The sequence below is a fragment of the Xanthomonas sp. fls2-241-TYG-148 genome, from assembly GCF_030208815.1.
Lineage (GTDB): Bacteria > Pseudomonadota > Gammaproteobacteria > Xanthomonadales > Xanthomonadaceae > Xanthomonas > Xanthomonas campestris.
Map to the genome: position 1 here is coordinate 1 of NZ_JARVTE010000008.1, position 57,671 is coordinate 57,671.

Here is a 57,671-nt window from a genome sequence, read left to right on the forward strand (position 1 = left end):
CATCCATTTGGCCTTCTTGGCACTATTACTCAGAAGATCGTGAACAGGTTCTTAGGAACGGAAGAAAACCATCGGCCCGAAAGAAGCATCGCGCGCAGGCCGCACGCACTGCACTCAGCCGCGCCAGCCGGCCTGCAGATTGGCCTGCAGCGCCGGGCCCATCAACTTGGGTTCGGGCAGGCTGGCATCGCGGGTTTGCCGTTGCGCCGCATATGCGTCCACGTCCACACCATCGCGCACATGGATATTGCTGCGGCGCTGCTCGCCGATGGTGGTCGCGTGTGCAATCGCCCGCCCGCCCGGGCCGTAGTCATGGCACACGAACAAGCGCGTGGCATCCGGCAAGGCGTACAAGCGCTGGATCGATGCATAGAGCTGGCGCGCGTCACCGCCGGGGAAGTCGCACCGCGCGGTGCCCGCGTCCGGCATGAACAGCGAGTCGCCCGGGAACAGTGCATCGCCCATCAGGTAGGCGATGCTGTCGCTGGTGTGCCCGGGCACTGCAATCACGCGGCAGGCAATCGCGCCCAACGCAAAGCGCTCGTCATCGGCAAACAGATGGTCGAACTGCGCGCCATCGGCACGAAACCCGGGCGGCAACGCGTAGTGCGGCGCCAGCGTCTGCTGGACCTGCGTAATGCCTTCGCCGATCCCGACCCGCGCGTCCGGCCAATGCTGCTTCAACCATTGCGCGGCGCTGAGGTGATCGGCGTGTGCGTGCGTTTCCAACAACCACTGCACCTGCCAGCCATGCTGCTGTACGGCATCGACAATGGCTTGCGCCGCCTGTGTGGTGATCGCGCCGGTGTCGGCAGCGTAGTCCAGCGCCGGGTCGATCACCGCGGCCACCCCGGTGCGCGTATCGGCAACCACGTAGGTAAAGGTGTTGCTGTCGGCATGGAAGAACGCAAGGACCTGCGGCTGCATCGGTATCTCCGTCTCAGGGGCTGCGCAACGCCGCATTGAGCAGCGCGGCCAGCCGGTCGCCCGCTGCACGCAGCTGGGTTTCGGCAATCGGGCGATAGGTGGTGATATAGGTCGGTGGCAGCACGTGCGCGTCGGGATACACGCCGGGCGTAATCGCGATGCGGCACGACGCCTGCGCCCAGGCCGCGCCTGGTGGCGGTAGTGCCGGCGAGGTGGGCGTGGTTGCCGGCAAGGCCAGCAGCACTTTCAGATAGGCATCGTCGCCGAGGTGGCGGTCATTGAGCATGCCGCTGTCCCACAGTGCGTGCAGGTTGCTGCCCTTGCCGGCAACCTGTAGCTGGAAATCGTTGCCGCCCTTGTCGTGCGCATAGCCGGCGTGCATTGGCTGATGGATGTCGCCGACAAAATGCACCACGAACTTCAGCGCCTGCCGGCGTGCGGCCAACGGTTGGTTGCGATCGGCCAGCACGGCGGTCTGCTGCTCCAGCGCAGCGATCACGCAGTTGCCATCCGGGCAATCGCGCGGCGGTACATAGCCGCAGTCGTGTTCGCCGAGATTGACGTAATGCCAGGGGCCCGAGCGCTTGCCCAGGTCCGGATCATTGGCGCGCAGCTCGTCTGCCCAGGTCGCCACACCGGCCAGGCTGGGGTCGGCTTCGCCTGCCAGCAACTGACTGACCTGCGCGCGCGCCTGCGGCGTCAATTCGGTTTCGGCAATACGCGCCACCAGCCGGTGGCCCTGCGGGCCCCAGGCCAGTGCGGTGGTGGGCTGCAGCGCGGCTGCACACACGGAGAGCGTCAACAACAACGGGGAGAAGGTCTTCATCCCGGAATTGTACGCGCCGCATTTGTAAGGCGGATTGCAGCGTTTGCCCATTCGCGCAGGCACCCGGCCTGCGCGACGCGCGGCTTAAAGCGGCTACAAAACGTAGCGCGCAGTCGTCAGGTGGGTGCGGCCGGCGCGGAGGGACCGGAGTGCACGGGGGTACATGCCGATCCCAAGCACAGGCCGCGCCCGCCTGGCGGTTGCGCAGTCGTTTTGATGCTGTTCTTAGAAATAGACCAGGTACGACACGCCATAGGTCAGCGGATCGATCCGCGCTTTGCCCAGGCGGGTGCCGTTGAAATCGACGTTGCTGGACGAATCGGTCCAGCGTGCATCCACACGCAGGCCGCTGCGCTCGTTGAAGATGAAGTCCACACCCACGTGCGCGGTGGCGCCCACCGAATCGTCGAAGCGGATATCGCCATTGCCCAGCGCTTCGTCGGTGTCTTCACCCAGGAAGGTGGTGTAGTTGATGCCCACGCCCACGAAGGGCGACACCGTGCCATAGCCGTTGATGTGGTACTGCAACAGCACGCTCGGCGGCACCGACCAGTAGCTGCCCACCTTGCCGAGACCCGCAAGCTCCAGGTCGTGCTTGCCCGAGACGGCGGCGTGCACCTCGATGCCGAGGTTGTTGCGCAGAAAATATTCGTAGGTGAACGACAGCGCGGGCGCACCCTTGATTTCGCCGCGGACGCCAGCGAAGTCGCCGCTTTCGGACTTGGGCGAGACGTATCCCGCGCCATAGCCGGTCGTCCAATGGCCGGCCGACTGGGCAAAAGCAGGAGTGGCCGAAGCGGCCAAAGCGATGGCGAGGGCGGTGCGGATAAGCGTGCTCATGGAATCCCCGGTAAGTCGGACAGGCGGTCGACGTGCACCTACCTGTCCGCAACTCCGGCGGTGGATTCACGTCCCTGGGCGTCAAGTGTGCCAGAGAAGCGCCACGCGCGTCGCCGTCCTCAGAACCGGTGCACGTACGCCACGCCGTAGACCAGCGGGTCGATGTTGACCGTGCCGATACGGTTGCCATTGAGGCTGGCGTCGCTGTCGATGTCGATCCAGCGCAGGTCCACGCGCAACGCGCCGCGGTCGCTGATCTTCACGTCCAGGCCCGCATGTGCCGCCAGGCCCCAGGAGGCGTCCAGGTCCAGGTCATTGCCGGCCAGTGCGCCGCTGGTTTCGGTGCTGAAAAAGCGCGTGTAGTTGATGCCCGCGCCGACAAATGGCGACACCTTGCCCTGGCTGTTGAAGTGGTACTGCAAGCTCACCACCGGCGGCAGGTGCTTGGTGCTACCCACGCGGCCCAGGCCACGGATGTTGATGTCGTGCTCGAATGGCAGTGCCGCCAGCACCTCGATGCCCCAGTTGTCGGCGATGAAGTATTCGGCGGTGATGGTCGGGCGGATATCGGTGCCGACATCCACGTCGAGCGTGCCGCCGGCCAGGCTGCCGTTATCGGACTTGGGCGCCACCTGATGGGCGCCGACGCCCAGCAACCAGTCACCCTTGGATTGGGCCAGTGCGGGTGCGCTGACCGAGGCGGCAGCCAGGGCTGCGAACAGAACAGTGGAACGCTTGCGCATGAGGGTCTCGTGTCGTTGTAGGAGTGAGCGAAGTCTTGAACGTGCGCGCCGTTGCTGCCTTGATCCTGATCAATCAGGTGCTGCGCATGCAGCGACGGTGCGGATATCTGGTGCAGGAATGCAGGGCATGCGCGTTGCCTGCGCCGGGCGCAGCGTTCAGCGGGGAGGGGGCCGAACGCTGCGGCAATGACGCGACGGGCCGCGTCGATCTGGCCGGCTTACTTGGTCTTGCTGACCGACGCGGTGGCGGTATCCACTTCCGGCATGGCCGAGCTGTGGTGGTTGATGATCAGCCACTTGCCGTCGCGCTTTTCGTACACGAAGGTGTAGCGGGCCTGCACATCGCTCTTCTTGCCGTTCTTGTCGGTGAGCGTGAAGGTGTACACCCCCGCGTCCACCGCGCTGTCGTCATCGAGCAGGCGCACGGTGCGGTAGTTGATGACGCCCTTCGGCTTTTTGGTCAGGAACATCTCGAAGTAGTTTTCGATCTGCTCGCGCGAGGCGCGCACTTCGTTGGAGACCGTCGGCAGCAGCACGCCGTCCGGGGCGTACAGGTCGGCTACCTTGTGCGGGTTGCCGGTGGCCAGGGCCGCGTTCCAGGTGTCGAACAGCGCAGCCACTTCGCGCGCTTCGCCATCGGCGGGCAGCGCAGCCTTGTCGGTGTAGTGCATCACGCCGCCAGCCAGCGCCGGGGTGGCAGCCAGAGCCAGAACCAGAGAGAACAGGGTGCGACGCATGGGGTATCTCCGTTGAGTGATGGGGGTTGCCTCAGTGGGCGAGCCCAATATCGAAATCCGCGGAGGGTGTAAATTCTGCTGTTCGGCATAGTCGTGAATATGCCGGGCGGCGTATTTTTGAGTGAGCCGTCCGTCTTGGTTGTGGGGAGAATCAAACGGTTTCTGGGGTGTCGGTCGCAGGGTGGGCTTGGGCGTGGCGACGCTTCGGGTATGCGGCCTCAACTAAAGGACCTTGGAGTTGCCGCTCCGATCTGCCTCGGCTGCCCGCACTCCTGCCAAGTCCGTTGACGGTGCACTGCAGCGGTGCGTGCCGTCGTCCTGCGGTAGGCACTGGTGCGCACTGGGCGCGTGCCTGCCGGACCAAGCCTTGCGGCCTGCGCACCGGTGCCAGCGGAGCGTGTGTTCTGCGTGATGTGCCGCGGGTCGAACGGTGTGTCGCAGCGCCTGTCCGGGCACCGTCGCCGGTGTGGGACGCTGCTAGAATGAACGCCCCTTTCCATCCGCCGCGTTGTCGCGGCCGCAGGAGCTAGTGAACATGGCAATCAAGGTTGGCATCAACGGATTCGGTCGCATCGGACGCAACGTGCTGCGCTCTGCGGTGCAGAACTTCGCCAATGACATCGAGATCGTGGCCATCAATGACCTGCTCGAGCCCGACTACCTGGCGTACATGCTGCAGTACGACTCGGTGCACGGCCGCTTCAAGGCCGAGGTGTCGGTCGACGGCAACACGCTGATCGTCAACGGCAAGAAGATCCGCCTTACCCAGGAACGCGACCCTGCCAACCTCAAGTGGGATGCGGTCGGCGCCGAGGTGGTGATCGAGTCCACCGGCCTGTTCCTGACCAAGGAAACCGCGCAGAAGCACATCGACGCGGGCGCCAAGAAGGTGATCCTGTCGGCCCCGTCCAAGGACGACACGCCGATGTTCGTCTACGGTGTCAACGACAAGACCTACAAGGGCGAAGCGATCGTCTCCAACGCCTCGTGCACCACCAACTGCCTGGCGCCGTTGGCCAAGGTCATCAACGACAAGTGGGGCATCAAGCGTGGCCTGATGACCACCGTGCATGCCGCGACCGCGACCCAGAAGACCGTGGACGGCCCATCCAACAAGGATTGGCGCGGCGGCCGCGGCATCCTGGAGAACATCATTCCGTCCTCCACCGGTGCGGCCAAGGCGGTGGGCGTGGTGATCCCGGAGCTCAACAAGAAGCTCACCGGCATGAGCTTCCGCGTGCCGACCTCTGACGTGTCGGTGGTCGACCTGACGGTTGAACTGGAAAAGCCGGCCACCTACGCCGAAATTTGCGCCGAGGTGAAGGCGCAGAGCGAAGGCGCGCTGAAGGGCATCCTGGGCTACACCGAAGACAAGGTCGTGGCGACCGACTTCCGCGGCGAGACCTGCACCTCGGTGTTCGATGCCGACGCCGGCATCGCGCTGGATTCCACCTTCGTCAAGCTGGTGTCCTGGTACGACAACGAGTGGGGCTACTCCAACAAGTGCCTGGAAATGGTGCGGGTTGTGGCGAAGTAAGCACTGCCGTCTGATGTTGTCGCAAAGGCCCCAGCTTGCTGGGGCTTTTGTTTTCTGCGTCTTTCTCTGCCGGCAGCGCTTGGTACAGCGCACATATGTGGCTGCCCGAAGTGGACTTTATCGGCATCACGTGCGCTAATTTGCGGGCACGGCGGCCGTTCCCGTGTCGTGTTGAAGGATCGGGGAACTCCATGGATAGAGAGATACAGACATGAATAAGTTTCTTGCGGGCGCGCTGGCGTTCGGCGTTGTCATTGCGTGTGCGGTACCGTCCACCAGCTGGGCAGCCAAGAAGCAGACCGGTACGCCGGCCTGGATGAATGCCGATGGCGAAGTGATCAAGTCTTCCGATGTCGAGGCGGGCTACGGTGAGACCGTCAAGGGCGTCAACGATTACGAGGGCGAAATCACCGGTAAGCCTGCGCCGGGCAGCAAGTTCACGCAGTTGCAGATCGGCATGCCGATGAAGCAGGTCACCGATCTGATCGGTCAGCCGAATGACCAGGGTTCGTACGTGACTGGCAAGGCGTTCATTCCGTTCTTCTTCGGCGGTGACCGCTACCGGTACGAGATGGCCTACAAGGGCCAGGGCCGTCTGGTGTTTGCCGGCAAGTCGATGGATACCGGCGGCAACCTGATCTGGATCATCCATAACAAGAACGACAGCGGTTACCGCGAATAATCATAAAAAAACGCCCGGTCATCCGGGCGTTTTTTTATGCGTGTGGTTGGCGTTTTACGGTGAGGCGCGCACTAAGGCCCTGATGACTCTACACCGCGTGCGGTGCTGCCAATGCGTGGCCGCAGCCTGTATGGTTCGCGCAGCCGGCCGGATGCCGGGGTGGGGGACAGGTGGAATCGATCATCGTAATGGTGGGCCTTGCGGTCCTGGCCCTGCCGGTTGGGCTGGTGATAGCGCTGGTGTGGGTGGGCAGACTGCAGCGGCGGGTCTGGGAGCTGGAGCAGCGGGTCGCGCAGTGGCAGGGCGTTGCGGCGCCGGCAGCTGCGGCACGTGCAGGCGCGCCCGCGCAAGCAGCGCCTAACGCACCGGTTGACGATCAGCAGCCGGTGCCCTCACAGGTCAGCATGCCGACAGAGGCAGTGGCCCCGGTACCGCGCGCCACCGCACCGGTCCCGCCACCGTCGCACAGCATGGATCCGTCGCTTGCCGCGCGCAGCAGTGCCAGTGTCTCCGAGGCTGTCGCGCGTACGCCGTCGCCGGTCGCTGCATCGGCGCAGCCAACACAGCCGCCATCCGCACCGACTCCACCACCGGCGCCAAATGCGATCGAGCGCGCCGCCAGTGCGCTGAAGCGCTGGTTCACCGAAGGCAATGTGCCGGTCAAGGTGGGCATGCTGGTGCTGCTGGCCGGCGTCGCGTCGCTGCTGAAATACGCCAGCGATCAGGGCTGGATGCGCATGCCGGTCGAGCTGCGCCTGGCTGGCATCAGTGTGGTGGCCTTGGCCGGCCTGGTCTTCGGTTGGCGGCAGCGCACGGTGCGGCCCGGCTTTGCGCTGGCGTTGCAGGGCGGTGCCATCGGTGGCCTGCTGTTGACCGTGTTCGCTGCGTTCAAGTTGTACGGGTTGCTCGGCGCCGGGCTGGCGATGGGCATCAGCGTGGTGTTGATTGCCGGCATGTGCGTGCTGGCCGTGCTGCAGGATTCGCGCACGTTGGCCGTTCTGGGCGTGCTGGCGGGCTTTCTGGCGCCGATCTGGTTGTCCAGTGGCAGCGGCAATCATGTCGCGTTGTTTAGTTACTACGCGGTGCTCAATGCCGGCATCGTGGCAGTTGCCTGGGTGCGCCCGTGGCGGGTGCTGAATCTGCTCGGATTCGCGTTTACCTTCGGCATCGGCACGTTGTGGGGTGCGCTGCAGTACGCTCCGGCGAAGTTCGCCACGACCGAGCCGTTCCTGTTGTTGTTCTTCGCCATGTATGTGGCCATCCCGGTGCTGCACGCGCGGCGTGGCGATGGCAGTGCCGGCAAGTTGATCGATGGCAGCCTGTTGTTCGGCACGCCGCTGGTCGCGTTCGCGTTGCAGGCGCGCCTGCTGGAGGGCGACCGCCTGCCACTGGCGTTGTGCGCGCTGGCGGTGGCCGCCTTGTATGCGGCGCTGGCCGCATGGTTGCTGCGCCGCCCGGCGACGCGTCTGCTGGGCGAGGCGCACGCAATGCTGGCCGTGGGCTTTGCCACGCTGGCGGTGCCGTTGGCGTTGTCGGCGCGTGCCACCGCCAGCGTGTTCGCACTGGAAGGCGTCGGCTTGCTGTGGCTGGGTTTGCGGCAGCAGCGGCGGTTCTCGCAGGTCAGCGGTGTGGGCTTGCAGGTGCTGGCTGCGATCGGTGTGGCCTTCGGCGTGGATGCGTGGCGCTACGACAGCGTAGCGGTTGCCAATGCCACCTGCATGAGCACCTTGCTGCTGGCGCTGGCTGGCTGGGCCAGTGCTTGGTTCCTGCGCGATGCGGGGCACCCGCGCCGCGCGCTGGTGGCGTATCTGTGGGGCCTGGGCTGGTGGACGCTGTGCGGTGTGCACGAGATCCTGCGCTTTGCCGGCGACCTGCGTAGCGAGCCGGACCTGCTGCTGGGCTTCGTCGCGCTGACCGTCTGGCTGGCGGCCGAGGTGCATCGCCGTCGGCCCGAACCTGCGCTGGTCTGGACGGTCATGGCCGGGCTGGCGCTGGCTGCGCCGCTGGCACTGTGGCAGAGCCATGCGCATACCCAACCGTTCGCGCACTGGGGCGCGCTGGCGTGGTTGGCGTTCGCCGTGGCCGGCGCGCGGGCGTTGTGGTGCCTGCGCATGCAGCACGGTGCCGGCGCGATCGCTGCGCAGTTCATCTGGTGGTTGCTGTGGCCCTTGGTGGTGTCGTTGGGCGCCGCCTGGCTGGCCGACGCCTTCCTGCTGGCCAACGGCTGGCGCTGCGCATTGCTCGCTGCGCCGTGGCTGATCGTGGCGGCGCTTGGGCTGCTGCGTTGGTCCTGGATTGCCTGGCCGCAGGGGGCGAGCTTCGCCCCTGCCCGCACTGCACTGCTGAGTTGCGTGTTCGGCGTGCTGGGCATTGGCTGGGTGCTGGTGCTGCTGGATCCGGTGAGCGCATCGCCGCTGCCGTGGCTGCCGCTGCTCAATCCGGCCGAACTGGCCCAGCTGGCGGTGCTGGCCTTGCTCGCACGCTGGGCCTGGTCGGCACAATCCCCGGTGCTGCTGCAGCGTTGGCGTGTCACTGCGCTGGGCGTGCTGGGCTGGGCCTTGCTCACCGGCAGCACCTTGCACAGCGTGCATCACTGGGGCGCGGTGCCCTGGGACACGCAACTGCTGGGCGCGACGCTGTCGCAGACCAGCCTGACCATCGTGTGGAGCGTGCTGGGCGTGCTGGGTTGGGTGATCGGCTCGCGTCGCGGGCAACGCGGCCTGTGGCTGGGTGGTGCGCTACTGATGGGACTGGTGCTGGCCAAACTGGTGCTGGTGGACCGCCAGCATCTGGGCAACCTGCTGGGCATCGGTTCGTTCATGGCCTATGGCTTGTTGTGCACCGTGGTTGGCTATCTGGCACCGGCGCCGCCGCGTCAGGCGCCACTTGCCGAGGAGAGTGTGTGATGCGGATTCGAGGTTGGCTGCCGTTGGCAGTGGCAGGCATCGCCGGGGCAGTGCAGGCCGGCGATCTGCGGAGTGATTTCGTCCAGCAATGGCCGCTGCAGGTCGCGCAGTCCGATGCCGGTATGTATCAGCTGACGCTGGATGGGTCGGTGTACCGGGCGGCGCGCGATGCGCAACTGCGCGACGTGGCCGTGCTCGATGCACGCGGCGACGAGATGCCCTCAGCGCTGCTCCCCGCGGAAGTAGCGGCGCAGGCGGCGCCACGGCGGCAGCGCGTGCCAGTGTTTGCGTTGCCGGCCGGCGCCGAAGCGACCAGGGGCGACCTGCAACTGATTGCCGAGCGCGATGCGTCCGGCGCGGTCCGCCGGCTCGAAGGCCGGGTGGCCACAGGCGCTTCCACGCGCGACGGTGCCGGCCCGGGCTGGCTGGTGGATGCCAGCGGCGTGCGTGAGGCGCCACGCGCATTGTGGCTCGACTGGGACGGCACCACGCCGGTGCAGGCGCAGCTGCGCGTGGAAGGCAGCGACGATCTGCGTGACTGGCGCGTGCTCGCAGCCGACGCCACGGTGATGGCGCTGGACAACAACGGCCAGCGTTTGCAGCAGCGGCGCATCGCGCTGGAACAGGGCGCGCGCTATTTGCGCCTGGTGCAGGTCTCCGGCGCGCTGCCTGCGTTGACGCAGGTGGAACTGGAATTGGAAGGCGCTGCCGCGCCTGCGCAGTGGCAGCAACTCGACCTGCAGGGCACCGCGCAGGAAACGCGGGTGGTCTACACCTTGCCGGGGCGATTCCCGATTGCACAGGTGGATGTGCAGGGCGCCCGTGCCGAGGCCGTGGAATGGGTCGTCGAAAGCCGCGATGGCGACCAGGCGCCCTGGCTGCAGCGTGCCGGGCCGTGGCTGGGCTATCGGCTGGGGAGCGCCGCGGCCGCCTCGCCACCGCAGCCAGTGTCCGGCGGCAGCGTCCGCGACCGCCAGTGGCGATTGCTGGCCGCGCAAGGCCGCCGGACCGGTGTGCCGACGCTGCGGGTGGGCTATCAGCCGGAGCGGCTAGTGTTTCTTACCCAAGGCCAAGCGCCGTACGCGCTGGTAGCCGGCAGTGCGCGTGCGCAGCGCACCGACGCGCCCTTGACCTCGATGCTTGCCGCCTTGCGCCAGGAACGCGGCGCGCAATGGCAGCCGGCCACCGCGCGCATCGCCGGCGCGGCGCAGCCGCTGGCAGGCGAGGCAGCGCTGCAACCGGCCGCGGTGCCGCGTGACTGGAAGCGCTGGCTGCTGTGGGCGCTGTTGGTGGGGGGGGGCGTGGTGGTCGGTGGTTTTGCGGTGAGTCTGTTACGCAGTGCCAGCGCCAACCGCGATGCCTGATGGCGATGCGCCGTTGCGGGTTTGCCGCTGCGGCGCGAAGGTCCGACAATGGGCGTCCCCCGTCGCCAAGGCAGCCGCATTGCCCGTCGTGTTCGACCGACCACAGTTCGCGCCACCCGCCTCTGCGGCGACGGCGCCTGTGAAACGCACCGCGCGTCTGCGCGGTGGCGCGCCGGCAGCCTGCAACGCGCCATCCGTTCCCTTGCCAGCACAGCGCGTGGTCGTCAGCGCGCTGCATGCCTGCAGCTGTTTCGATTCCCCATTTCCCATTCCCCCAACGACTTAGCGAGCTGAGCCCATGTCCATTGTCCGCATGACCGACCTCGATCTTTCCGGCAAGCGCGTGCTGATCCGCCAGGATCTCAACGTGCCGATCGACAACGGCCAGATCACCTCCGAACAGCGCATCACCGCCTCGGTGCCCACCATCAAGCTGGCGCTGGAAAAGGGCGCTGCGGTGATGGTGACCTCGCACCTGGGCCGCCCGAAGGAAGGCACCTGGAGCGAGGAAGATTCGCTGGCGCCGGTGGCCGCGCGTCTGACCACCCTGCTGGGCGTGGACGTGCCGCTGGTGCGTGATTGGGTCGATGGCGTGGACGTGGCGCCGGGCCAGGTGGTGCTGCTGGAAAATTGCCGCATGAACGTGGGCGAGGGCAAGGATGACGAAGCGCTCGCACGCAAGTACGCCGCGCTGTGCGATGTGTTTGTCATGGATGCCTTCGGCACCGCGCACCGGGCGCAGGCCTCCACGCATGGCGTGATCCGGTTCGCGCCGGTGGCTGCCGGTGGCCCGCTGCTGATGGCCGAGCTCGACGCGCTGGCCAAGGCGCTGGACAACCCGGCCAAGCCGCTGCTGGCGATCGTGGCCGGCAGCAAGGTTTCGACCAAGCTGGAACTGCTGGCCAACCTGGTCAACAAGGTCGACCAGTTGATCGTCGGCGGCGGCATCGCCAATACCTTCATCGCCGCGGCCGGCCACGACGTGGGCAAGTCGCTCAGCGAGCCGGACCTGATCCCGACCGCCAACCAGATCGTCGCCGATGCCAAGGCGCGCGGCGCGGAGATTCCGCTGCCCACCGACGTAGTGGTGGCCAAGCAGTTCCTGCCCGATGCCGAGGCGAGCGTGAAGTCGCTCGACCAGGTGGACGCCGACGATCTGATCCTGGACATCGGCCCGCAGACCGCCGCGCATTACGCCGAGCTGATTGCCAACGCCGGCACCGTGGTCTGGAACGGCCCGGTCGGCGTGTTCGAGTTCGAGCCCTTCAGCCATGGCACCGAGACCCTGGCGCGTGCCATCGCCGCGTCCAAGGCGTTCTCGATCGCCGGTGGTGGCGACACGCTGGCGGCCGTGGACAAATACGCCATCGCCAAGGACGTCACCTACATCTCCACCGGCGGCGGCGCGTTCCTGGAGTTTCTGGAAGGCAAGACCCTGCCGGCGGTTGCCGCGCTCGAGGCCCGCGGGCAGTGAGTGCAGCCACACTGTTCTTCGATCTGGACGGCACGCTGGTCGACTCGGAACCCGGCATCGTCGGCAGCATCGTGCATGCCTTCGACGAGGTCGGTCAGCCGCGGCCTTCCCCGCAGACGTTGCGCGCCTGGATCGGCCCGCCGCTGCGCGACAGTTTCAGCGAGCGCTTCCCCGAGGATCCGGACCTGGTACAGCGCGCGCTGGCCGCCTATCGCGCCCGTTACGACGCGGTGGGCTGGACCGAGCTCAGCGTGTTCGACGGCATCGGCGATGTGGTCACCGGCCTGCACCGTGCCGGCCACCGGCTGGCCGTGGTGACTTCCAAGAACGAGCGCTACGCGCGCCGCATCGTCGAGCACCTGCCGTTCGGGGTGTGTTTCGAAGACGTCATCGGTGCCAGCGAAGATGGTGCGCGCCGCTTCAAGCCGGACCTGATCGCCGAAGCGCTGCGTCGCCTGCAGATCGACAAGACCGGCTGCGTGATGATCGGCGACCGTCGCATGGATATCGATGGTGCCAACCACCACGGCATCCACAGCATCGGCGTGTTGTGGGGCTTCGGCGACGAAGCCGAACTGCGCGCTGCCGGCGCCGGTGCGCTTGCGCGCACACCAGCCGAGTTGAGCGGGCTGATCCGCGCCTAGCGCGGCGCGTCTTCACTGCCACCGGCGTACGGTGGCGACCCGCAGCCTGCTGCCGTGCGCGGCAACATGCTGCGAAAGCGTACGTACTGTCCCGCACTGTCTGTGAGACATGCCGGAAAAGGAGGGAGGCTATGCCGCAATGCCATCCTCGGTACGTGACGCGTGTGTTAAGTTTCGCGGCTTTTACAGGGAGGCCATCATGAAAGAACGTCAACGCCGCACCAAGATCCTCGCCACGCTGGGACCGGCCACGGATCCGCCTGGTGTGCTGGACGCCTTGTTCAAGGCGGGCGTCAACGTGGTGCGCCTCAACTTCAGCCACGGCGACCCGTCCGGCCAGGCCAAGCGCGCTGCCGAAGTGCGTGCCGCCGCCGTCCGCGTGGGCGCCGAAGTGGGCATCCTGGCCGACCTGCCGGGCCCGAAGATCCGCATCGAGCGCTTTGCCGAAGGCAAGATCAAGCTGACCATGGGCGATCGTTTCGACCTGGTGGCCGATGTCAATGCGCCGGCCGGCGACCAGCATCAGGTGGGCGTGAGCTACCTGGGCCTGCCGCAGGATGTCACCGCCGGTGACGTGCTGCTGCTCGACGATGGCCTGGTGCAGCTGCAGGTCACCGACGTGCAGGGCGCGCGCATCGTCACCACCGTGCTCAACGATGGCGTGTTGTCCGACCGCAAGGGCCTCAACAAGCAGGGCGGTGGTCTGTCGCTGGGCGCGTTGACCGAGCGCGACAAGGAACTGATCGGCATCGTCGCCAAGATCGGCGTGGACTTCATCGCGGTGTCGTTCTGCCGTAACGCGCAGGACATGCACGACGCCCGCCAGATCGCCCAGCAGCACGGCTGCGATGCGCAGTTGGTGTCCAAGATCGAGCGCACCGAAGCGATCGAGAACCTGGTCGAAATCGTCGAAGCCTCCGACGTGGTGATGGTGGCGCGTGGCGATCTGGGCGTGGAAATCGGCGATGCCGAATTGCCGGGCCTGCAGAAGAAGATCATTCGCGAGTCGCTGGCGCAGAACAAGGTGGTGATCACCGCCACCCAGATGCTGCAGTCGATGGTGGAAAGCCCGATCCCGACCCGCGCCGAAGTACTCGACGTGGCCAACGCGGTCATCGACGGCACCGATGCGGTGATGCTCTCGGCCGAAACCGCTGCCGGTGCGTACCCGGTGCGTGCAGTGGAAGCGATGGCGCGCATCTGCCTGGGCGCCGAGCACCAGTTCGAGTTCGATACCGACTTCGAAGCGGCGCAACGCAACCTGCAGCGCGCCGACCAGGCGATCGCAATGGCGACCATGTTCCTGTCCGAGCACATCGGTCTGGGCGGCGTGGTGGCGTTGACCGAATCCGGCGGCACGCCGCGTTACCTGTCGCGCTTTCGTTCCAACATGCCGATCTATGCATTCACCCGTCATGACGGCGCGCGTCGCCAGATGGCGATGATGCGTGGCGTGTTCCCGATCGGTTTCGACAGCCGTGGCCTGACCCCGCGCGAAGCCGCGCGCGCCGCGATCCGCCTGCTGGTGGAAAACGAGCGCATGGGGCCTGGCGACCGCGTGGTGTTCACCAGCGGCGAGCACATGGAAACCCATGGCGCCACCAACACGCTGCGTCTGCTGGAAGTGGGCGAAGACGGCCGCGCCAGCGGTCTGGGCGAGCTGTAGAACAGCTGGCGGTGGGCGCGTCGTGCATGCAGACATGTGCGACGCGCCCCACGCAGCCTGCAGTGACACGACGGCGGCCATGTGCCGCCGTCGTGCTGTGTGGCCGATGCGCATGCCTCGCTCGCCCATGCCGCACCCTGCGCTGCACGTCTCCGCAGCGTGGCTGACGGACATGTGCATGCAATCTCGCGGCCCAACTGTGGTGCAGGCTGCACGGACACAGGACCGATCAGCAGGTAAACGCCGCGTTTAATGCCCTGCCAAGCCCTTGGAGTTGCGTGCCGCGCATGCCGCATCGACGTGGGATGCGGCATGTGGCCATGCGCGCTGCACGCCACGATGCGAGCCCTGCCACAGATCGCGCAGCACGCTGCAACGTGTAATCGGTTGCAGGCATTCCGTGAAGGAATGTCTACGACTTTCGTCGCTATACTTTCGTTCTCCCCCGCAGCTGCCACAGGAACTACATGAGCATCGAACAGCTTGCCGAAACCGCCCAGGCCATGGTCGCCCCGGGTAAGGGCATCATCGCCATCGACGAATCGACCAGCACGATCGCCAAGCGCTTTTCCGGCGTGGGCATTGAGAACACCGAAGAAAACCGTCGTGCCTACCGCGAACTGCTGCTGACCACGCCCAAGCTGAGCGATTACATCTCCGGCGCCATCCTGTTCGACGAAACCATCCATCAGAAGACCAAGGACGGCGTGCCGTTCGCCAAGTACATGGCCGACCACGGCATCATCCCGGGCATCAAGGTCGACAAGGGCGCGCAGCCGCTGGCCGGCATGCCGGGCGAGTTGGTGACCGAAGGTCTGGACGGCCTGCGTGCACGTCTGGAGGAGTACTACACCCTGGGTGCGCGCTTCGCCAAGTGGCGTGCGGTCATCAACATCGGCGAAGACATTCCGTCCGGCACCTGCATCGAGGCCAATGCGCATGCGCTGGCCCGCTATGCCGCGCTGTGCCAGGAACAAGGCCTGGTGCCGATGGTGGAGCCGGAAGTGATCATGGATGGCGACCACGACATCGAGACCTGCTACGAAGTCACCGAAGCCACGTTGCGCTCGCTGTTTGGTGCGCTGTATGAGCAGAACGTTGTGCTCGAAGGCACCATCCTGAAAGCCTCGATGGTCATCTCCGGCAAGAGCTGCGAAGAGCAGGCCAGCGTCGAAGAAGTGGCCGAGTCCACCGTGATGTGCCTGAAGTCGACCGTGCCGGCGATCCTGCCGGGCATCGTGTTCCTGTCCGGCGGCCAGACCGACGAGCAGTCCACCGCGCACCTCAACGAGATGCACCAGCTGGGCAACCTGCCGTGGCCGCTGAGCTTCTCGTATGGCCGCGCGATGCAGCAGGCTGCACTGAAGCTGTGGTCCAAGGACATGACCGGCAACTACGCCAAGGCGCAGCAGATCATTTACGAGCGCGCCAAGGAAAACGGCCTGGCTGCACTGGGCAAGTGGAAGGGCTGATCCGCCGCTGAGGCTGCATCATGCACACAAGACGCCGGCCGTGAGGCCGGCGTCTTGTGTTTGGGTTCGCCAATTTGGATGGCGGGCAGCTTTTGTCGCGACGCTTGCGTTTGCAACGCGCGACTGTCGTGACGCGAGGCCGTTGTCTGCACTGACAGACACGCGTGCGAACTACGGTACCTGCACCTGCACCTGCACCTGCACCTGCACGCAAGGTTCGTCTCAGGTAAGACGGCGCCTGCACGACGCAAGACACACCACCGTGGCCCATCTTTGGGAAGCAGCTCGCTTGCACTCGTCTCGCTCACGCCGCAGCTGTTCCTGCATGCATGTGCATGGGGCAGTACAAAGTGCATCACAAGCAAGACTGTTCCGCCTACAAAGCGAGACAGGCGCCCTGCGGCGCCTGTCTGAAAACATTACGCTTGCAGTCGTTCCACTCAGGCAGCAGCGGTTTCCTGCGTGGCGAGCGCCTGCTGATAGGCCTTGTAGGTCGCTTCGTTGTAGGCCACCAGCACGATGTGCTTGGGCACTTTGTGCGAGCGCTGCCAGTCGCGGGTTTCAGTGACGGCAATGCGTGCCGCCTGGTACAGCGGGTAGCCGTAGATACCGCAGCTGATGGCCGGAAACGCAATCGAGTGCAGCATCATCTGCTCGGCCAACTTCAGCGACTGCCAGTAGCAGTTGGCGAGCTGTTCCGGTTCGTTGTGCTTGCCGTCGCGCCACACCGGTCCCACCGTGTGGAAGATATGCCGCGCTTTCAGGTCGAAGCCATCGGTGATGCGGATTTCGCCGGTGGGGCAACGCACGCCTGGGCGCACTTCCGGCAACGCCTCGCAGGCCTCCAACAAGCGCGGGCCTGCGGCGCGATGGATCGCGCCATCGACGCCACCACCGCCCAGCAGTGATTCGTTGGCCGCGTTGACGATGACGTCAACGTCGAGTTGGGTGATGTCGCCTTGCCAGACTTCGATTCTCATAGCGCGATAGTTATGGGATTTGCATGATGAGCGCGTGATGGATCAGGCGCTGCGGGACGCTCACGCTACGGGCCATTCATCTCACACGATGCGACCACATGGCGGGCTGCGCCGAAGGACCTGCAGCGTGCCAAACGCGCTGTCTGCACCGTGTCGCGACGAACGATTGGTCTGGCCTATGACAGGCATCGAAGTCGTGTGGTGAAACGGTCCAAATACGACGTAAGGGAGGCATCAATGCACTGTAGGGACGTGCGGAGTTTAGGCGCTGAAAGAATGCGATGCCGGAGTGCTTGTCGTGCGTCGACTGTCGGCGTCATCGCTAACAGCGCTGGCAATCGGTTCGCTCAATCGGAACCGATTTGGCGTGCGCCCGCAGGTTCAAGGCCAATGGCGAACGCATGCGCAGTGATCGCTACGGGCGTGGCTGAAATGGTCGCGTACGCGCGCCTCTTCGAATGGGATGACAACCACGCGAAGCCGCCGCGGCAACGTGTACCGCTAGGCTCAAAGCCAGCGGCGTACGCGGGCGCAATAATCGCTGTAGGCGCGGCCGAACTCGTCGCGCAGGCGCGCTTCTTCGAACGGGATGACCAACCACTGCAAGGCCAGCCACGGTAGCGGCACCAGCGCCACCGCCCACAGCAGGCCCAGCTGCAGGCACAGGCCGATGTAGCTGAGGACCAGCGCCAGATACATCGGGTTGCGGGTGAAGCGGTACGCGCCGTCCAGCACCAGCCGCGAGGGATGGCCGCTGGGCATGATGGTGGTGCGTCGGCGCGCGAACAGGATGAAGCAGCTCACCGCCAGCGCGAGCCCGGCGCAGGCGATCACGCCGCCGGCCAATTCGATCCACGCCAGCGGTGTGGGGGCAGGCAGCGGCAGCGCAAAGGCCTGCTGTAGCCAGGCGCCGGCGCCCAGGGCAAGCGCGAAATGCGCCGGGGAGGTCATCTTCACCAGCCATGGCGCCCGCCCGCTGCGGGTATCGCTGTGTCCATACGGCCGGTTACTCACGCCTTCTCTCCCTGCAGAACAACCGCCATCGTAACGTTTCCTTGACATCGGCGGGAGGCGGAGGCGCCGCGGCGCGACGCAAATCGCAGGACACTTCATGCCAAAGGCCGCGCTGGCGGGCGCGGCCTTTGGGAAGAAACGCTGACGTCAAGCTGCCTGCGATCAGGGCAGGCCGGCCAGCCAATCGTCGTCCGAGCCTTCGTTGATGTCGGCGAACAATGGCGTGGAGAAGTAGCGCTCGCCGGTATCCGGCAGCATCGCCAGGATCACCGCGCCCGGCACCGCGGTTTCGGCCACCCGCAGGGCAGTGGAGACGGTGCCGCCGCCGGAGATGCCGGTGAAGATGCCTTCTTCCGCGGCAAGCCGCCGAGCCACGCTGATCGCGTCGGTGTCTTCCACGCTGAGGATTTCGTGGGCGACCTCGCGGTTGAGCACCTCCGGCACGAAGTCCGGCGTCCAGCCCTGGATCTTGTGCGGCTTCCAGTCCTGGCCTTGCAGCAGCGCGGCGCCGGCCGGCTCGGTGGCGGTGATGCGCACTTCCGGGCGGGCCACGCGCAGTACTTCGCCCACGCCGGTGAGGGTGCCGCCGGTGCCCCAGCCGGTGACGAAATGGTCCAGCCGGTGGCCGGCGAAGTCGCGCAGGATCTCGGCGGCGGTGGTGTTGCGGTGGTAGGCCGGATTGGCGGGGTTGGCGAACTGGCTGGCCAGGAACCAGCCATGTTGTTCGGCCAGTTCCTTGGCCTTGCGCACCATGCCGCTGCCGCGCTCGGCGGCCGGGGTCAGGATCACCTTGGCGCCGTAGGCGCGCATCAGCTTGCGGCGCTCGATCGAAAAGGTTTCCACCATGGTGGCGACGAACTTGTAGCCACGCGCGGCAGCGACCATGGCCAGCGCCACGCCGGTGTTGCCGGAGGTGGCTTCCACGATGGTGTCGCCGGGCTTGAGCAGGCCGCGTTGTTCGGCGTCCAGGATGATGGCCAGCGCCAGCCGGTCCTTGACCGAGCCGCCCGGGTTGAACGACTCGACCTTGACGTACAGGGACACGTGGTCCGGGGCGAGGCGGTTGAGTTTGACCACCGGGGTGCGGCCGATGGTGTCGAGGATGTTGTCGTACAGGGCCATGGGGTCTCCGTCGGAATCAGGCTGCGTGGGCGAGTGTGGGCGCGTGGGGCGTTGCGATGGGTGAGTGCGCGGGCTGGCCGGTAAGCGGCGCGGCGCCGAACCAGTGCAGCGACTGCGACAGCGCGGCGACGTCGCCCAGGATCAACAGTGCGGGCGAGCGCACCGCATGCAAGCGCGCGGTGGCGGCCAGCTGCGACAAGGTGCCGGTGACCACGCGCTGTTCCAGGCGCGAGCCATTTTCGACCAGCGCAAATGGCGTATCCGCGGCGCGGCCGGCCTGCAGCAGGCGCTGCTGGATGCTGTCCAGGCCGGCCACGCCCATGTAGAAGGCCAGCGTCTGCCGCTCCTGGCCCAACGCGTGCCAGTCCAGCGTGTCCAGCGAATCCTTGCAGTGCGCAGTGATCAGGCGCAGCGATTGGGCATGGTCGCGGTGGGTGAGCGGGATACCGGCGTAGGCGGCGCAGGCCACTGCGGCAGTGATGCCGGGCACCACCTGGAAACCGATGCCGTGCGTGTGCAGGAATTCAAGCTCTTCGCCGCCGCGGCCGAACACGAACGGGTCGCCACCTTTCAGGCGCACCACGCGCCGCCCGGCGCGCGCATGTTCGAGCATCAGCGCATGGATCTGCTCCTGCCGCGTGCTGTGGCCTTGGGCGGATTTGCCCACTTCGATGCAGCGCGCTTTGCGCTGCGCAAGGCGCAGGATCTGCGGGCTGACCAGGCGGTCGTACAGGATCACCTCGGCCTGCCGCAGCGCGCGCACTGCATTGCGGGTGAGCAGGCCGGGGTCGCCCGGGCCGGCACCGACCAGCGCCACGCTGCCGGGTGTGAGGGTGAGGCGGCTTGCTGCCGGCGATGGTTCGCTGGCGATGGGCGGCAAGGCTGCGGCTGCGGGCGCGGCCTCATGGATCAGCAGCCGTTGCGCGCCGGCGACGCTGCGCAAGGCAGCGTTCACTGCCGGCACATCGCTGGCCGCAATGGTCAGCCAGACCGGCTGGTCCGGCAGTGCAAGCCACTGTGGGTCAAAACTGCCCACCAGCCAGCGCACCTGCCCGGACTGTGCCCAGCCGCGCAACGCGGGTGTCAGTTCCGGCGCGCCCACCAGCGGCACCGCGCCGGCCTGCAGCAGGCTGGCGGCGGCGCGTTCGGCAGCGCGTCCGCCGCCAACCACCAGGACGGCACGGCCACGCAGATCGGCAAGGAGCGGGAACAAGGCAGTCACGGACCGGGGGCTTCGAGGAGAGGGCCAGACCGTAACGCCGGGCTTATAGCCGTCGGAAATGACTTCATGCGTCCTAAAAATAGCGTTCGGTTATAAGCTGGCCCGCCGAACTCCTCTACAGTCGAAGCCCTTGTAGCGCCTCGCGCTTTTTTGGACATAAGCCCATGACGCTGACCCAACTTCGCTACCTGGTTGCCATCGCCGATGCCGAGCTGAACATCACGCTGGCCGCGGCGCGTGTGCACGCGACCCAGCCGGGCCTGTCCAAACAGCTCAAGCAGCTGGAGGACGAGCTGGGCTTTTTGCTGTTCGTGCGCAAGGGGCGCAGCCTGGATGCGGTGACCCCGGCCGGCGTGGAAGTGATCGAACGTGCCCGCGCGGTGCTGTCCGAAGCCAACAACATCCGCACCTACGCCGCCAACCAGCGCCGCGAAAGCCAGGGCCAGCTGACCTTGACCACCACCCATACCCAGGCGCGCTTCGTGTTGCCGCCCGCGGTGGCACAGATCAAGCAGGCCTACCCGCAGGTGAGCGTGCATCTGCAGCAGGCGGCCGAGAGCGCGGCGCTGGATCTGCTCAGCCAGGGCGATGCGGACATTGCCGTGGTCAGCACCGCGGGCGGCGAGCCCACGGCCGGCATCGCGGTGCCGCTGTACCGCTGGCGCCGGTTGGTAGTCGTGCCGCGCGGGCATGCGCTGGACACGCGCGTGGCGCCGGACATGCAGGCGCTGTCTGCGCACCCGCTGATCAGTTACGAATCCTCCACGCGCGCGGGCTCGTCGCTGCAGCGGGCGTTTGCGCAGGTGGGCCTGGAGCCGAGCATTGCGCTGACCGCGCTGGATGCGGACCTGATCAAGACCTACGTGCGTGCTGGCCTGGGCGTGGGGCTGGTGGCCGAAATGGCCGTCAGTGCCAACGACGAGGATCTGCGCGCGTGGCCGGCCCCGGCGCCGATCGCCGAGTGCATCGCCTGGGCGGTGCTGCCGCGCGACCGCGTGTTGCGCGATTACGCATTGGACCTGGTGCATGTGTTGGCACCACAGATCGACAAGCGCGACCTGCGCCGGGTGCTGGACGGCAACCAGGCGCCGAACTGGTCGCTGCCGCCGACCTGGGAAGCGCTGACCCAGACCATCACCAGCTGATGCCGGAATTGGCCCGTGTCGCTGCACGCGAACGCGTTGCGGCAGACGCGCGCGGCCGGTGGCATGCTGGCTGCCTCAACCAACGAGGTGCTCCATGACAGCAGTGCTTCGCCCGGCGCTCAGCCGTGTGTGGTCACCCGATGCGGACGGCGGCATGCAGCTGGAGCTGTGGGCCCATGTGGAAGGCCGCGACCAGACCGTGCTGACGGTGTTGGCCGATCCGCAGGACGAATCGCTGTGGGTGGGCGTGCAACTGGGCGAGACGCGCCTGCAACTGCCGTTGGTGGTCCTGCGCCAGGCACTGGAGGCCGCCGATGCCGAAGTGCATTCGGCGGCGTGGTTCGCACGCCAGGATGAGGGCGTGTCGGAGATCTAGCCGGCAAGCAGGAGGCGTTGCCTGCGGGTGTCGCGGCAGCGGATGGAGTGATTGCGCGGCCAGTTGGCGACGATCGCAGCAGGACGCGTCGGTCCTTGCGAATGCTGCACTGCAGCGCACTAGCAAATCGTAATCTCTTTCGAAATCAATGGTCTGCAAACACCGCGCTGGATCAGCACAGCCTCACTGTCGGTGATTTCCCCTCGCGCTGTCAGGGCCGTCAAGGCGGCGTCGGCCAGAGCCATCAAGTTGCGCCCGGCGATGTCGTAAACCCTTATAGCAACCATGCACGACACTCCCGGACGTCTAGGGGTGGACGGCGCAGGGCCGGCCCGGCATCCATCGCTTGGCCGGTCTGTTCGGAAGGTCGTAGAGGTTGCTGGCGCTGTCGTTCGCCATCGCGTGTTGCGCGACTTGAACGACTGGCGCACCCGGGTCCCTGGGGAGAGACCTGGCGTGCTTGGTGGCGGATCCGGGACGGGAGCCCGGGTCCGCCATTTTTTGTTCAGGCCAGTGGAATGGTGACCGAAAAGCGCGTGCCGCCACTCGGGCGCGGGCGCACTTCGACCTGGCAGCCCAGCGTTTCGGCGGTGCGATGCACGATCCACAAGCCGATGCCCAGGCCGTCGCTGCCCGGGTCGGCCTGGCGGAACGCCTGGAACACGTCTTCGGGGTGCTCCAGATTCAAGCCGATGCCGCTGTCGATGACTTCCACCACCGCATGGCCGGGACGGCGCCGGCAGCCCACCAGCACCTGGCCGCGTTCGGTGTACTTGACTGCATTGCCGACCAGATTGCCGATCAAGGTGGTCAGCAAGGTGGAATGGCTTCGCACGCGCAGGGAGGTGGGCACATGCCGCAGCGCCAGGCACTTGTCCCTGGCCGGCTGGCGCCACACGCCGAGCACTGCGTGGATCACGTCTTCCAGCGCCAGCGGCTGCAGATCCGGGCTGGCCGACTTGCTGGCCGCCGCCAATGCGGCCAGTTCGTCCAGGCTGCGCGCCACGGTGCCGATCGCATCGCGCGCGGTGACCAGGGTGGGAATGGTGTCCACGTTGGCATGCCGGCGCATCTTGTCGATGGCATAGGCGGCCGTGCGCAGGGGGGTCTTGAGATCGTGGCCGGCGATGGCCATCAGACGGCTGCGGTAACGGTTGGATTCTTCGGCGATCAATAACGCGCGGCGCAACTCCAGCTGGGCCATGGTCTGGCGCGCCAGCGCGCGCAGTGCATCGACCTGTTCGTCGGTGAGCTGGCGTGGTTGCCGGTCCAGCACGCAGACCGTGCCCAGCGGCAGGCCGTCCGGGGTCTTGAGCAGCGCACCGGCATAGAAATACAGCGGCGATTCGCCGGTCACCAGCGGGTTGCGCGCAAAGCGCGCATCTTCGCGGGTGTCGGGCACGACCAGCACGTCGTTATCGAGCAGGGCATGCGCGCACATCGACTTGAACAACGGTGTCTCGCGTTCGCCCATGCCACGCTCGCTCTTGAACCACTGCCGGTCCGCATCCACAAGGCTGATCAGCGCGATCGGGGTCTGGCAGATGATCGAGGCCAGCTTGGTGATGTCCTCAAAAGCGGCCTCGCGCGGGGTGTCGAGGATGCCGTAGCTGCGCAGGGCCTGCAGGCGCAAGGCCTCGCTCGGCGGCTTGGGCGCACACGGCAGGGGCTCGGCCGCTGGATCGGACAGGACAGTACTCATGCGCGCACGGGTCAAAGTGATAAGCGCCAAGCATAGGCCATGGCTGTGCCCGGATTGTGTGCACCGCAGCCCGTCCAGGCGATCGCTGCCGGTGGCGGCATGGGTAAGGGTGCGACATCGCGTCGCGCACCGGCCGCGACCATCGCCGGTTGCGATGCACCGGCTTACACTCGCCGGATGCTCCGTTCGCTCCGCCACCACCGCGTGTTGCAGTCGCTTGCCGTGCTGGCGGTTGCGCTGATGCTGGTGGCGCCGCTGATCAGCCGCTGGTGCCAGCTGCCACTGGCGCAGCCGATGTGCACTAGCCAGGCCGCTGACGCTGCGGCATCTGCGCATGCCGGGCACCACCCGGTGCCGGGCATGGGCGCAGCGCAGCACCACGCCATGGACGCGCCTGCCCCCCATCATGTGGCGCCTGCGCAGGACGCCGGTGCGCATGCGGACGCGTGCGACTACTGCGTGCTGGCAGCGCGTCTGTTGGGCGCGCTCGCGCTGGTGGTGCTGTGCCTGTTGCAGCTGCGGCTAAGCAGGCCCGCTGCCCCGACGCGGACGCATGCATGGCGCGCGCTGCGCTGGCCGGCGCTGGGCGCACGCGGGCCGCCGCTGGCCGCCTGAGGCTGGGCAACGCGCGAGCGCCCGCTGTTCTTTCCCTATCGGCGTATGCCACTTGCTGGCGTGCGCGAGGCGTGCTGTGCACGCGATGGCGGCTGCCGCGCTTTCTCTTCCGTTGACCGTGCGGCCTTTGCGGGCGTCGCGTGCGGTTGCGTTGTCCGTGCACGCACGGCAAAGGGTGTGACATGCGAGTGTGGTGGTTGAAAGCGATGTGGTCCGCGCCGTCGTTGGCGATGGCATGCGGGATGGCGGGTCTTGCACAGGCGCAGGACGCCGCATTGACCCTGGGCAAGGTGCAGGTGAACGCGCAGACCACGCGCGGGCAGAGTGCGGCGAGCGTGTTGAGTTCGGTGGACGTGATCGGCGGCGCGTTGCTGCACGATCAGCATGTGGACTACAGCTGGGAGCTGCTGATGCGTGCGCCCGGCGTACAGGTCACCCCATTCCGCATGGGTACCGACGCAGGGCGGTTTTCGTTCCGCGGCTTCAATGGCGAGGGGCGCATCAATGCGGTCAAGCTGCTGATCGACGGCATTCCCAGCAACGACAATGCCGGCGGCATGCCGTACCTGGATGCGGTGTTTCCGCAGGATATTTCGGCTATCGAGATCGTGCGCGGCACCAATGACGCGCGCTACGGACTGCATGCCATCGCCGGCAGTGTGGACGTGCTGACCCGCACCGGTGGCAATGATGGGCGACTGAGCGTGACTGCCGGCAGCTTCGGCGCGCGCGAAGTGCAGCTCGGAAAGGGCATCGAGCGCGGCGCCTGGAGCCAGAATTACGTGCTGGCCTGGCGCGATTCCGACGGTTACCGCGATCACGCCGATGCACGCAAACGCAGCGTGGCCGGTAAATGGTTCTACACCGACCCCGGCGGCGCATTTCGTGCCGGGCTGACCACCCGCTATTACGACAACCACGCACTGGAAGCCGGGTATCTGGATGCGGCCAGCGCACGTGCCGCGCCACGCAGCTCGCCCGCGTATGCGCAGGACGATCGCAGCGAACGCACGCTGCGCCAGACCGCGCTGCATGCGGACGGCACGCTTGGCAGTGATGCGCAGTGGAGCGCCAAGGCCTACCGCAACGAATACCACAACCAGCGCTGGGTGCGTTTTTCCGAAGCCGGCCTGCAACAGGAACGCGATACCGACGAGACCCATCAGGGCATGCTGCTGCGCGGCAACTGGCAGCCGGGCTGGCAGGCGCTACCGACCACGCTGGAGGCCGGCCTGGACGCGCAATGGCAGGACAACCAGTCGCAGCGCTACCGCACCGTGGCACGCGTGCGTGGCGCGCAGTTGCGTGACTGGGATTACGACCTGCGCACGCGCGGCGCCTACGTGCAGGCCATGTTGAAACCGACCGAGCGATTGCAGTTGGTGCCCGGCTACCGCATCGACCGCGTCGATGGCGAGCTGCGGGATCTGCGCGCCGGCATCACCGCACCAAGCTACGACTACGGCACCATCAAGCAGCCCAAATTCAGTGCCAGTTACCGGTTTGCCGGGCAGAGCAGTGCCTATGCGAATTGGGGGCGAACCTTCCAGATCGGCACCGGTGATGGGGCGTACCGCCGGCAGCCGGGCAACCTGGGTCCGTCGATCAACGATGGCTGGGAAGCGGGCTTCAAGTTCGCGCCCACCGCCGTGCTCGATGGCCGGCTGGCGTACTGGGAACAACGCGCGTCCGGCGAGGTGGCCACGATTCTGGGTGTGAATGGTGTGGCCGGCGTGGGCGATGTGGCCAACGTCGGGCGTACGCTGCGGCGCGGCTGGGATGCGCAGCTCAACCTGCAGCCGGCCGAGCACTGGCGTGCGTGGCTGTCGTATTCGCGGCAGAAGGCGAGCATCGCCACGCCCGATCCCAGTGCGCCGGCCACGCGCGGCCGCGAGATCGAAAACGTGCCGCATTGGCTGGCCACCGCGGGTGTGGAGTGGCAGCTCACCCCGGCGGTGCAGCTCAGTGCCTGGGGCAATGCGCAGGGCGACTATTACCTGGAGCGCACCAACACGCTGAGGCGCACCGGTGGCTATGCCTTGCTCAATCTTGGCGCGCGCTGGGCCGTGGATGCGCGCAATACGGTGTCGCTGCAACTGCGCAATGCCACCGACCGCAGCTATGTCTATGCCTGGTACGACAGCGGCAGCTCGGGCTATTCGCCGGGTGACGGCCGTGCACTGTCGCTGTCCTGGGATTGGAGTTTCTGATGTCAGTCTCTGCGACCCAGCACGTTGCCCCCGTGGCCGCTGCCGGCGAGATCGCGCAAGGGCGTCGTTGGCGCTTGTACCGCGCGGTGTGGCGCTGGCATTTCTATGCGGGATTGCTGGTGCTGCCCTTCATTGTCTGGCTGGCGCTGACCGGTGCGGCATTCCTCTACCACGATGCCATCGACCGCACGGCCCATCACGCATTGAAAGTGGTGCCGGTGGGCCCGGCGCGGTTGTCGGCGCAGCAGTTGGTGGATGCCGCGCAGCGTGCGCAGGCGGGGACGGTGTTTCGCTACACCACGCCCGACCGTGCCGATGCCAGCGCCGAGATCGGCGTGCTACGCACCGACGGCGCGCGCGAGGTGGTGTACGTGGACCCGTACAGCGCGCGTGTGCTGGGCATGCTGCCCGAGCATGGCACGCTGGCCTGGACCATTCGTCGACTGCACAGCCTGGACCTGCTCGGTCCCCTCGCGCGGGGCCTGATCGAAATGGCCGCGGGGTGGGCGATTGTGCTGGTGCTGACCGGCGTGTACCTGTGGTGGCCGCGCGGACGTCGCAGTGGGGTGGTGAGCGTGCGTGGCCGTCCCGCGCAGCGAGTGTTCTGGCGCGACCTGCACGCGGTCACCGGTGCCGGGGTTGGAGCGGTGCTGCTGTTTCTGGCCCTGACCGGCATGCCGTGGTCATGGCTGTGGGGCGCGCAGGTCAATCGCTGGGTCAACGGACACGACTTCGGTTACCCGGCCGGGCTACGCGTGCAGTTGCCGATGTCGCAACAGCGGCTCACCGACAGCGGCGAGCCGAGCTGGTCCTTGCGCCAGGCACGGCTGCCGCAATCGACGCTGCCATCCGACAGACCGATGCCGATGGACATGGGCGCAGCGGATGCCATGGCACCGGCGATGGCGCATGCCGAACACAGCGAACACGCTGCACATGCCGCACACGTTGCGCGTGCCTCACCAACCGATACCGCGCATGCCGAGCATGCCGCGCATGGTGGCGGCAGTGACTTGGGCGAAGCGCCAGGTGTCGGTGCCCTGGGGCTGGATGCGGCGCTGGCGCGTTTCGATGCGCGCGGCATCGCAGCCGGCTATAGCGTGGCGCTGCCACGTGGTGCCAGCGGTGTGTATACCGCTTCGGTGTATCCGGACGATTTGCAGCGGCAGCGGGTGATCCACCTGGATCAATACAGCGGTGCGGTGTTGCTGGACATGCGCTACCGCGATTACGGCCCGCTGGCGCGGGCGCTGGAATGGGGTATCAACGTGCACCTGGGCCAGCAATACGGCACCGCCAATCAACTGCTTTTGCTGCTGGCGTGCGCGGCCATCGTGTTGCTGTGTGTCAGCGCGGCGGTGATGTGGTGGAAGCGCCGCCCGGTCGGCGGTCTCGGTGTGCCGCCATTGCCGGCCGATCCGCGCACGCTGCGCGGCGTGCTGGCACTATTGGTGCTGTGCGGGCTGCTGTTCCCGCTGATGGGCGCATCGTTACTGCTGTTGTGGGCGTTCGATCATTACTGGAGCGTGCGCAGGCTGCGGCGGTGAGGCGCCGGCCTGCGCACTGCTGCGCGGCTCAGATGTCTTCGTGGATGCCGCACTCACGCTTGAGCCCGAAGAAGCGCGTGTCTTCTTCGCGCATGCCCGGCTCCCAGCGACGGGTGGTGTGGAAGTCACCGATCGATACATAGCCCTGTTCCCACAGCGGGTGATACGGCAGTGCGTGCACCTGCAGGTATTGCCAGACGTCGCGGTCGGTCCAGTCGGCAATCGGGCTGATCTTGTAGCGGTCCCCGCGCTTCTGCACGATCGGCGTCTGTGCGCGCCCACCGGACTGGCTGCGGCGTAGGCCGGTGAACCAGGTGCCGACGTTGAGTTCGTCCAGTGCGCGGCGCATCGGTTCGACCTTGCGCAGGTTGTTGTACTGGTCGATGCCCACCATGCCCTGTTCCCACAAGCGGCCGTGGCGTGCCTCCATCCAGGCGCGGCTGACCAGCGGCCGATACACCTGCAGGTTGAGCGAGAGGCGTTCGGTCAATGCATCGGCAAAGCGGTAGGTTTCCGGGAACAGGTAGCCGGTGTCGATCAGGATCACCGGGATGTCCGGGCGCTGCTGGGTGAGCAGGTGCAACGTCACCGCCGACTGCGCGCCGAAGCTGGACGATAGCGCCGCCTGCTGCGGGCCGTGCTGCAGCGCCCAGGCAACGCGTTCGTCGGCGCGCAGCGTCTCCAGGTGCGCGTTGAGCGCGTCCAGGTCGTCCAGCGAAGGAGCGGCGATCGATGTGGCAGGCAGCGCGGTCATGCGAGCAATTCCAGGTCGAGATGACGGTGGGTGGGGTAGGGCGGCAGGGCGATCAGGCCGTTGCGATGCAGGAAGTCGCCGAAGCCTTCATCGGTGTGTGGGTCGCGCTCTGCGGCGTAACGGGCCAGCAGCGGCTCGAGCGCGGCGAGGATGTCGGCCTCGTTGATGTTTTCGCGGTACAGCGTGTTCAAGCGTTGGCCGCGGCGGTCGCCGCCCAGCATCAGGTTGTAGCGGCCCGGTGCCTTGCCGACCAACGCGATTTCAGCCAGATACGGCCGCGAACAGCCATTCGGGCAACCGGACAGGCGCAGCACGATCGGCGTCTGCGCCAGCCCGTGGCGCTCCAGCAGCGGCTGCAGCGCTGCACTGAAATCCGGCAGATAGCGCTCGGCCTCGGCCATGGCCAGCCCGCAGGTCGGCAAGGCCACACAGGCCATCGCGCCGCGCGCCAACGCGGTCGGCGCCAGGTTGCCGGCGTCCAGGCCGTACTGCGCCACCAGTTGGTCGATCTGCGCGCGCTGGTTGGCCGGTACGCCGGCAATCACCAGGTTCTGATTGGGCGTCATGCGGAACTCGCCCACCTGCAACTGCGCGATCGCGCGCAGCCCGCTCAGATGTGCGGCCGTGTCGGTGTCGGCAATGCGCCCGGCCGGCAGCGACAGCGTCAGATGCCAATCGCCCTGTTCACCCTCCACCCAGCCGTAGCGGTCGCCGTTGTGCGCGAATGCAAACGGCTGCGCAGGTTGCAAGGTGAATCCCGCGCGGCGTTCGATCTCCGCCACGATGTTCTCCAGGCCGTGATCGTCGATGGTGTACTTGAAGCGCGCGCGTTTGCGTACGGCGCGATTGCCGAGGTCGCGCTGGGTGGTGACCACGGCCGTGGCGATATCCAGCAACTGATCACGGGTGACGAAGCCGATCACGTTGGCGATGCGCGGCCAGGTTTCCGCATCGCCGTGGCTGGCGCCCATGCCGCCGCCGATGCTGACGTTGTAGCCGAGCAGCTGTCCCTCGCGCAGGATGGCGATGAAGCCCAGGTCGTTGGCGAATACGTCCACATCGTTATGCGGTGGCGCGGCAAAGCCGATCTTGAATTTGCGCGGCAGGTAGCGGTCGCCGTAGATCGGCTCGTCTTCAGCGCCTGAGCCGGACACGCGCTCTTCGTCCAGCCAGATCTCGTAATAGGCACGCGTGTTGGGCAGCAGATGCTCGGACACGCGCGCGGCATCGGCATACAGCGTGGCATGCGCCTGCGACAGCAGCGGGTTGGCCGCCACCTGCACATTGCGATTCACATCGCCGCAGGCGGCCAGCGTGTCGATCAAGGTGGCGTTGATCGCCTGCATCGTGGCCTTGAGCTCGCGCTTGATCACGCCATGGAACTGGAACGCCTGGCGCGTGGTGATGCGCAGCGAATGATTGGCATAGCGCGTGGCGATGCCATCCAGTGCAAGCCACTGGCTGGGTGAAATCACCCCGCCCGGCGTGCGCGTGCGGATCATGAACTGATACGCCGGCTCGAGCTTTTGCCGCCGCCGCTCATCGCGGATGTCGCGGTCGTCCTGCTGGTAGCTGCCGTGGTACTTGATCAGCGTCTGATCGTCCTCGCGCAACGCCCCGGTGACCGGATCGGCCAGGCTCTGCTCCAGCGACCCGCGCAAGCGGCGGCTGGTGGATTTGATGTCTTCGACGGAGTGGGTCATGGGAATCGGGAATCGGGAAAGGGGAATCGTGAAAAGCGGCGTGGTCGCTCGCGACAATTCGGGTGCAGGCCGTACCCACTCCCGATTCCCCACTCCCGAATCCCTGCTTCAATAAACATCGCGCGCATAGCGTCCCTCCACCTGCAGGCGGGTGAGATACGCTGCGGCCGCTTCGGCATCGAGTGCGCCGTGGGTGGCGACGATGTCCAGCAGCGCGGCGTGCACGTCCTTGCCCATGCCGATCGCGCCGCACACATACACATGCGCGCCGCCTTGCAGCCAGGCATAGACCTCTGCGCCGCGCGCGCGCAGGCGGTGTTGCACGTAGATCTTCTCTGCCGCGTCGCGCGAGAACGCCAGTTCCAGTGCGTGCAGCTCGCCGCGCTGCAGCGCCTGCTGCCATTCGGCCTGATACAGGAAGTCGGTGTTGAAGTGCTGCGCACCGAAGAACAGCCAGTTGCGTCCCTTGGCGCCGGTTTCGGCACGTTCCTGCACGAATGCGCGGAACGGTGCCACGCCGGTGCCGGGGCCGATCATCAGGATGTCGCGGTCCGGATCTGCCGGCACGCGGAAGCGCTCGTTCGGTTCGATATACACCGGCGCGGTGTCGCCTTCGGCCAGTGCCGCCAGAAATCCGCTGGCCGAACCCACGTGCCCATGGCCGTACGCCTGGTAATGCAGTTCATCCACCACCAGGTGCACTTCCTCGCCCACGCGCTTGCGGCTGGAGGCGATGGAATACAGGCGTGGGGTGAGCGGACGCAGGGCAGCCAGCAGGCCGCCGTGGTCCCAATCCGCCGGCCAGCGTCGCAGCACGTCGATCAACTGGTGATCGGAGAGCAGCGATGCCAGGCCGGCAGTCTGGGTCGGGGTGAGTAGCGCCTGCAGTTCGTCTGCATGGGCACGCTCGGCGTGGGCGGCCAGGAAGGGCCGCGAGAGCTTGGTCAGCTCGCGCCGCGTGGCAAGCCACTCGTTCAAGGCCAGAGTGTCCTCGCCGATGGTGACCGACGCATGACCATCCAGGCGCAGGCTCTCCAGCACCGCATCGACCAGCGCCGGCGGGTTGCGGTGACGGATGCCGAGCGCATCGCCGGGCTCATAGCTGAGCCCGCTGCCATCCAGCGAGAACTCCAGGTGGCGCACCCGCTTGATCGCCGGGCCATAGACACGGAAGCCCGGGCCCTTGAAATCGCGTCCGCTGATGATCTGGTTGGCCAGCAACTCGGCGGCGAACGGGTGCTGCTGCGACCACACCGGCGCGGCCGGCTGGCTGCGCAGCGGCGTGACCGTGGCCGATGGCTGGGCACTCTTGAGCTGCTCGCGCGCATGCCGCAGCGCGTGCGTGCGCCAGGGAGTGGCGACGCTGTCGATGTCCAGGTCGGCTTCGCCGCGCGGCTGCACGCGGCTGCCGCCGAGTTCGGCCAGGCGCTCGTCGATCCGCCGCGCAATGCCGCAGAAATCGGCGTAGCTGGAATCGCCCAGGCCCAGTACTGCGTACTTGAGCTCCGGCAGCTTGGGCGCGCGGCGGCCGCTCAGGAATTCGACCAAGCCAATCGCATCATCCGGGGGATCGCCTTCACCCTGGGTGCTGATCACCACGTACAACAGGCGTTCGCTGGCCAGCTCGCGGGCGGGGTAGGCGTCGGCGCGCAGCAGGCGCACGTTCACGCCGGCGGCCTCGGCCTCGGCGGCCAGTTGCTCGGCCTGCCGCCGGGCATTGCCGGTCTGGCTGCCGTACAGCACGGTCAGGCGCTGGCTCTCGTGCGCCACTGCATGCACCTGGCCACCCGGCAGCACCGCCAGCGAGCGCGGCGGGTGACCCTGGGCCAAGCCGGCGGTATACCCGGACAGCCACCACAGGGACGGGGCGTCCAGACCGTCGACCAGACGCTCCAGCAGCGCCTTGCGCTCGTCGGGCAAGGGGCTGGGCGGCACGGCGGGGCTGGCGGCGGTCATTCGGTTCCAGGGAGGGGAATGGATGAACGATGTTAGGGAAGCGTTCGCTCCGCCAGAAAGGATCAGCCGTTATCGCGTTATGCCGGGTGCTTATTTCGGCCCGGCATGGGCCCGCCACACACTGCGCTGCCTTGCCCTACCATCGGCTGGTCTCGCCGCCGATGCCAACGACACGCTGATGACCCTGCCGCCCCTGTCCCATCTCGACCGTCTCGAGGCCGAGAGCATCCACATCCTGCGCGAGGTCGCCGCCGAGTTCCGTGCGCCGGTGATGCTGTATTCGGTCGGCAAGGACAGCTCGGTGCTGCTGCACCTGCTGCTCAAGGCCTTTGCCCCCTCGCCACCGCCGATCCCGCTGCTGCACGTGGACACACGCTGGAAATTCCGCGAGATGATCGCCTTCCGCGACCGCCGTGCGGCCGAGACCGCGGTGGACCTGCGCGTGCACATCAACCCGGACGGCGTCGCGCAGGACATCGGCCCGATCAGCCATGGCGCGGCGGTGCACACCGACGTGATGAAGACCCAGGGCCTGAAGCAGGCACTGGAGCAGGGCGGCTTCGATGCGGCGATTGGCGGGGCGCGCCGGGACGAAGAGAAATCGCGCGCCAAGGAGCGCGTGTTCTCGTTCCGCAATGCACGCCATCGCTGGGACCCGAAGAATCAGCGCCCGGAGCTGTGGAATCTCTACAACGCGCGCACCAAACCTGGCGAAAGCGTGCGCGTGTTTCCGCTGTCCAACTGGACCGAGCTGGATATCTGGCTGTACATCTACCGCGAACGTATTCCGGTGGTGCCGTTGTACTTCGCCGCGCCGCGCCCGGTGGTGCAGCGCGACGGCGCCTGGATCATGGTCGACGACGACCGCCTGCCGCTGCACCCTGGCGAAACCCCGCAACTGCGCTCGGTGCGCTTTCGCACGCTGGGCTGCTACCCGCTGACCGGCGCGATTGAATCCACCGCCGACACGCTGGAAGCGGTGATCGCCGAGATGCTGGTCAGCACCAGCTCCGAACGCCAGGGCCGCATGATCGACCACGCACCAGGCGCATCGATGGAGCAGAAGAAACTCGAGGGGTATTTTTGATGGGCCGGGATTTGGGAGTTGGGATTGGGGATTCGCAACAGCGAGTCGCGGCGGGAGCGATGGAGGAAGGAGCTGCATTTGCAAATCCCCAATCCCCACTCTCCAATCCCGGTGCCATCGGCGCCTATCTGCAGCAGCACGAATCCAAACCGCTGCTGCGCTTCATCACTTGCGGCAGTGTTGACGATGGCAAGAGCACGCTGATCGGGCGGTTGTTGTATGACAGCAAGCGGCTGTTCGATGACCAGCTGGCCGCGCTGGAAAGCGACAGCAAGCGCCATGGCACGCAGGGCGAAGGCATCGACTACGCCTTGTTGATGGATGGGCTGGCCGCCGAGCGCGAGCAGGGCATCACTATCGATGTGGCCTACCGCTACTTCGATACCGACCAACGCAAGTTCATCGTCGCCGATTGCCCCGGGCATGAGCAGTACACGCGCAATATGGCCACCGGCGCCTCTACCGCCGATGTGGCGGTGGTGCTGGTGGATGCGCGCAAGGGCGTGCTGGTGCAGACGCGGCGGCACAGCTACATCGTCTCGTTGCTGGGCATTCGCCACGTGGTGCTGGCGGTCAACAAGATGGACCTGGTGGACTATGACGCGCAGGTGTTCGCCACCATCGTCGACAGCTACCGCGCCCTGGCGGCGCAGCTGGGCATTGCCGATGTGCAGTGCATTCCGCTGTCGGCACTGGCCGGCGACAACCTGTCCAGCGCGTCCACCCGCATGCCGTGGTACCAGGGGCCGCATCTGCTGCAGCATCTGGACAGCGTGCAGCTGGAGACGCCCGATGCAGTGAGTGGGTTGCGCCTGCCGGTGCAGTGGGTCAATCGCCCCAACGCGCAGTTCCGTGGCTATGCCGGCACCATTGCTGCCGGCCAGGTACGCACCGGCGATGCGGTGGTGGTGGTGCCGTCCGGGCGACGCGCGCATGTGGCGAGCGTGCTGGATGTCAATGGCGTGGTCGACAGCGCACGCGCCGGGCAGGCCGTGACGCTGACCTTGCGCGAAGAGATCGACATCAGCCGTGGCGACATCATCGCCGCCGTGGACGACCCGCCGGAAGTGGCCGACCAGTTCGCCGCGCACGTGCTGTGGATGGACGATGCCGCATTGCTGCCGGGCCGCCCGTACTGGCTCAAGATCGGCACCCGCACCGTCACCGCCAGCATCAGCGAGATCAAGCACAAGGTTGATGTGAACACGCAGGAGCGGCTGGCCGCCAAGCGACTGGAGCTCAACGAGGTGGGCTACTGCAACCTGTCGCTGGACGAGCCGATCGCCTTTGCTCCGTACGCGCGCAACCGCGTGCTGGGCGGCTTCATCCTGATCGACCGGCAGACCAATGCCACGGTCGCGGCCGGTGCGCTGGAGTTTGCGCTGCGCCGCGCCGGCAACGTGCATTGGCAGCACCTGGATGTGGATCGCGCCGCGCGCGCGCGCATCAAGGGCCAGGCGCCACGTGTGCTGTGGTTCACCGGCCTGTCCGGTGCCGGCAAGTCCACGGTGGCCAACCTGGTGGACAAGCGCCTGCATGCGCTGGGCTATCACACCTTCATCCTGGACGGCGACAACGTGCGCCACGGGCTCAACCGCGATCTGGGCTTCACCGACGAGGACCGCGTGGAAAACATCCGCCGTGTGGCCGAAGTGGCACGGCTGATGGCCGATGCCGGGCTGATCGTGCTGGTGAGCTTCATTTCCCCGTTCCGTGCCGAACGCCAGCTGGCACGCGAGCGCTTCGACTCGGGAGAATTCGTCGAAGTGTTCGTGGACGTGCCGCTGGCGGTCGCCGAGGCACGCGACGTGAAAGGCCTCTACCGCAAGGCCCGCGCCGGGCAGATTCCCAATTTCACCGGGATCGATTCGCCGTACGAGGCGCCCGAGCGCCCGGAAATCCATCTTCACGCCGATGGTGAGAACGTAGAGGCGCTGGCGCGACATGTCCTGGAATACCTGGGCCTGGAGCGCTGAGGGCAGGCTGCAACAACGCAATCAAGCGGTGGTCAGACAGGGCAGCAACAGGTGCATAGGCGCCGGCACGTACGCAGGTACGGGCCGCTTCCGGTACCGCTGATGCCAGTCTGAGCGACGTGCGCGCGCTGTGGTGGCTGCCTGAGCACCGCATCGTGGCGACGAGGACAAGGGTCTTTGGTCATGGTGCAAAGCACGCCCTTTTCGTCAACCGCATGGCGGCTGGGTCGTTAAACTTTCGCCGTACCCCGCCAGGATGTTCTGATGCTTGTTCGACCCAGCGCACGTTTTTGCGTGGCGCTTTTGTTGGCCGTCGGGCTGACCAGTTGCGCCCGCCAGACCAGTGCGCCCGCCGCCAGCAAACCGATTCCGGTCGTCGTGCAAGCGGTGAGCGTGCAGCCATGGAATTCGACCGTGCAGTCGATCGCGACCGTGCGTGCGCGCGAGTCGGTGGCGCTGACCGCCGCGGTGAGCGATGTGGTGGAGCAGGTCAACTTCGACAGCGGCGACGAGGTCAAGGCCGGGCAGCTGCTGCTGCGCCTGCGTGGCAATTCGCAGCAGGCCGCGTTGACCGCTGCCCAGGCCACCTTCGAGGAAACCGAGCAGCTGTATCGGCGCCAGCTGAGCCTGGTCGGCCAGCAACTGGTGGCCAAATCCACCGTGGACACCCAACGTGCGCTGCGCGACGCCGCCGAGGCACGCGTGCAGCAGATGCGCGCGGAGATCACCGACCGCGAGGTGCGCGCGCCGTTCTCCGGCGTGCTCGGCATCCGCCAGGTCAGCCCCGGGTCGCTGATCACCGCCAGCACCGTGATCACCACGCTCGATGATGTCGAGCGCATGTATGTGGATTTCCAGGTGCCCGAGTCGCAGCTCGGCCTGGTCGAGCTTGGCAACGCGGTCAACGGCAGTGCCGCCGCCTACCCGGGCGCGCAGTTCGAAGGTGAAGTGGCGGCGATCGATTCGCGTATTGATGAAACCACGCGGTCGGTGACCGTGCGGGCGGATTTCCCCAACGACGACCGCCGGTTGCGCCCGGGCATGTTGCTGGATGTGCGGCTGTTCCAGCCAGCGCGGCAGGCGCTGGTGATTCCGGAGATTGCGGTGGTGCAGGTGGGGCGCGAGTCGTATGTGTTCCGGGTCAAGCCGGACAGCAGCGTGGAGCGCGCCGACGTGCGGCTGGGCGAGCGCCGCGATGGCAAGGTGGAAATCCTCGAAGGCGTCAAACCCGGTGAGCGCATCGTGGTGGATGGCACCGGCAAGTTGCGTCCGGGCCTGAAGATCGACGCGCAGGCCGCGCCGGCAAACGCCAGTGCGACCGCCACCGCCGGCAAGCAGGCCGTGCAATGAAGCTCTCCGATCTGTCCATTACCCGCCCGGTGATGGCGGTGGTGATGAGCCTGTTGCTGATCGTGCTGGGCGTGATGTCTTTCACCCGGCTCACGCTGCGTGAATTGCCGGCGATCGACCCGCCCATCGTCTCGGTGGACGTGGAGTACACCGGCGCCTCGGCGGCAGTGGTGGAAAGCCGCATCACCCAGGTGCTGGAAGACGCATTGGCCGGCATCGAGGGGATCGAAACCATCGAGGCGCGCAGCCGCAATGGTTCGTCGGACATCAGCATCGAGTTCGTGCCGACGCGCGACGTGGAAGCGGCCGCAAACGACGTGCGCGATGCGGTCAGCCGCGTGTCCGACCGCATGCCGGATCAGGCACGTCCGCCGGAGATTTCCAAGGTCGAAGCCGACGCCGACCCCATCCTGTGGCTCAACATGAGCTCCAGCACGATGGACACGCTGCAGCTGTCCGACTACGCCGAACGCTATGTCGTTGACCGCTTCTCCAGCCTGGACGGCGTGGCGCAGGTGCGCATCGGCGGGCGGCAGCGCTATGCGATGCGCATCTGGCTGGACCGCGACCAATTGGCCGCGCGCGCACTCACCGTGGCCGATGTGGAAACCGCGCTGCAGAACGAAAACGTGGAGTTGCCGGCCGGCAGCATCGAATCGGCGCAGCGCGACTTCACCTTGCGCGTGGAGCGCAGCTATCTCAAGCCGGAGGACTTCGCCAAGCTGCCGCTGAGCAAGGGCGAGGGCGGCTATGTGGTGCGGCTGGGCGACGTGGCCAAGGTGGAGCTCACCTCGGCCGAACGGCGCGCGTATTTCCAGAGCAATGGCGTGCCCAACGTGGGCCTGGGCATCGTGCGCAACTCCACCGCCAACGCGCTGGATGTGGCACGCGAAGCACGCGCGCAGGCCGAAGAAATCCAGAAGACCCTGCCGCAGGGCACCAACATCTTCGTCGCCTTCGACACCACCACCTTCATCGATGCGGCGGTGGAGCGCGTCTATCACACGCTGATCGAAGCGGTTGTGCTGGTGCTGGTGGTGATCTGGGTGTTCTTGGGCAGCGCACGCGCGGCCTTGATTCCGGCCGTTACCGTGCCGGTGTGTCTGATCGCCGCGTTCATTGCGCTGTACGCGTTCGATTTCTCGATCAACCTGCTCACCCTGCTCGCGTTGGTGCTGTGTATCGGCCTGGTGGTCGACGATGCGATTGTAGTGGTGGAAAACATCCAGCGCCGCATCGACCTCGGCGAGCCGCCGCTGGTGGCCGCCAAGCGCGGTACCGGCCAGGTGGCGTTCGCGGTGATTGCGACCACCGCGGTGCTGGTGGCGGTGTTTTTGCCGGTGGGCTTTCTGGAAGGCAATACCGGGCGGCTGTTCCGTGAGCTGGCGGTGGCACTGGCGGCAGCGGTGGCGATTTCGGCCTTCGTGGCGCTGACGCTCACGCCGATGATGTCGTCCAAGCTGTTGCGCGCGCACGACCAGGCCAAGCCCAATCGGTTCCATCAGTGGTTCAACGGGCGCATGCAAGCGGTGTCGGCCGCCTACGGGCGATCGCTGGAGCGGCATGTGCAGCGCACCTGGATCTTCGCGCTACTGATGCTGTTGGCGCTGGGCGCCAGCGCGTGGTTGATGAGCCGCATTCCGTCCGAACTGGCTCCGGCCGAGGACCGCGGCAACTTCCAGATCATGATCGACGGCCCGGAAGGTGCGGGCTTCGATTACACGGTTGGCCAGATGCATCAGGTGGAAGACATCCTGCGCCCATACGTGGGCGCGGACAAACCCATCGTGCGTGCCAATCCGCGCGTGCCCGGCGGGTTTGGCAGCAGCGAGGAAATGCACACCGGCCGCGTGAGTGTGTTCCTGCAGGATTGGGAAAAACGTGACCGCCCCACCACCGAGGTTGCCGACGAACTGCAGCAGAAACTCAACGTGCTGACTGGCGTGCGTGCCCGTACCCAGGTGAGCGGCGGGCTGGTGCGCAGCCGCGGCCAACCATTCCAGATGGTGCTGGGCGGCCCGGATTACGCGGAGATCGCGCAATGGCGCGACCGCATCCTGCAGCGCATGGAATCCAATCCCGGCCTGGTGGGCGCGGATTCGGACTACAAGGAAACCCGCCCGCAGATGCGCGTGAATATCGATCGCCTGCGCGCGGCAGATCTGGGCGTGTCGGTCACTGCGATTGGCGGCGCGCTGGAAGCGTTGATGGGCTCGCGCCGCGTGACCACCTTCGTCGACAACGGCGAGGAATACGACGTGATGCTGCAGGCCGGCCGCGAAGGCCGCATGTCGCCCGAAGACCTCACCGCCATCCGCGTGCGCTCGATCCGTGGCGAGCTGATTCCGCTCTCCAACCTGGTCACGCTCAGCGAAGTGGCTGAAGCCGGCACCTTGAACCGCTTCAATCGCCTACGCGCGATCACCATCAGTGCCGGTCTGGCGCCGGGCTATCCGCTGGGCGATGCCATCGCGTGGGCCCAGCAGACTGCGCAGGAAGAGTTGCCCGAATACGCGCGGGTGGAATGGAAGGGCGAATCGCGTGAGTACCAGCAATCCGGCAGTGCGGTGTTGCTCACCTTCGGCATGGCCTTGCTGGTGGTGTACCTGGTGCTGGCCGCGCAGTTCGAGAGCTTCGCCCATCCGCTGGTGATCATGCTGACGGTGCCGCTGGCGGTGCTGGGCGCGCTGGTCGGCCTGTGGCTCACCGGCGGCACGCTCAATCTGTTCAGTCAGATCGGCATCGTGATGTTGGTGGGCTTGGCGGCCAAGAACGGCATTCTGATCGTGGAGTTTGCCAATCAGCTGCGCGACGAAGGCCGCAGTGTGCATGCGGCTATCGTCGAATCGGCATCGGTGCGCCTGCGCCCGATCCTGATGACCTCCATCGCCACGGTGGTCGGCGCGATTCCGTTGGTGGTGGCCGGCGGGCCCGGCTCGGCCAGCCGCGCCACCATCGGCGTGGTGGTGATCTTTGGTGTGTCGTTGTCCACGCTGCTCTCGCTGTACGTGGTGCCGGCGTTCTACAGCCTGATCGCCCCGTACACCAAGTCGCCCGAAGCGCTGGCGCGCGAGCTGGATGCATTGGAGGCACGCACGCCTTCGGTGGGTGGACACGCGTAATCCGAGTGCCGGCTGCGGATTTCGCTGCCGGCAATCGCTGCGCTGCCGAGCGATCGTTTCGGCATCCTGTGACGTAGCCCAACCAGTAACTGCGTATAGCCTGCTGCGCCGCGTGCGAGCAGGCGGCACGCGTGGTGCGCGCAGCGCCCTGCAATGCAGGCCATCCCATGCATGCATGTGGCCAAGCTGCATGCAATGACTCATGAGCTGCGGCACTGCCCCGCGTGTGATGCACAACCGGCGCTGTGTCGCCGCCAGCTGCCAGCCAACATGCCGACTTTGGCGGCGCGCGGCCGCAGCTGCGTGCACCGCCCGTGCAATGACTATGGTCACATGACAGCACTGCCTGGCTGTGGTCGACTTCGGCGGTTACCTTGACCGGAATCGCCCATGCGTCGTCTTGCCTGTTTGCTTGCTCCCTCCGTCCTTGCGCTGTGCTGCGGGAGCGCCCTGGCGCAATCCGCCGGCGAGCCGGTGCCCAATGGCCGCCTGCCCACCTGGGCGGTGCCCGAGCGCTACAGTCTGGCGATCAAGGTGGATCCGGAGCAGGCGCAATTCAGCGGCCGCACCACCATCCGCGTGCAGCTCAAGCAAGCATCGGACCATCTCTGGCTGCACGGCAAGGAGCTGAAGGTCAGCAAGGCCACTGTGAAGCCGGCCAAGGGCAAGGCGCTCACCGCACGCTACGTCGATGCCGATGCGCAGGCCGGCGTGGTGCGCCTGGACTTCGGCCGCACGCTCAAGCCGCAGACGCTCACCGTGGACATCACCTACAGCGCGCCGCTCAATCAGCAGCTGCAGGGCCTGTATCAGGTGAAGTACCAGGGCAAGGCATATGCGATGACGCAGATGGAGCCGATCAGTGCGCGCTACGCGTTCCCCGGTTTCGATGAGCCCTCGTTCAAGACGCCGTTCGATCTGAGCCTGACCGTGCCCGCCGGCGATCAGGCTTTGGCCAACACCATCGCCACCTCCACCACGCCGGCCGGCAAGGGCTGGAAGACGGTGAGCTTTGCACCGACGCTGCCGCTGCCCACCTATCTGGTGGCCTACGCGGCCGGCCCGTGGGATGTGGTGGATGTGCCGGCCATGCCGGCCACCCCGCAGCGCCCCGCAGCCACACCGCTACGTGGCATCGCCGCCCAGGGCCAGGGCCCGCGCATCACCCCCGCGCTGGACCAGACCCCGGCGATTATTGCGGCGCTGGAGGACTACTACGCCTTCGGTTACCCGTTCGACAAACTCGACCTGGTTGCCGCACCGGACTTCAGCGCCGGCGCCATGGAAAACCCGGGGTTTGTGACCTTCCGCGACTGGCTGTTGCTGCTGGACAAGGACTCGCCGGCCGAAAACGTGCAGCGCTCCTTCAATACCAACGCGCACGAGCTGGCGCACCAGTGGACCGGCGACACCGTCACCATGGCGTGGTGGGACGATTTGTGGTTGAACGAAGCGTTCGCCACCTGGATGCAGCAGAAGATCACCATGCAGCTGCACCCGGAATACCGCGCCAATCTGGACCGCATCGGCGGTGCGCAGCACGCGATGGACAACGACAGCCTGGTCAGCGCACGCAAGATCCGCCAGCCGATCACCGGCAATGGCGACATCGAAACCGCCTTCGACGGCATCACCTACCAGAAGGGTGCGGCGGTGCTGGCGATGTTCGAAGGCTTCGTCGGCGAGGACGTGTTCCGCGAGGGCATGCGCGCCTACATCGCCAAGCACAAGTTTGGCAGCGCCACCGCCGATGACCTGGTCGATGCGATCGCCGAAGCCGCCGGCAAGGGCGAGGATTTCAAGGCCGCATTCCGCAGCTTCCTGAATCAGCCGGGCGTACCGTACCTGCAGACGCAGGTGGCGCGCGAGGGCGGCAAGACCGTGGTCAAACTGCAACAGCAGCGCTACCTGCCGCTGGGCTCATCCGGTTCCACCGCGCAGCAGTGGGGCGTGCCGGTGTGCGTGAAGTACGGCAAGGGCAAGAACCAGGTGGGCACCGCCTGCCAACTGCTGGAAAGCGGCAGCGGCAGCATCGTGCTGGAAGGTGCCGGCAAGAACACCTGGGTGTTCCCGAATGCGCGTGGCGCCGGCTACTACCGTTTCAGCCTGCCCAAGAAGCAGCTGGCTGCACTCGGCAAGCAGGTCGCCCAGCTCGACGAAAACGAAAAGCTCTCCTACGCCGACGCCATCGATGCGGCGTATCGCCACGGCGATGCAGACACCGAGGTGGTGCTGGCGGCGATGCAGCAACTGGCCGGCGCCGAGTCTGCCGATGTGTCCACCGCGTTGGTGGACCGCTTCGTCTGGATCTGGCGCCACCAGGCCACCACCGATGCGCAGCGCGCCACCCTGCGCAAGGCGGCCGAGCAGGCCTACCTGCCGCGTCTGCGTCAGCTTGGCTACACCCGCCGCGCCAAGGAGTCGATCGACGACACCACATTGCGTGCGTCCCTGGCCGGCCTGTTCGGCCTGCGGCTGCAGACCCCGGAGGTGCGCAGCGCGCTGCTGGCCCAGGGCGATGCGGTGCTGGCAGGTGGCGCCAATGGCCTGAACTTCGCCGCGGCCAATCCCGACCTGCTCGGCACCGTGCTGGCGGTGACCGCACAGGAGCGCGGCGCCGCGGCCGTGCAGACGCTGATCCAGGCGCTGCGCACGCATGCCGACCCGGCGCAGCGCAACGCGATGATCGCCGCGCTCGGCGCGGTGCAGGATCCGGCGCTGCTCACCCAGGTGCGCGACTTTGCATTGACCGATGCAATCAAGGTCGGCGAGATGAAGAGCCTGCTGACGCGTGGGCATAGCTATGACGCCTCGCATGCCTCGATGTGGCCGTGGTTCACCGCCAACTTCGACCGCATCGTGCAGCGCAGTGGCTCGTTCGATGGTGGCGGCCTGCCGTCGCTGGGCGCGTCCAACGGCTGCAGCGTGGAGGAAGCCGATCGTCTGGATGCGTTCTTCAAGCCGCGCTTGGCCACGCTCAGCGGCGCCGACCGCGGCCTGGCCCAGACCGGTGAGGCGATCCGCCTGTGCGCCGCGCTCAAGCAGGCGCAGACCGCCAAGCGCTGAGCCTGGCGTGCGGCAATGGTGCAGCAGCGTTGCGACGCTGCTGCACGGTGAGGCCAGTGCATGTTCGATGATCTGCAATTGCAGGGCGAAGGGTTCGTGCTGCGCCGCTGGCGCCAGGACGACCTGGGCGCCTTGCTGATGCATGCCAACGACCCGTGGGTGCCGCGCGGGCTGAGCACGCGCTTTCCGCACCCGTATACGCGTGCCGATGGCGAGGCATTTCTGGCCGGCAAAGTGGTGGATCTGCGCGACCCGGTGCTGGCCATCGTGATCGACGGCCAGGCCTGCGGCAGCATCGCGCTGCGTCGTGCGGCCGGTGGTGCAGACGATGTCGCTGAACTGGGCTACTGGCTGGGCCGCGTGTATTGGGGGCGCGGCTGGATGACCCGCAGCGTGCAGACCTACCTCGCGTGGGCCTTGCACGCGCTGCCACTCACACGCATCGATGCGACCGTACTGGACAGCAACCCGGCCTCTGCCCAGGTATTGCGCAAGAACGGGTTCGTGGCCCAGGGGGTGCGGCGCGGCGCACTGCTGCGCCCCGATGGCGCACACGATCTACACGTTTTCAGCCGGTTCGCGGCCACACGCTGAGCCTGTGGCGCGCGTGCACGTCGCATCGTGCAGCGCTTTCGGCCAGAATCGGGGCACTCCCCACCTCGCTGGGGTCAACGGTCGGCGCGTCGGGGAGATTGCGTGGAAGCACTCATCAATGGCATCAACGGTATCGTCTGGAGCAAGGCACTGATCTTCATGTGTCTGGGCGCCGGCGTGTACTTCACCATCCGCACCCGCTTCATGCAGGTACGCGGATTCGTGGAAATGGTCCGCCTCACCGTGGGCGGGCAGAAATCCGATGCCGGCGTGTCGTCGTTCCAGGCCCTGGCGATGTCGATGGCCGGGCGCATTGGCATTGGCAATATCGCCGGCGTGGCCACCGCCATCGCCTTCGGCGGGCCGGGCGCGATCTTCTGGATGTGGGTGATGGGCTTTCTCGGCGCGTCCACCTCGTATGTGGAATCGACGCTGGCGCAGATCTACAAGATCAAGGATGCCGATGGCCGCTATCGCGGTGGCCCGGCGTACTACATCGAAAAGGCCATGGGCCTGAAGTGGTACGCGCTCACCTTTGCGGTGGCCACCATCATCGCCACCGGCTTTCTGATGCCCGGCGTGCAGGCCAATGCCATCGCCGACAGCGCCATCAACGCCTGCCGCGGCACCAGCCTGTGCGGCGCGATGGACGGGCAGTGGATGGGCCTGCCGATGCGCGATGCCGCCAAGCTGGGCATCGGCATCCTGGTGGCCTGCATGCTGGCGGTGATCATCTTCGGCGGCGTCAAGCGCATCGCCAACTTCGCCGAGATCGTGGTGCCGTTCATGGCCATGGGCTACATCCTGATGGCGCTGGTCATCATGGTGCTCAACGCCGAACGCGTGCCGGACATGTTCGCCACCATCTTCAGCAGCGCCTTCGGCAGCCATGCCGCGTTCGGTGCGTTGCTGGGCCTGGCGGTGGAATGGGGCGTCAAGCGCGGCATCTACGCCAACGAAGCCGGGCAGGGCACCGGCCCGCACGCAGCCGCCGCGGCCGAGGTCTCGCACCCGGCCAAGCAGGGCTACGTACAGGCGTTTGCGATCTACTTCGACACCATGATGGTGTGCACCGCCACCGCCTTCCTGATCCTCACCACCGGCAAGTACAACGTGTATTCGCCCGATGGCGCCAAGCCGGGGCTGTATGCGGGCCTGGTCGGCGTGGAAGAGGGCCCGGGCTATGCGCAGGCCGCGGTGGAATCGGTGCTGCCGGGCTGGGGTGCGGGCTTCGTGGCGATCGCGCTGTTCTTCTTCGCGTTCACCACGATCATGGCCTATTACTACATGGCCGAAACCAATCTGAGCTACATCAACGGCAACCGCCGGCGTCCGCTCACCGTGCTGCTGCTGCGCCTGGGCATCCTGGGCATGGTGATCTTCGGCGCGTTCCATAATGCGCAGCTGGCGTGGGCGCTGGGCGACATCGGCGTCGGCGTCATGGCCTGGCTCAACATCATCGCCATCCTGATCCTGCACAAGCCGGCGATGCTGGCCTTGAAGGATTACGAACGGCAGAAACGCCAGGGGCTGGATCCCGTGTTCGATCCTGTCTCGCTCGGCATCAAGAACGCGGATTTCTGGACACAACGATGAAACAGCATGATGGGCGCGGCGCACGGCCGCCGCGCGACACCGCCGGCAGCGGCGCAGCGCCGCTCAATCCGTGGGGCCGTGCGGCGCCGCGCGCACCCGCGCCGTCTGCTCCGGCGCCGCGCACCAGCGCTGCGGCGCCGGCCGCGGCCAGCGCCAACAATGCGCGCGAGCTGCGGCTGTACGGCATCAATGCGATCCAGGCGGTGTTCAAGGCGCGCCCGCAGGCGCTGCGCAAGATCTACCTGACCGAAGCGCGTATCCCGCAGTTCAAGGCCTTGCTGGCCTGGTGCGTGGCTCAGCGCCTGGGCTACCGCGTGGTGGAAGAGGCCGACCTCACCAAGCTGGCGTCCAGCACGCATCACGAGGGCATCGTGGCCGAGGTGTTGCGGGTGCCGCCGCAGCCGCTGCAGGACTGGCTGGCGGCCTTGCCGCAAGGCCCGGTGCTGGCGCTGTGGCTGGATGGGGTGGGCAACCCGCACAACTTCGGCGCCATCCTGCGCTCGTCGGCGCACTTCGGTGTGGCCGGCCTGTTGTTGCCGGCCGGCTCCACGCTGGGGTTGTCCGGTGCCGCCGCGCGCGTGGCCGAAGGCGGCGCTGAAGCGGTGCCGCTGGTGCAGCTTCCCGATACCGCGCAGGCGATGGCGCAGCTGCGGCAGGCCGGCTTTGCGGTGGCCGCCACGCTGGTGGACGGCGGGCAGGATGTGTTTGCCACCGCGTTGCCGCAGCGCCTTGTCTACGTGATGGGGGCGGAAAGCGAAGGCATGGACCGGCAATTCGCCAGCGCCTGCGATCTGCAGTTGTCCATCCACGGCAGCGGCTTGGTGGAAAGCCTCAATGTGGCCTCCGCCACCGCCGTCTTCCAAGCCGCCTGGCGCGCGCGCGCGCTGACAGGAGCGTAAGCATGCGCACGCGTGTCTGGATGTTTGCCGCAAGTTGCGCGCTGGCCGTTGCCGGCAACGCCGCTGCCCTCTCGCCGGTTGCGCCGCCACAGGTGCAGACCGACCACGGCCCGGTGCGCGGCCAATGGCAGGACGATGGCAGCGCGGTGTTCCGTGCGATTCCGTTTGCCGCCCCGCCGTTGGGTGCGCTGCGTTGGCGGCCGCCGCAACCGGCACCGGCCTGGACAGAGGTGCGCGATGCCACAGTCGCTGCCACCCCGTGCGTGCAGCCTGCGTTGGGCTGGAACAATGCCATGGCCAAGCGCGGCACCGAAGACTGCCTGTATGTAGAGGTGCAGACGCCCGCGTTGCAGCCAGCCAAACCACTGCCGGTGCTCGTGTGGATCCACGGCGGCGCCAATGTGGCCGGTGGCGCCGATGGGCATCTGCCGACCAACCTGGTGGCGCAGGACATGCTGGTGGTGACGCTGCAATATCGCCTGGGTGCGTTCGGCTTTCTGTCGCTGCCGGAATTGCGCGATGGCGACAATGCCGCCGCTGGCAACTACGCCTTGCTCGACCAGATCGCCGCGTTGCAGTGGGTGCACGACAACATCGCCCAGTTCGGTGGCGACCCGGCGCGTGTCACCATCGCCGGGCAATCGGCCGGTGGCCAGGACGTGGGCCTGCTGATGCTCAGCCCGTTGGCGCGTGGCCTGTTTTCCGCGGCGATCGAACAGAGCGGCACCGCCGGCTTCGGCTTGCCGGCACGGTCGCTGCAAGACAACCGCGCACTGGGTGTCAGCATTGCCGCGCGTGCCGGTATCGACGATGCAGCGACGCGGCTGGCACAGCTGCGCGCGCTGCCGGCCGAGCGTGTGATCCAGGCCGCGCAGGGTGTGGACGTGCCCGCGCTGGATGACGATGGCTATCTCTGGTTGCAGGCGGTGGTGGACGGGCGCGTGTTGCCGCGTGCGCCAGCGGCGCTGCTGGCCGATGGCAAACAGGCCAAGGTGCCGCTGTTGATCGGGTATGTGGTGCAGGAGCTCACCTATGGCGGCGAGCAGGGCGCGCAGGCACGTGTGCGCCGCGACTACCCGGCGCAAGCCGACGCCGTGCTGCAACGGCAGCAACGTGCGCAGGCAGAGCGCGCCGCGCGCGAAGGCAGCCCCGCCGTGCAGCTGTCCACCGATCTCACCTTCCGCTGCCCTGCGGTCACCGTCGCGCAGCGGCAGGCAGCGCTCGGCGCGCCGGTGTGGCACTACGTGTTCGATACCGCCGCGCCTGGCGGGCAGGTGACCCATAGTGCCGAGTTGCCGTTCCTGTTCAAGGGCCTGCCGATCGGCACGCCGCCGGTGAACCTGCAGCGTTATTGGGCAGCGTTCGTGCAGAGTGGCAACCCCAACGCGACCGGCTTGCCGGCCTGGCCGGCGTTCGCTCCGACACATGCGGCGCTGCGCTTCGATGCCAGCGGTGTGCAGCCCATCAAGGACGCGCGCCCGGAAACGTGTGCCGGGATCGATCTGCCGTAATCGGTCGCATCACCGCCTGCGCTGCGGGCGGTGATGCGCGGTTGTTGCAGGTGAGGCTGCAGCCAGCCATGACGGCAAGCTGCATGTGGAACAAGACGAGCCATCGTGTTCTGCAACGTGCGGAAGCAACGACGCCACCGCGTTTTCGCATGGTCGTAAACAGCGATCAGTGCCGGCGCTGCCCGATGCAGTGTTCGCAAGCCTGCATCGGCGCCGAGGCCATACGCCGCTACAACGCTTGTCAGCGTTCGTTGCATTGAGAAAATTTCGCGCGTAGCTGATGTGGCTGCGTCGCAATCCCTCGCGGCCGAAATCAGCGCGGCAGCAACGCGGCTGCGATGCTGTCGCGCCCGCCCTGCACATAGCGAAGTACGCACACGTGCCTGGTTCACGATAGTGCCGCGGCACGCCTACTTCTTGTGCAGCCTGATCGCCGCGCCGCCGCTTGCCGCCAGCTGTAGCTGCAAGCTGTCATTGCGGGTCAGCTTGCGTGTTTCGATGTTCACCTCGGTGGGCGCTACGCCATCGGCATAGATCGTCGCTGTCCAGGTGCCCTTGTCCAGGAACGTCAACGGCACCTGCAGCGTACGCGCCTGTTCGTTGGTCATCGCACCCACGTACCAGTCCTTGCCGCTGCGGCGCGCCAGCACGATGTGCTCGCCAATTGCGCCTTCGATCGCGCGGGTTTCGTCCCAGCTGGCAGGTACATCGCGCAGAAACTGCGCTGCGGGTACGTTTTCGTATTGCTCGGGGCTGTCGGACACCACCGCAAACGGGCTTTCGTACACCACATACATCGCCAGCTGCTGCGCGCGCGTGGTCATCACCTGTGGCGCGATGTGCTGCGGCTTGAACGCGGCAGGGCGCACGTTGCGGAAGCCGCCAGGGGTGTAGTCCATCGGCCCGAGCAGCATGCGGGTGAAGGGCAGGGTGAGGTTGTGGGTGGCGGTGATGCGCGTGGTCCACTTGTTGTACTCGGCGCCGAGCACGCCTTCCTGCGTAAGGTAGTTGGGATAGGTGCGGGTGAGGCCGGTGGGGTGGTACGCACCGTGCAGATCCACTAGCAGTTTGTGTTCGGCGGCCTTGGCGAGCAGGCGGTGGTAGAAGTCCACCATCTGCTGGTCGTCGCGGTCCATGAAGTCGACCTTGATGCCCTTGATGCCGAGTTGCTGATACCACGCAAGCGCCTCGTCCATGTGCGCATCCAGTGCGCGCCAATGCGCCCATAGCCACAGGCCGACACCCCGTTGCCGCCCGTATGTCACCAGGCCGGGCAGGTCGAGTTGTTCCACCGGGCGACGAATGTCCGCATCGCTGTTGTATTGCCCATCGCCGGTACTGCCGTGATACCAGCCGTCATCGATCAGCATGTACTCCAGCTTCAACTGATGTGCGTGGTCGATATAGCGCTGGATGGTGGCGGTATTCATGCCGGGCTGTGCAACGCCACTGGCCAGGCTGCCCGACCACCAATCCCACGCCGATTTACCGGGGCGCACCCAACTGGCATCGAAGGCCGGCGGCGGATTCAACAGCGTGATCAGATTGGAGTCGATCAGCGATGCCGGCGTGTCGCCGAGCATGATCACGCGCCACGGTGTGGCGAAGTCGCGGCCCTGCGAATCGATGCTCACCGCCAGCGCGGGTTGATCCAGCCGTGGCGACAGCTTTGCTGACACGCCCAGCCCGCCATCGGCACGGCCGGTGAGATACAAGCCGGCGTAATCGCGCAGATTGGCCTCGCCAATCGCCAGTGTCGTGCCCTGTGCATCGGTCTGGCACACCAGTGGCAGTTCGAGCAGGTTGTGCGGGCGCAGTTTCGACGCGGCAATGGCGTCGTATTCGCCCTCGTGGCTGGTGCCGAAGCGGCCCAGGTTCAAGGTCCAGCACGGATAATCGCGTGGAAACGCGAAGCTGGTGAGTTCGTTGCGGATCTCGAGCTTGCCCGCCTTGGGCAGCACATAACGCAGTGCGACACCATCGTCGTAGGCACGCAGTTCGATCTCAAGCCGGTGCTGTGCGGCGTCGACCAACTGCACACGCAGCTGCCGATAGTGGTCGCGTGCCTGGCGGGTTTTTCCCACCGTCAGCGTCACGCGGCTGTCGTGATCTTCGCTGCTGCTGCCCTGCACGGTCATGCCCTGGCCGAGCTTGTTGTTGCGGCCGAGATCCAGTCCAAGCGGTGCATCGTCGAGCACTACTTTGTTGCGGTACAGCACGCGATAGGTGGGAATGCCGCCCTCGCTCAGCGTGAACTCCACTTGCGTGCGTGCAGTGGGTGATTGCACGCGCAATGGCTGCGCAACAGCAGGAATAACGCTCAAAGACAGCAGCAGCGCCGCTGCCGGTAATGCGGACTGGATCAGGTTTCGCATGATTCCTTCCTCCTGGGTGCGCCAACCCTAACGCAGAACGGTTGTCGTCGATATCCTCCTGGGGTAACGTTACCTCGCACCGTGGCAACCGAAACAGGGGCGGCAGTTACGGGCAACATCGCGTCAGCGATGTTTACCGTTGCTTGGCAGTAGAGCTTGGGAGAGGCCTCTAATGCTGATGGTTCGTAAGGCGTTCCGCTGTGGAGCGCTGTGGCTGTTGTGTGGTTGCGTGGGCTGGAATGCAGTGGAGGCTGCACCCGCCAAGGTCGATCCGCCCGGTCCTTACGACGTGCGCGTGCTCGCAGGTGGCGTTGGCCTGAGCAAGACGCTGGCCGCTGATGCACCAATGCTGGCGGCCGACGCAGACTGGAGTGTGTCCGGTTGGGTGCGTCCTGCCATGGACGTGCCCGGTACCGTGCGCATTGCAGGTCTAGGTGATGCGCACGGCGACGGGCGCTTCTTCGTGATCGACAACGGCCGTCTTGGTTTTGCCCAAGCCGATAGCATACTGCGCAGCAAACAGGCGTTGCCGGTAGCTACGTGGACGCAGATTGCAGCGGTGGCGCAAGGTGCACGGCTGACGCTGTATGCCAATGGACGCCAGGTGGCCAGTGGCACGCGCGTGTCACGTGCGGTGGCGCCGGCGCTGGTCTTCGGCCCACGCGTGCCGGCCGATGCCGCGTCGCTGCACTTCGGTGGTGACATCGCCAATTTCACTGCGCGCGCCGGTGCGCTCGATGCAGCAGCTATTGCGCAGCAGGCACGGCACGCGCCGAATGAAATATTGCAGCGCTTCGAAGATGCGTCGCCAGGCTGGCGCGTGCAGACCAAACAGATGGCTGGGCAGCTCGAACCGCAACCGGCCGCCACGCTGCCACGCAGCGCCGCACCGTTCTCCGCACCGGTGGCCAAGCCCGTCACCAACGCGCCCGCATTGCAGCCGCTGGATGCGCTGTCATGGCGCGTGGGCGGCTGGCAGCTGGCCGCTGCGCCTGACCTCGGCACGCGTGGTGGTGCTGAGCTGTCGCGTGGCGCTGCACCTTCCAGTAGCGCATGGCATGTGGCCACCGTGCCGGGCACGGTACTCACCACGCTGGTCGATCGCGGTGTGTATCCAGATCCGGATATCGGCCTCAACAACATGGCCATTCCCGAATCGCTGAGCCGCCAGGACTGGTGGTACCGCAGCACCTTCGAGCTGCCTGCCAGCACGCAGGGCAAGCGCCTGGAACTAGTGTTCAACGGCATCAACTACGCCGGCGAGATCTGGGTCAACGGCGTGCAGGTGGGTCGTACGCGTGGCGCCTTCGCGCGTGGGCGGTTCGATGTCAGCAGCTACCTCACGCCCGGCCGCAATGCGATTGCCGTGCGTGTCTCGCCGCCGCCGCATCCGGGCATTGCGCACGAGCAGTCGATGACCGCCGGCGTTGGCGAGAACGGTGGCATGCAGGCACTGGATGGGCCCACCTTCATTGCCAGCGAAGGCTGGGACTGGATCCCGGCCGTGCGCGACCGCAATGCCGGGCTCTGGCAGGACGTACAGCTGCATGCCACCGGCCCGCTCGCGGTCGGCGACACGCACGTGGTCACCGCCAAACTGGCGCCCGACCATCGCCGCGCCGAGCTGGAAATTGCCGTGCCATTGCGCAACACCAGCGGCGCTGCGGTGCAGGGCACAGTGCAGCTTGCCTTCGGTGATGTGCGTATCCAGCGTGAGGTCAACGTGCCTGCGGGCGGCACCACGCTCACGCTCACTGCTGCAGACACGCCGGAGCTGGTAGTGACCAATCCACGCCTGTGGTGGCCCAACGGGTATGGCGAGCCCTCGCTGTACACCTTCCAGGTCGGTGTCGCGGCGGGCGGTGTGCAGTCGGATCTGCAGCAACTGCGGTTCGGTATTCGCGAGGTCACTTACGAGCTGTCGTTGTTCGACGAACGCGGCGCACTGCGTCGTGTGCTGGTGGATCTCAACCAGGCCCGGCAGCGTGGCGAGCGCATCGTCGATGTGCGACACGCCGCCATTCGCCCGGTGCTCGGTGGCAATGCGCAATCGCTGTATCCCGGTGCACTCGCGTCGCCAGCGGTGACGCAGCTGGATGACAGTACGTTGGCCCCGCATCTGGTGCTACGCATCAACGGTGTGCGGATTGCGGTCAAGGGCGGTAATTGGGGCATGGACGATTGGCGCAAGCGCGTCTCACGCGAGCGCCTGGAGCCGTACTTCCGCCTGCAGCGCGATGCGCACTTCAACGTGGTGCGCAATTGGGTGGGGCAGAACACCGAAGCGAGCTTCTTCGACCTGGCCGACGAATACGGCATGTTGGTGTTGAACGACTTCTGGCAATCCACGCAGAACTACAACATGGAGCCGGCCGACGCGGCGCTGTTCCTGGCCAATGCCGCCGAGGTCATCACGCGCTTCCGCAACCACCCTTCGATTGTGCTGTGGTTCGGCCGCAACGAAGGTGTTCCCGCGCCGATCCTCAACGATGGCCTGGACGCGCTGGTCGCCGAGCTCGATGGCACGCGCTGGTACACCGGTAGTTCCAACGAAGTGAATCTGCAAGGCAGCGGCCCGTACAACTACCGCGAGCCGGCGGCGTATTTCAACAAGCTGGCGCAGGGTTTTTCGGTGGAAGTGGGTACACCGTCGTTCTCCACCCTGGAGTCCTTCAAGGCGTCGGTACCTGCGGTGCAGGATCAGTGGCCGATCAGTGACAGCTGGGCGTATCACGACTGGCATCAGTCCGGCAATGGCGATACCGCCAGCTTCATGCGCTCACTCAGCGACAAGCTTGGCGCACCAACCAGTCTGGACGATTTCGAACGCAAGGCGCAGCTGCTCAATTACGAAACCCACCGCGCCATCTTCGAAGGGTTCAACGCGCAGTTGTGGACGAAGAACAGCGGCCGGCTGCTGTGGATGAGCCACCCGGCGTGGCCCAGCAACATGTGGCAGATCTACAGCCACGATTACGACACCCACGCCGCGTACTACGGCGTGCGCAATGCCGCCGAGCCGCTGCATGTGCAGATGAATCTGCCCGGCCACGAAGTCGTGGTGGTCAACAACACGACCACAGCGGTGCGCGGCCTGCGTGTGCGTGCGGAGACCTATGCGGCCGATGGCCGCCTGCTGCAACAACGCGAGCAGGCGGTGGATGCAGCAGCGGTGGCGGTGTCTGCACCCGTGCTGCAGCTGGCGCCACTGCTTGCGGACGCAAAGGAACTGGGTTTTGTGCGGCTGCAGTTGCTGGAGCGCGACGGCACGGTGCGCTCGCGCAATTTCTACTGGGTGGCGCGCGATGCCGCTGCCATGCGTGGTCTGGATGCCTTGGCGCCGGTGCCACTGGAGCTCACCACGCAGCTGCAGGCCGGCGATGCGCCGGTGTTGAACGCCACTGTGCGGAATCCCTCGCAGCACGTGGCCCTGGGCGCCAAGCTCACCTTGGTGGATGCGCAAGGCCAGCGCATCTTGCCGGCCTACTACAGCGACAACTATCTCAATCTTGCGCCTGGCGAGAGCCGCACCGTGGAGATTCGCGGGCCGGCCGAAGCCAGCTTGCGCGCCGCGCGCGTGCAGTTGCGCGGGTGGAATCTTGCACCGTCTTCGGGCACCGCCAGCAGCAGTCCCTAGCGGCGTCCTTGCAGTTGCTATGCCGTGCCCCCGCACGGAGCTCGCACTGGCGCGTTGCACGCGTCGGACACACCGTGCCGCCCCCCGGCGGCACCATTCGAAATGGTCGTGGAGTGTTGTCATCCCTGGGAGGGGACCATGAACAAGTTGCTGTCGAATACACGTCATACACCGCTGGCCGCCGCGCTCGCGGCCGTACTGACCTTGCTGGCTGGTGGCGCGCAAGCGCAGGACACCAGTGCCGGCGCAGGTGTCACCGAGTTGGACAAGGTCATGGTCAAGGGTGTGCGCGGCGCGCAGGCCGAAGCCATCGAAAACAAGCGCACTGCCGCGCAAATCATCGATTCAATTTCGGCTGAAGACATCGGCAAGCTGCCCGACGTCACCATCACCGATTCGTTGCAGCGCGTCCCCGGCGTGCAGATCCGGCGTTCGGCCGGCGAGGGCTCACAGCTCAACATCCGCGGCATGCCGCAGGTGCAGACCACCATGAATGGCGAGCTGTATCTGAGCGCAGGTGGTGGCGATCAATTCGGCCAACCGAACATCGGCCGCGCACAGCCGGATTTCGTCGACATCCCGCCGACGCTGTTCAGCGGCGTGGACGTGATCAAGTCGCCCACTGCCGCCGATCTGGATGGCGGCATCAGCGGCACGGTCTCGCTGAAGACGCGTCGCCCGTTCGATCTGCCCGAAGGCTGGACCTTCAGCGGTCAGGCCGAAGGTTCCTACGGCGACCGCGTGGAAGAACTCAACGAGTTGTACTCGGGCCTGGCCAGCTTCCGCACCGAACGTTGGGGCGCCCTGCTGGCGGTGTCGTATTCCGATGCCACCCTGGAAAACAAGCACCCCAGCGTATATTCCAACGGCGCGCAAAAATCCACCGAGCAGAACGTGGGCTTCGACTTCAACGGCGATGGCCGCATCGGCAGCAATACCGATCCGTCCAACCTGCCGCGTGATTATTTCTATAACTGGGTTGCCACCGAACTGGATAACCGCAGCACTGACCGCCAGCGCACCGGCGTCAACGGCTCGTTTCAGTTCAACATCAACGACTCGTGGACGGTGCTGGCCGACGCAGCCTATACCAAGCTCGAAGACCAGGACACCTCGGTGGCCGCGCAGCTGCATACCGGCTGGGCCACCAATCAGCTGCAGCCTGGATCGGTGGTCGATTCCAACGGCGTGCTCGAATACGGCCAGTTCGGCTACAACCGCTTCCAAGCGCATTCGATGGCCGGCGTGGCCGATTCGGATTCGCTCAACACCAACCTGGAGCTGCGCTTCGATGACGGCGGCCCGTTCCGTGCGTCATTCCGCTGGGTGCATGGCGATGCGCAGCGCACCTACGACGAAGCGCGTGCCGATGCGGTGGTGACACGCGGCGATCAGATCACCCGTGCCGGTGGCTTGACCCAATGGGCAAATGCCAATGGCTTACCAACCGTGGATGCCTCCGTGGATTTCCGCGGCACCTACCCGGCGGTCAACCTCGGCACCGATGTGTCCAACCCGGACAACTGGCAGCTGATGTCGACCTGGGCGCAGGGCAACAAGATCGAAGCGACGATGGATGCATTCCGTGCCGATGGCACCTTCGAGTTCGACGAAGGTGTGGTACGCGGCTTCCAGTTCGGCATCCGCTACGGCGAGCGCGAGGTCAAGCTGGACACCTATCGCTACCTGTCGCCGGTATCGACCACATGCGCAGACCCCAACCGCTCGCTGTACTACTTCAAGGACCCGCTGATCTCCGATACCTGCAGCGGCGTGTCCGAAGCACGCCTGCTGCCGTTCAATTCCATCCCCGGCTACTGGGCGTACTTCAACGACTTCGATCCGCTCAAGGTCACTGGCCTGGGGAGCCAGGGATTGCCGGCGATCAATCCGCAGGTCATGAAGGACCCGGTGGGGTATCTCAACAGCCTGTATCCGGGCAACGTGGCCTACCAGCAGGCTGCCGATTCGTACAAAGTCACCGAAAAAAGCACGGCGGCGTATTTCCTGGCGAATCTGGAAGGCGGCACCGGCAGTGCGGTGCCGTGGACGGCCAATATCGGCGCACGCATCGTGCAGACCAAGCTGGCGATCGATCAGTATCTGAGCAGCGGCAATGTGTTTATCGGCAATGTCGAATGGAACGGCGTCAGCCCGGCGATCGGTACCAACCGTCTGAATCGCCAATACACCGACGTGCTGCCCACCGCCAACCTGTCGCTGGACATCACCGACGCGCAGAAACTGCGTTTCGCCTACAACAAGGCGGTGGCGCGCCAGGATCTACCCGATCTCGGTCGCGGTCTGGTGAGCTTCTACGCCGTCAACGGCACGCCACCGCGTAACCCCGCGTTGCCCTCCGATGCGGTGCTGTTCCTCAATGGCCGTTCCGGCAACCCGGACCTGGATCCGTACCGCGCCACCAACTACAACGCGTCGTGGGAATGGTATTTCTCCGATGCGTCGTTGGTCAGCGTGGGCGCGTTCCTGATCGACGTGAAGTCGTTCCCCACCACGGTGACCAACATCGAGCCGCAGCCCGATGCCGACGGTGTGGTGCGGCTTGGCGGCCCGGTGGAGCGCATCGTCAACGGCGGTGGCGGCAAGATCAAGGGCTTCGAAATCGGCTATCAACAGGCCTTTGATTTCCTGCCCGGCTGGCTGAGCGGTTTCGGCACCAACATCAACTACACCTTCTCCGATGCCGATACCGACAACACCGATATCGAAGGCAACACGCTGCCGATCGGCGATAACTCCAAGCACCAAGCCAATGCGGTGCTGTGGTATCAAAAGGACAAGTTGCAGGCGCGCGTGGCCTACAACTGGCGCAGCAAGCGTTTCAGTCAGGTCAATAGCGGTGCATGGGGCGATGAGTTGGCGATCTGGAACGACGACGTCGGTTATCTGGATGCCTCCTTCAGCTACGACGTCAACGACCACCTGACGCTGTACGCACAGGCCACCAACCTTACCGGTGAAAGCGAGCGGCGTTACGCGCAGTGGACCAACCACTATTACGACCAGAACATCTTCGAGCGTCGTTATTACGCGGGCCTGCGTTTGCGTTTCTGATCCGGCTGCAACCCATGCGGCATGGCGCGCATCTACGTCGTGCCGCATGTTCTTCTAGCGAAACTCTCCACGCGATCCTTGCGCGTTCTTCCCGTCGCCGTTTTCATGCGGCGCTGCAGTACGCCTGACGGAAACGTCGGGCACCCTCCCATTCGGCCGCATCGTCGGGAAGCGATGTGGCCGTTTTTTGTGCGTGCTGGCACATCCATTTGTGTCGTAATGCCTGGACTGCACCGATGGGTGTAGCGGGTGTTCGGATCTGTGTCCGAACGCAATCTTTGGCGATTGCGCCGCTCACAGCTGCGGCGTAGTTTGCGCATGGCGAGCTTGGTCACGCCGCTCGCAAGCACAGCAGTCAATGCTGCTCGCTCACTCGCTCCCTGGAGATCATCCACTCATCACGCAAGTGCCGGAACGCGCTTATCGGCCCGGTACTCTGCCCCTGATACACGCTGAGCGTTATGCGTTTTCGTATGGATCAAGGCCATCCGGCCTGCCTCCTTGCGTGCGCGTTGCTGATGTCTTGCTCTCGTACGCCGTTACGGATGTGCGCTGGCGGAGCGTGTCCGATCGCCTTCCAAGGAGTCTTCGATGGGTGCCTTTACAGGAATGGGAGTAGGCCAATACCACCACGGTCGTGCTGAAAGAACATCCGCAATCCCTGAGAACCAACCACGGAAAAAGGTGAATACCATGCGTTCCAATCAAGGCATCCGTTGCAACATCAAGCGCACACTGGCGTTGTCATTGCTGGTTGCAAACCCTTTGCTGATCGCGGCGGTGTCCGCGCAATCGCATGTCGATAATCCCTTCGTAGGCGCAACCGGCTATGTGAATCCGGATTACGCAAAAAAGGTGGATGCATCGATTGCGAAAGTGAAAGGTGTGCCGCTCAAGGCGAAAATGGGTGTGGTCAAAAACACTCCCACGGCGGTCTGGCTCGATCGCATCGATGCGATTGCCGGCGGCTCAAAGAACGCCGGGCGCCTCGGTTTGCGCGCGCATCTGGACGCGGCGCTGGCGCAAAAGAAGGCCAACACACCCATCACCGCCAGCTTCGTCATTTACGATCTGCCCGGGCGCGACTGCCATGCATTGGCATCCAATGGTGAACTGCCGCTCACTCCTGCAGCGCTGGAGCGCTACAAGAAAGAATACATCGACGTGATTGCCGGCATCTTTGCCGATCCGAAGTACAAGGACATCCGCATCGTCAATG

At 66.1% G+C, this 57,671-nt stretch carries 39 protein-coding genes and 1 other RNA gene (1 of these 40 running past the window's edge); 25 read left to right on the forward strand and 15 right to left on the reverse strand.

What is annotated here, in order from left to right; all coding sequences use genetic code 11:
- Positions 1-114: 114 nt before the first annotated feature.
- From QRM60_RS10350 to QRM60_RS10375, 6 genes are all read right to left on the reverse strand, one after another.
- The gene (locus tag QRM60_RS10350) at positions 115-927 is read right to left on the reverse strand and encodes an MBL fold metallo-hydrolase (protein WP_285446143.1); all 813 of its coding nucleotides are present in this window, start codon (positions 925-927) and stop codon (positions 115-117) included.
- A gap of 13 nt (positions 928-940) precedes the next feature.
- Positions 941-1,753, reverse strand: a complete 813-nt coding sequence (locus QRM60_RS10355; protein WP_285446144.1) for a S1/P1 nuclease — start codon at positions 1,751-1,753, stop codon at positions 941-943.
- A gap of 91 nt (positions 1,754-1,844) precedes the next feature.
- Positions 1,845-1,918: non-coding RNA, sX9 sRNA (locus QRM60_RS10360), on the reverse strand.
- A 60-nt stretch (positions 1,919-1,978) separates the two neighbouring features.
- Positions 1,979-2,593, reverse strand: coding sequence for an OmpW family outer membrane protein (locus tag QRM60_RS10365; RefSeq protein WP_285446145.1), 615 nt, complete (start codon positions 2,591-2,593; stop codon positions 1,979-1,981).
- Between the two features lie 119 nt (positions 2,594-2,712).
- Positions 2,713-3,336 (reverse strand): OmpW family outer membrane protein, encoded by a 624-nt coding sequence (locus tag QRM60_RS10370; protein WP_228877438.1) that lies wholly within the window; start codon positions 3,334-3,336, stop codon positions 2,713-2,715.
- A gap of 218 nt (positions 3,337-3,554) precedes the next feature.
- On the reverse strand, positions 3,555-4,073 hold the full coding sequence (locus QRM60_RS10375; protein ID WP_011038300.1) for a calcium/calmodulin-dependent protein kinase type II: 519 nt from the start codon (positions 4,071-4,073) through the stop codon (positions 3,555-3,557).
- A 535-nt stretch (positions 4,074-4,608) separates the two neighbouring features.
- Between QRM60_RS10375 and gap the strand changes: the two genes are divergently transcribed.
- The 8 genes from gap (at position 4,609) to QRM60_RS10415 (ending at position 15,818) form a co-directional block, all read left to right on the forward strand.
- Positions 4,609-5,610, forward strand: a complete 1,002-nt coding sequence (gene gap / locus QRM60_RS10380) for a type I glyceraldehyde-3-phosphate dehydrogenase (RefSeq protein ID WP_011038299.1) — start codon at positions 4,609-4,611, stop codon at positions 5,608-5,610.
- A gap of 211 nt (positions 5,611-5,821) precedes the next feature.
- Complete coding sequence (locus QRM60_RS10385) at positions 5,822-6,292, forward strand: hypothetical protein (protein ID WP_011038298.1); 471 nt, start codon at positions 5,822-5,824, stop codon at positions 6,290-6,292.
- Between the two features lie 170 nt (positions 6,293-6,462).
- On the forward strand, positions 6,463-9,198 hold the full coding sequence (locus QRM60_RS10390) for a DUF2339 domain-containing protein (RefSeq protein WP_285446146.1): 2,736 nt from the start codon (positions 6,463-6,465) through the stop codon (positions 9,196-9,198).
- Positions 9,198-10,562 (forward strand): DUF3999 domain-containing protein, encoded by a 1,365-nt coding sequence (locus QRM60_RS10395; protein WP_285446147.1) that lies wholly within the window; start codon positions 9,198-9,200, stop codon positions 10,560-10,562. The genes QRM60_RS10390 and QRM60_RS10395 overlap by 1 nt, the downstream gene beginning before the upstream one ends.
- Positions 10,563-10,860: 298 nt before the next feature.
- Positions 10,861-12,036 (forward strand): phosphoglycerate kinase, encoded by a 1,176-nt coding sequence (locus QRM60_RS10400; RefSeq protein ID WP_103700599.1) that lies wholly within the window; start codon positions 10,861-10,863, stop codon positions 12,034-12,036.
- Positions 12,033-12,680 (forward strand): HAD family hydrolase, encoded by a 648-nt coding sequence (locus tag QRM60_RS10405; protein ID WP_042594960.1) that lies wholly within the window; start codon positions 12,033-12,035, stop codon positions 12,678-12,680. Before QRM60_RS10400 ends, QRM60_RS10405 begins: the two co-directional genes overlap by 4 nt.
- Before the next feature lie 199 nt (positions 12,681-12,879).
- The gene (gene pyk / locus QRM60_RS10410) at positions 12,880-14,346 is read left to right on the forward strand and encodes a pyruvate kinase (protein ID WP_014508780.1); all 1,467 of its coding nucleotides are present in this window, start codon (positions 12,880-12,882) and stop codon (positions 14,344-14,346) included.
- Positions 14,347-14,813: 467 nt separating this feature from the next.
- A complete protein-coding gene (locus tag QRM60_RS10415) occupies positions 14,814-15,818 on the forward strand; it encodes a class I fructose-bisphosphate aldolase (RefSeq protein ID WP_285446148.1) in 1,005 nt (334 codons plus the stop codon).
- Between the two features lie 440 nt (positions 15,819-16,258).
- Here QRM60_RS10415 and QRM60_RS10420 read toward each other — a convergent pair whose 3' ends face one another.
- From QRM60_RS10420 to cobA, 4 genes are all read right to left on the reverse strand, one after another.
- The gene (locus QRM60_RS10420) at positions 16,259-16,798 is read right to left on the reverse strand and encodes an O-acetyl-ADP-ribose deacetylase (protein ID WP_012437526.1); all 540 of its coding nucleotides are present in this window, start codon (positions 16,796-16,798) and stop codon (positions 16,259-16,261) included.
- Positions 16,799-17,305: 507 nt separating this feature from the next.
- Positions 17,306-17,812 carry an isoprenylcysteine carboxylmethyltransferase family protein gene (locus QRM60_RS10425; protein WP_116923619.1) on the reverse strand — a complete coding sequence of 169 codons (507 nt, stop codon included), beginning with the start codon at positions 17,810-17,812 and terminating at the stop codon, positions 17,306-17,308.
- A gap of 162 nt (positions 17,813-17,974) precedes the next feature.
- Complete coding sequence (gene cysK, locus QRM60_RS10430) at positions 17,975-18,934, reverse strand: cysteine synthase A (RefSeq protein ID WP_011038289.1); 960 nt, start codon at positions 18,932-18,934, stop codon at positions 17,975-17,977.
- 16 nt (positions 18,935-18,950) lie between these two features.
- Positions 18,951-20,156 carry a uroporphyrinogen-III C-methyltransferase gene (gene cobA / locus QRM60_RS10435; protein ID WP_285446149.1) on the reverse strand — a complete coding sequence of 402 codons (1,206 nt, stop codon included), beginning with the start codon at positions 20,154-20,156 and terminating at the stop codon, positions 18,951-18,953.
- A gap of 164 nt (positions 20,157-20,320) precedes the next feature.
- Between cobA and QRM60_RS10440 the strand changes: the two genes are divergently transcribed.
- Together QRM60_RS10440 and QRM60_RS10445 are read left to right on the forward strand one after the other, a co-directional pair.
- Positions 20,321-21,301 carry a LysR family transcriptional regulator gene (locus QRM60_RS10440; protein ID WP_285446150.1) on the forward strand — a complete coding sequence of 327 codons (981 nt, stop codon included), beginning with the start codon at positions 20,321-20,323 and terminating at the stop codon, positions 21,299-21,301.
- Between the two features lie 94 nt (positions 21,302-21,395).
- Positions 21,396-21,677, forward strand: coding sequence for a hypothetical protein (locus tag QRM60_RS10445; protein WP_042594959.1), 282 nt, complete (start codon positions 21,396-21,398; stop codon positions 21,675-21,677).
- Between the two features lie 505 nt (positions 21,678-22,182).
- Here QRM60_RS10445 and QRM60_RS10450 read toward each other — a convergent pair.
- A complete protein-coding gene (locus tag QRM60_RS10450) occupies positions 22,183-23,379 on the reverse strand; it encodes a GAF domain-containing sensor histidine kinase (RefSeq protein ID WP_228876663.1) in 1,197 nt (398 codons plus the stop codon).
- A 177-nt stretch (positions 23,380-23,556) separates the two neighbouring features.
- Here QRM60_RS10450 and QRM60_RS10455 point away from each other — a divergent pair, with 177 nt between their 5' ends.
- From QRM60_RS10455 to QRM60_RS10465, 3 genes are all read left to right on the forward strand, one after another.
- Positions 23,557-23,994, forward strand: coding sequence for a DUF2946 family protein (locus QRM60_RS10455; protein ID WP_285446151.1), 438 nt, complete (start codon positions 23,557-23,559; stop codon positions 23,992-23,994).
- Positions 23,995-24,200: 206 nt separating this feature from the next.
- Positions 24,201-26,204 (forward strand): TonB-dependent receptor, encoded by a 2,004-nt coding sequence (locus QRM60_RS10460; RefSeq protein ID WP_285446152.1) that lies wholly within the window; start codon positions 24,201-24,203, stop codon positions 26,202-26,204.
- A complete protein-coding gene (locus tag QRM60_RS10465; protein WP_285446153.1) occupies positions 26,204-27,751 on the forward strand; it encodes a PepSY domain-containing protein in 1,548 nt (515 codons plus the stop codon). Before QRM60_RS10460 ends, QRM60_RS10465 begins: the two co-directional genes overlap by 1 nt.
- A 28-nt stretch (positions 27,752-27,779) precedes the next feature.
- Here QRM60_RS10465 and QRM60_RS10470 read toward each other — a convergent pair whose 3' ends face one another.
- The 3 genes from QRM60_RS10470 to QRM60_RS10480 form a co-directional block, all read right to left on the reverse strand.
- The gene (locus tag QRM60_RS10470; protein WP_285446154.1) at positions 27,780-28,505 is read right to left on the reverse strand and encodes a phosphoadenylyl-sulfate reductase; all 726 of its coding nucleotides are present in this window, start codon (positions 28,503-28,505) and stop codon (positions 27,780-27,782) included.
- Complete coding sequence (gene cysI / locus QRM60_RS10475; RefSeq protein WP_285446155.1) at positions 28,502-30,208, reverse strand: assimilatory sulfite reductase (NADPH) hemoprotein subunit; 1,707 nt, start codon at positions 30,206-30,208, stop codon at positions 28,502-28,504. The genes QRM60_RS10470 and cysI overlap by 4 nt, the downstream gene beginning before the upstream one ends.
- Positions 30,209-30,316: 108 nt before the next feature.
- A complete protein-coding gene (locus QRM60_RS10480; RefSeq protein ID WP_285446156.1) occupies positions 30,317-32,164 on the reverse strand; it encodes an assimilatory sulfite reductase (NADPH) flavoprotein subunit in 1,848 nt (615 codons plus the stop codon).
- A 178-nt stretch (positions 32,165-32,342) separates the two neighbouring features.
- Between QRM60_RS10480 and cysD the strand changes: the two genes are divergently transcribed.
- The 9 genes from cysD to QRM60_RS10525 all read left to right on the forward strand — a co-directional run bounded on the left by cysD (position 32,343) and on the right by QRM60_RS10525 (position 47,365).
- Positions 32,343-33,251, forward strand: coding sequence for a sulfate adenylyltransferase subunit CysD (gene cysD, locus QRM60_RS10485; protein WP_043921924.1), 909 nt, complete (start codon positions 32,343-32,345; stop codon positions 33,249-33,251).
- Between the two features lie 59 nt (positions 33,252-33,310).
- Positions 33,311-35,227, forward strand: coding sequence for a sulfate adenylyltransferase subunit CysN (cysN, locus tag QRM60_RS10490; RefSeq protein WP_285446157.1), 1,917 nt, complete (start codon positions 33,311-33,313; stop codon positions 35,225-35,227).
- A gap of 264 nt (positions 35,228-35,491) precedes the next feature.
- Entirely contained in the window at positions 35,492-36,577 is a 1,086-nt protein-coding gene (locus QRM60_RS10495) for an efflux RND transporter periplasmic adaptor subunit (RefSeq protein ID WP_119959112.1), read from the forward strand.
- Positions 36,574-39,699 carry an efflux RND transporter permease subunit gene (locus QRM60_RS10500; protein WP_285446158.1) on the forward strand — a complete coding sequence of 1,042 codons (3,126 nt, stop codon included), beginning with the start codon at positions 36,574-36,576 and terminating at the stop codon, positions 39,697-39,699. Before QRM60_RS10495 ends, QRM60_RS10500 begins: the two co-directional genes overlap by 4 nt.
- 390 nt (positions 39,700-40,089) lie before the next feature.
- The gene (locus tag QRM60_RS10505; protein ID WP_285446159.1) at positions 40,090-42,765 is read left to right on the forward strand and encodes a M1 family metallopeptidase; all 2,676 of its coding nucleotides are present in this window, start codon (positions 40,090-40,092) and stop codon (positions 42,763-42,765) included.
- A 60-nt stretch (positions 42,766-42,825) separates the two neighbouring features.
- A complete protein-coding gene (locus tag QRM60_RS10510) occupies positions 42,826-43,359 on the forward strand; it encodes a GNAT family protein (protein ID WP_285446160.1) in 534 nt (177 codons plus the stop codon).
- Between the two features lie 102 nt (positions 43,360-43,461).
- Entirely contained in the window at positions 43,462-44,955 is a 1,494-nt protein-coding gene (locus QRM60_RS10515; protein ID WP_014508760.1) for an alanine/glycine:cation symporter family protein, read from the forward strand.
- A complete protein-coding gene (locus QRM60_RS10520; RefSeq protein ID WP_042594946.1) occupies positions 44,952-45,854 on the forward strand; it encodes a TrmH family RNA methyltransferase in 903 nt (300 codons plus the stop codon). The genes QRM60_RS10515 and QRM60_RS10520 overlap by 4 nt, the downstream gene beginning before the upstream one ends.
- 2 nt (positions 45,855-45,856) lie before the next feature.
- On the forward strand, positions 45,857-47,365 hold the full coding sequence (locus QRM60_RS10525; protein ID WP_285446161.1) for a carboxylesterase family protein: 1,509 nt from the start codon (positions 45,857-45,859) through the stop codon (positions 47,363-47,365).
- Positions 47,366-47,775: 410 nt separating this feature from the next.
- Here the strand turns inward: QRM60_RS10525 and QRM60_RS10530 are convergent, their stop codons facing one another.
- The gene (locus tag QRM60_RS10530) at positions 47,776-49,740 is read right to left on the reverse strand and encodes a glycoside hydrolase family 97 protein (protein WP_285446162.1); all 1,965 of its coding nucleotides are present in this window, start codon (positions 49,738-49,740) and stop codon (positions 47,776-47,778) included.
- 172 nt (positions 49,741-49,912) lie between these two features.
- On the opposite strand from QRM60_RS10530, the gene QRM60_RS10535 reads away from it, so the two are divergent.
- The 3 genes from QRM60_RS10535 to QRM60_RS10545 all read left to right on the forward strand — a co-directional run.
- Positions 49,913-53,377: a sugar-binding domain-containing protein gene (locus QRM60_RS10535; protein ID WP_285446163.1), complete on the forward strand. Its 3,465-nt coding sequence runs from the start codon at positions 49,913-49,915 to the stop codon at positions 53,375-53,377.
- Between the two features lie 138 nt (positions 53,378-53,515).
- A complete protein-coding gene (locus tag QRM60_RS10540; RefSeq protein ID WP_285446164.1) occupies positions 53,516-56,452 on the forward strand; it encodes a TonB-dependent receptor in 2,937 nt (978 codons plus the stop codon).
- A 693-nt stretch (positions 56,453-57,145) separates the two neighbouring features.
- A protein-coding gene (locus QRM60_RS10545) for a glycoside hydrolase family 6 protein (protein ID WP_285446184.1) crosses the window boundary here: on the forward strand, positions 57,146-57,671 show its 5' end (the start). 1,160 nt of this gene lie beyond the right edge of the window; only the first 526 of its 1,686 coding nucleotides appear in the window; it begins with the start codon at positions 57,146-57,148; the stop codon falls past the right edge of the window.

Excerpts from the sequence above, each read along its gene's own strand:
- QRM60_RS10350 (WP_285446143.1), bottom strand. The coding sequence starts at position 927 with ATGCAGCCGCAGGTCCTTGCGTTCTTCCATGCCGACAGCAACACCTTT.
- QRM60_RS10355 (WP_285446144.1), bottom strand. The coding sequence starts at position 1,753 with ATGAAGACCTTCTCCCCGTTGTTGTTGACGCTCTCCGTGTGTGCAGCC.
- QRM60_RS10365 (WP_285446145.1), bottom strand. The coding sequence starts at position 2,593 with ATGAGCACGCTTATCCGCACCGCCCTCGCCATCGCTTTGGCCGCTTCG.
- QRM60_RS10370 (WP_228877438.1), bottom strand. The coding sequence starts at position 3,336 with ATGCGCAAGCGTTCCACTGTTCTGTTCGCAGCCCTGGCTGCCGCCTCG.
- QRM60_RS10375 (WP_011038300.1), bottom strand. The coding sequence starts at position 4,073 with ATGCGTCGCACCCTGTTCTCTCTGGTTCTGGCTCTGGCTGCCACCCCG.
- gap (WP_011038299.1), top strand. The coding sequence starts at position 4,609 with ATGGCAATCAAGGTTGGCATCAACGGATTCGGTCGCATCGGACGCAAC.
- QRM60_RS10385 (WP_011038298.1), top strand. The coding sequence starts at position 5,822 with ATGAATAAGTTTCTTGCGGGCGCGCTGGCGTTCGGCGTTGTCATTGCG.
- QRM60_RS10395 (WP_285446147.1), top strand. The coding sequence starts at position 9,198 with ATGCGGATTCGAGGTTGGCTGCCGTTGGCAGTGGCAGGCATCGCCGGG.
- QRM60_RS10400 (WP_103700599.1), top strand. The coding sequence starts at position 10,861 with ATGTCCATTGTCCGCATGACCGACCTCGATCTTTCCGGCAAGCGCGTG.
- pyk (WP_014508780.1), top strand. The coding sequence starts at position 12,880 with ATGAAAGAACGTCAACGCCGCACCAAGATCCTCGCCACGCTGGGACCG.
- QRM60_RS10415 (WP_285446148.1), top strand. The coding sequence starts at position 14,814 with ATGAGCATCGAACAGCTTGCCGAAACCGCCCAGGCCATGGTCGCCCCG.
- QRM60_RS10420 (WP_012437526.1), bottom strand. The coding sequence starts at position 16,798 with ATGAGAATCGAAGTCTGGCAAGGCGACATCACCCAACTCGACGTTGAC.
- cysK (WP_011038289.1), bottom strand. The coding sequence starts at position 18,934 with ATGGCCCTGTACGACAACATCCTCGACACCATCGGCCGCACCCCGGTG.
- QRM60_RS10440 (WP_285446150.1), top strand. The coding sequence starts at position 20,321 with ATGACGCTGACCCAACTTCGCTACCTGGTTGCCATCGCCGATGCCGAG.
- QRM60_RS10445 (WP_042594959.1), top strand. The coding sequence starts at position 21,396 with ATGACAGCAGTGCTTCGCCCGGCGCTCAGCCGTGTGTGGTCACCCGAT.
- QRM60_RS10450 (WP_228876663.1), bottom strand. The coding sequence starts at position 23,379 with ATGAGTACTGTCCTGTCCGATCCAGCGGCCGAGCCCCTGCCGTGTGCG.
- QRM60_RS10455 (WP_285446151.1), top strand. The coding sequence starts at position 23,557 with ATGCTCCGTTCGCTCCGCCACCACCGCGTGTTGCAGTCGCTTGCCGTG.
- QRM60_RS10460 (WP_285446152.1), top strand. The coding sequence starts at position 24,201 with ATGTGGTCCGCGCCGTCGTTGGCGATGGCATGCGGGATGGCGGGTCTT.
- QRM60_RS10465 (WP_285446153.1), top strand. The coding sequence starts at position 26,204 with ATGTCAGTCTCTGCGACCCAGCACGTTGCCCCCGTGGCCGCTGCCGGC.
- QRM60_RS10470 (WP_285446154.1), bottom strand. The coding sequence starts at position 28,505 with ATGACCGCGCTGCCTGCCACATCGATCGCCGCTCCTTCGCTGGACGAC.
- cysI (WP_285446155.1), bottom strand. The coding sequence starts at position 30,208 with ATGACCCACTCCGTCGAAGACATCAAATCCACCAGCCGCCGCTTGCGC.
- QRM60_RS10480 (WP_285446156.1), bottom strand. The coding sequence starts at position 32,164 with ATGACCGCCGCCAGCCCCGCCGTGCCGCCCAGCCCCTTGCCCGACGAG.
- cysD (WP_043921924.1), top strand. The coding sequence starts at position 32,343 with ATGACCCTGCCGCCCCTGTCCCATCTCGACCGTCTCGAGGCCGAGAGC.
- cysN (WP_285446157.1), top strand. The coding sequence starts at position 33,311 with ATGGAGGAAGGAGCTGCATTTGCAAATCCCCAATCCCCACTCTCCAAT.
- QRM60_RS10495 (WP_119959112.1), top strand. The coding sequence starts at position 35,492 with ATGCTTGTTCGACCCAGCGCACGTTTTTGCGTGGCGCTTTTGTTGGCC.
- QRM60_RS10500 (WP_285446158.1), top strand. The coding sequence starts at position 36,574 with ATGAAGCTCTCCGATCTGTCCATTACCCGCCCGGTGATGGCGGTGGTG.
- QRM60_RS10505 (WP_285446159.1), top strand. The coding sequence starts at position 40,090 with ATGCGTCGTCTTGCCTGTTTGCTTGCTCCCTCCGTCCTTGCGCTGTGC.
- QRM60_RS10510 (WP_285446160.1), top strand. The coding sequence starts at position 42,826 with ATGTTCGATGATCTGCAATTGCAGGGCGAAGGGTTCGTGCTGCGCCGC.
- QRM60_RS10520 (WP_042594946.1), top strand. The coding sequence starts at position 44,952 with ATGAAACAGCATGATGGGCGCGGCGCACGGCCGCCGCGCGACACCGCC.
- QRM60_RS10525 (WP_285446161.1), top strand. The coding sequence starts at position 45,857 with ATGCGCACGCGTGTCTGGATGTTTGCCGCAAGTTGCGCGCTGGCCGTT.
- QRM60_RS10530 (WP_285446162.1), bottom strand. The coding sequence starts at position 49,740 with ATGCGAAACCTGATCCAGTCCGCATTACCGGCAGCGGCGCTGCTGCTG.
- QRM60_RS10535 (WP_285446163.1), top strand. The coding sequence starts at position 49,913 with ATGCTGATGGTTCGTAAGGCGTTCCGCTGTGGAGCGCTGTGGCTGTTG.
- QRM60_RS10540 (WP_285446164.1), top strand. The coding sequence starts at position 53,516 with ATGAACAAGTTGCTGTCGAATACACGTCATACACCGCTGGCCGCCGCG.